Genomic DNA, 57,671 nt, shown 5'->3' on the forward strand with positions numbered 1-57,671 from the left:
GATTCACAACAACAGCATTCTCCGCCGTCAGTCTCGGTAGTGTTAGAAGCATCTTCGCCAGGAGGTGCATCCTTTGAGCCATCCACGCCAGAGAGTTCTTCTCTGGGAGATTCCACCGAAGCCGGAACTTCCCCAAGCAGCCGAACAGCGTTGCCTCGAGTTGCTAAGCCACATGCTTCTGGCAGCGGCGACCAACATAGCAGCCAACAACAAGGAGAAAAGCGATGAGCGAGAAGATTCAGTCGAGTCACACTGAACGGGAGGGCCTGCGTTTACACCCGCCAGTCGTCGATGAGCCAGGTTCGCAACCACCTGGAGGGTCAGCGTCGTCAGTACGATCTCAGGGAGCGGGCGCAGGCTCTTGGCTTTCAGCGGGTCATTGTCATCGATGACGACCTTGGCCGCTCTGGAACCGGCTCCGTCGAGCGTCCCGGATTCGGCCGACTGCTCGCGGCGGTGTGCTCAGGCAAGGTAGGTGCCGTACTGGCGCTTGAAGCATCCCGTCTCGCCCGGAACAACCGCGACTGGCATCATCTGATCGATCTCTGTGCCATGGCCGGCACGCTGGTCATCGATCACGACGGCATCTACGATCCCAGTTTACTCAACGACCGCCTTCTGCTTGGTCTCAAGGGCACTATGAGCGAGTTTGAGATTAGCCTGTTGCGCCAGCGCGCCATGGAGGCCCACAAACAGAAGGTCCGCATCCCGCCGGACGATCTATTCCAAACTGAATGCAGTAGACGATCTACGGCCAATTGGAGTAGATTGCCTACAGCTATGGTTGCAAAAGACAAGTACAAGAACCGGATCGAGCTGCTGCAAGGGACGCTAGATATGCTCATCCTGCAGACATTGCAGTGGGGTTCTCAGCACGGTTATGGCATTGTGCAGGTGCTTAGGACTCGTTCTGGGGACGTTCTTCAGGTCGAAACAGGCTCTTTGTACCCGGCCCTCCATCGGCTAGAGCGCCAGGGCTGGGTAACCTCGGAGTGGAAGCAGACCGAGAGCAACCAACGTGCCAAGTACTACCGCGTCACCGCCTCTGGTAAGAAGCAACTAGCCTCTGATCTCAGCCGCTGGCAGCAGATCGTAGAAGCAATCGGGTTGATTGTTGGTCCTGAGCCGAAAGGAGGGGGTGCGTGAGTTTCTTGCCTAAGTCATTGGCCAAGCGCAAAGACGAGCTTGAGGAGGAGATTCAGGCTCATCTTCAGATGGCGATTCAAGATCGCAGGGACCGAGGCGAGCCAGCAGAACTGGCGCGGAGCGGAGCGATGCGGGAGCTTGGGAATGTCGCGCTGGTCAAAGATGTGACGCGCGAGATGTGGGGATCGGTTTGGCTGGAGCGTCTGGGACAGGATCTGAAGTATGCACTGCGGCAGTTGCGGAGGTCTCCGGCGTTCACGATCACGGTTATCGGAACGCTTGCGCTTGGTTTGGGTGCAACGGCTGCGATGTTTACCGTCGTCGATCGTGTCCTGTTACGGCCACTGCCGTATGCAAATGCGCGTGAGCTGGTTGGGATCAAAGAGACAGGCAAGAAGGGGCCCCTTGGTTTGGGAGCGCCTTTTCTCGATCTGCAACAGTGGCGGGAGCGCAGTCATAACCTGAGAGACCTTGCATTTTATGAGGCCAATGCAAACATTGGGCATCTGTCTTTCCTGGAAGGAAATACCGGTTCGATACAGGTCAATGCTACGAAGATAAGTGGAAACCTGTTCGCGACATTAGGGGTGTACCCAACGATGGGCCGCTCTTTTGAGGTGCAGCCGGACAGCGGGGCTGTGCAGGCGGATGATGCACACACGATCCTGCTAAGCGACGCAGTGTGGCGGACTGTTTTCGGGAACGATCCGAAGATTCTGGGCAAGCCAGTGAAGGTCAGCGGGGTCTCGTATGAGGTAGTGGGAGTCATGCCGCGCGGCTTTACTTTTCCTTTCGGCGGAGCGAGCCCGGTGGTGTGGACTCCAGCTGTGCTTGCCGATGCGGACAAGGTGCGGACAAAACATGGGACGAACTATCAAGTGATTGCGCGATTGGGGCCTGGAGTCAGAGTAGATGCCGCAGAAGAAGAGCTGAAAGTCATCCAGGCGGAAGTGGCTAAGGCGTACACAGACCCCTATGATCGCGAACAGGTCACTTCGGTCCAGGTGCAGCGATATGGCGATTCGCTGGTGAAGGGAGATGTGAGAAAGTCACTTCTGGCCCTGTTTGGTGCAGCGGGCGTGTTGTGGCTGATTGCCTGCGTGAATGTGACGAGCCTCTTGCTGGCACGAGCGACGGCCAGGCAGCGGGAGATTGCCGTGCGTGGAGCATTGGGGGCAAGCCGGTGGCGTATCGTGCAGCAGCTTCTGATCGAAGGGCTTGTGCTGAGCGGAGCCGCTTCGCTGTTGGGAGTTGGTTTGGCCACGCTGACTCTGAGACTGTTCGAGCACGGTTTGACGACGCAGTTTCATATCTATACAAAAATGACGCCGAATCTTTCTGTTGTCGGTGTCTTGTTTGCACTAACGGTGGTCAGCGCGCTGGTGTCATCGGCGTGGCCCGCTATTGCAGCAGCTAAAACAGCCATCGAACCTGCGCTGCGTCAGAGTGGTTCGCAGAGTGGAGCGGGGAGAACACAATTTCGAATGCGCGCTCTGCTGGTGGTGGCGGAGATTGCAATGTCGCTTACGTTGCTGGTTGGATGCGGGCTGCTGCTACGCACGATCTATGCGCTGAAGCATGTGCCTCTGGGGTTCCGAACCGATCATGTGATCGTTGCTAACATGAGCATCCCCGCATACAAGTTCGCAGGAAGAGATATGACCGCGGAGCTCTACCAGCCTTTGCTAGAGCGGGTGCAACACTTGCCCGGAGTGCAGAGCGCCACATTGATGACGGAGGTGCCGCTGGGCAAGACCTTTCAGATGATCTTTACGTTTTCAACTGAAGGAAAGAGTGCAGTCGATGTGCGACGACGGGAGATGCAATCGCGGTTTCGCGCAGTGGGGCCGGACATGCAAAAGGTATTCGGTTTCCGCATGCTGAAGGGGCGATTCTTCAATGAGGGAGATACGCCCAGCTCGCAGCCGGTCGTGGTGGTGAATCGTGCGTTCGTGAAGGAGTATTTCGGAGACGATCAGGACCCGGGGAGGATCCTGGGCGAGACGCTTCTCAATTACAACAAAGAGAGGCGCGCTGTTGTCGTTGGCGTGCTCGACGACGCGCGTCAGGTGTCCATCGCCGAACAGTCCCAGCCGGAGATTGAGGTTTGTCTTCCGCAGATCACGCCTGACAGTTCCTTTTACGAAGGCGCGACAGGAATGGCGATGGATTTAGCCGTGCGGACAGAGCGCAGTTCTGCTTCGATTGTTCCTGAGCTACGCGAGTTGTTGCGAAACGCGAGTCCGGAGTTGGCGGCCAGCAACTTTACGACTATGGACCAGGTGGTTGAGGACTCGTACGGCAGCCAACACCTTGCTGCGAGATTGCTGGAGATCTTTGGCGGTGCGGCACTATTGCTATGCGTGGCCGGGATCTACGGATTGCTCGCTTATCTCGTCACACAGCGGACCAAGGAGTTGGGGCTCCGAATCGCCTTAGGGGCGCAGCGCGGCGAAGTGATGTGGCTGGTCCTGCGGCAGGCGAGCTGGATGCTGCTCACAGGGTCGGTCGTGGGATTGATCCTTGCCTATCTCTCAAGCCTTCTGTTAAGGACATTCCTCTATGGCATCGAGCCACATGACCCCTGGACGATGGGAGCAGTGACTCTCTTGCTCCTTAGTGGTGGGCTGGCCGCTGCATATTTACCGGCTCGCCGGGCGGCAAGCGTCGACCCAATTCACGCGCTCCGAGCCGAATAAGAAGTCGACACCTACGAGATCAGCGGGATTGTCATATCTGTCTTAGCCAGTCGTCACCAAAGGATCCTCAGCCGATGCGGGAGTGGAATTATGCCAAGGAATAGGGTTGTGGCGAAGTATTGCTGTGTGGTCGCGCTAATCCTTGGTGTATATGGAATAGATGGACCATTGCTGGGACAGACCACTGTACCTCCGCAGCCTTCACCAAACGAGAGCAGCCTTCGACGCCCGGGACAAAGCTATCAAGAAGCGATGCGTCCACTGGATATCGTGAGAAATTCTCTAGACAACTGGTCTGACGCCGAACTCTCGGCACTCGCGGCGGGGATGCACAAGGCCAAGGAAGCATGTTCGCAAGCAGTGCCGGAGGACTATTCCGGGGATGATCTATACGACCTTGTACGCCTCTGCGCCCTAGGCCAGGATTGGTCCGCTACAAACGTAGCCGCGGCAAGATACGTGGCAAGTGGGAGTGAGATGCATCGGGCACATTCATACGCAATGAGCATCGATGCGCTCATCCACACAGATGACACCGCTCACGCTGTCACAACCGCAAGGGATATGCTTCACGAACTGCCTTACGACCCTGTTGTTGCTCAATCCTTCTGGTACTTGACCACCTACCTCGAACGCAGTTTCGATGAACAAGCTCTCGAGCTCGCCAGTGAGCAGCAGGCTTCTCTGATTACGGCTCTAAGCAATGGTGGTCCATTAAAGGACACTCATGGCGAGGCCGCGATGAGAATCGGAACACTCTACGAGATAGGGCTCCAACTAGCATTCCTACAACGCTACGCCGGGAAGGAGCACGATGCAGAATTCACTATCCATCAACTGAAGACGGCGCTCTCCGGACTGACCTCTATCGACTCTGAGAGCCAAAAGATTATCGACTTGGGGAATACTCGGTATTCGCTGCTTGGCAAACACCTGCCAAGCGTGAATGTCTCCCGATCTTTCCTTTCTGTCGCGGCAAAGGCCAGATTCAACCGAGACCTCCGGGCCTCGACGGTACTGCTGTTGTTTCCTGACTGGTGCGGACAATGCAGAAGGATGTTGAAAACGCTCAGCGCCTTCAACTCAAATGAGGCTGAGGCGAGGATTCATGCGTATGGACTGATGATGGAGACACAACCCGATGATCCATCAGAACCATCTCGCGAAGCGCGCTTGAAGGATCTCGAGGGAACACCGACGCTGATTGTTCCATCGGCGACTTTAGACGCCCTTGGAGCGAAGGATTTTCCATTTGCGGTTGTGACGGATCAGGGTGGCCGAGTGCAATACATCGGTTCGATCCCAACGAATGCCTTCGATCGCGACGGCTATATTCACCATATTGTCCAACGATTCTCCAAAGCATCGTCGTCTGCAAAGGGCGAGCAGCCAATATCGAAATAATCCTCCCTCCCGGAGGTTCACCTCTAGCTCAATTCCACGGAGGTAACGAATTGGATTCGTGCACTCGCTTTAGGTTGTGGAGAGGCGCCGTAGTTTCTATCCTGAGGCGGTTGGCCTATCGTCGTAATCGGCAGCGCCAGTACGAAGAAGCATGCGCAGCATGTTGTTACCGCAAGGAGACCTGTATTCCCGACGCACGAGGCCGGCACTCCATTGATCGCAACGAGCAATGCGCAAACCCCTAATTCTATTGACTCCAGCGAGGTATAGCACTATGTCACCAGTCTCTGCGACGCGATGAGTAAAACATTATGGAAGGAGTAGGTCCGAAATCGGCCCATCACTTCAAGGTAGCGCGTCAAAGCTTCGCTCTTGCCTGCCTTCAAAGCTTCGATCAGTTGCGCAGATGCGGCGGAAATCGCCTCTGAAATTTCACTCTTCTTCTCACTGGTCATAAACCGTCCTCAAACCGCCTGTGCGGCTTCTCATTGGCTATGCCAGCCGCCGACACCGCAAAGGCATCTCAACGGCTAACTCTGGATGAACTGTCCCAACGTCTGACCTGCACTCGCCAGGTGTTGCACCGGAAAGGTTTTCTTACCTACAAGCGACTTCCACAGACCCATGAAGCCTCCCGGATGTTCAGTCAGCTTCTTGGCGGAGTTGGAGTGTGTGAATTCGCTCTGGAAAAAGGCTTTCTCCCACTTTGCGATCGACTCCACGGAAGCCTCTCGAGGCACCTTCGTTGACCCGAGACAGACACTACCCTGATCGTTCACGTTCCAATAAGGAGCCCTGAATAGGTTGGCTTTCGGGGTAGGCCGCTCGTTGATCTCAAGCGCCCGCACATCGAGACTGCCGACTTGGGCGCGAAAGACAAGGGGAGGTTGAGGGAATTGTTTGCCGGACAACTGCTTCAATTCGACGCCTTTTTCCACGGCATAAAACATGGGCCGAATTGCCGATGGGGTCCACCAGACAATCGACTCCTGGGTGCGAACGAGGACGTTATCCGGCAGGAACTCTACCGGCACTACACCACGCAGTTCCTTGATCAGTTCGAGAATGTCCTCTATTCCGATGGGCGCACCAGGGCCGAGGGACGGCGCGCCACTCTCAGAACTGCGAACGCTGTGTTTGGTTACGAACGTGTTCGGCCCACTTACATGATGAGCTGAACCGCCGCTGTACACGAGCAGGGCTTCACGCAGCTCGAAGCTCTTCGATGAACTCAGTTGCACTTGAGCTTGCACTGAAATTGCCTTTCTCGATGGCATTGCAGAGCCTTGCCACCTGTTGGTTGACGAACAGAAAGCTCCGAACATAGTTCAGAACGCGGTGCACATCTGTCACAGAAGTTGGATCGAACGAGTCAACCCAGGTCGGGGCATGTGTCACTTCGTTATAGCTCTGACTCTCTTCGTCAAACGCCTGAGTTATAGGATCGTGTTTGTCGAAGGCGACCGCTCAATTTGGCAGAGGGCAATTGTCGTCCCAGGCGTAGTCGATGTCTAGATTAGCGGGAACACGTTTGAGATATCGGATCTCCTTCATCGCAAGAACCGGTTCAATGAAGTTTGCGAACTTTCCGCTCCGATGCTTCTTGAGAAGATCGACAGAAAGGTGAATTCTGGTCGCCTCTTTTCGGAAGTTCACATCCCTAACGAAATGTGGCTGAGCTTCCTCGACGTTGGGAAAATTGATTTCATTGTCGGCACAATACTGCACGAAAGTCTGCCCTGACTCCACATCAAGGTCCATCTCGATCGACTCTTGCCATCGATCGAAGAAATATACGGCGTTGTTCTGGTCGTAGACATCCAGCCACCCATTCATGGTGCTTAGAAGGACTATGTAGAAGGCCCTGCCTAAACCAGCATGTGCGTTCTCAAGCTGTTCCAAAAGAGCACCGATGCAGAGGAATCCGCAGCCGTCCGACGTTTCGAGCAGGATGAAGAGATCGCCTTTCTTCTTCAGCTCAAGCCCTTGAAGTTCATCGACTATGGCAAAGTCGATAGTGACGATGTTGTTCAGTTCGGACGACCCGAGTTCCGCGAGCCACTGATTGATGGAACTCTTGATGAAGAGGGACAGATTCCCGTTATGGCGTTTCCACAACTCAATCGATCCAAGGCCGAGTTTCGAAATACTGTTGGCGGCAGCGAGTGCGGAGTCCGCTCCTGTGGTGTGAGTGTAGGAGGTTGGTATACCCGACAGGGAAGGAAGGACAAGGCTCGGCCTCTGCCGAGCCATTGTCATTGCAGCCAGGGTAGCAAGGCGCTGGGTGTCGGGATCGGACGATCGACGTACCTTTGACGCCCGATGAGAGAGGCCGTGATTTTGGAGCACTTTTGTGCCTCTGGGCATTGGAGAAACCTTTCGATCATCAATTCGTTTGGGGTGCGCTCCTGCCGGCTGAGTCGCTCAAACTCGGCCTGCAGGAGCTTCTGGGTCTTTGAATCGGACTTACGGAGTGGGGCTGGCATCCGCTCAGCCCTTGTGGCCGACAGATGCCGAGAATGTCACCATGTGCTCGGTTTCGGTGATCTCTTCCGTATAGGAGGAGTTGTTGAGTTCCGGATAAATGCCGGAATAGTGGTTTCGCACCTCTTCGATCGAGAAGCTCTCATCAGGAGAGGGGAGCTTTCTTCCGTCGAGGTAAAAGTTACGCGGCAATGAGACTGTTTTCAGGGCCATGACCGAATGCCTCCTCTAAAATCTCCGCTTCTTCATCGCGGGGGCTGTCAAACATGCTTGGTTGCGAGATGGGAATTGCTGCCGGCGGTGTCGACACAGGAATGTTATTGCCCTGCACCGACACGTCACCGACTTCATCGCTGGTGTCGTCGGTGTCGTCCGAGTCATCGTCCGATCCGTCAGGGTCGTTGTCAGGTTCCGGGTCGGAATCATCCGTAGTGGCGGTGGTTTCGGCTGCGACCGCAGGTGTCGCCGGCTGTGCCTCACCGTTTCCCTCTGCGGGAGTGTCGAAAAGGCTCGGCGGCGCGGGAGCGCTGGGCGGCTCTGGCTTCGCTTCAACCTTTGTCGTGGTCTTCGAGGCAGGCTTGTTCTTGTTCTTGGCCTCGGCAACCTTCTTGTCCGCCTCTTTCTTGGCCTCGGCCAAAGCAGCGTCGGTGTTTTCCTTCAACTGCTGCAGGGAACGCTCGAGCGTCAGGATCGCGCACGCATACGTTTCGATCGCCTTTGGAAGCTCGGCGTCTAGCTCCTCAGCAGTACCTTCGACGACGAACGGTTGCGAAAGCTCCTTCGGATCGTCTTTGCCCTTCGGACGCGGGGTCACGGTGACGCGGATGCGGTCGTCTTTGACCGTTCCGAGCGTAAGAATCATGCCTCTGGTCGCCAGAATAGGCGACAGTTCTTTGAACATGGCGGTTTCCTTTGTTGTGGTATGAGAAGCGACCCGAGAGAGGCCGCCAGGTTTTGAAAGCGAGTTCACTTCGCAGTTTTGTGAGCTGCTGCGGCAAACTCTCGGTTCAGTGAAGAAATTTCACGGCGAAACACCGAGATGCCCTTCTCGCCGATATTGAGTTTGGCACCGTCCGGTGTTGGAAGATAACCCACGTACCCGGTCACGTTGAAGTACAACTGATCGAACTTCACCCCATGAAGGAGCACGTCATACCGGGATTTCGTCTCGCAGATAGAGCGATCGCGGCGGTTCTCGACGAGTTGAATTGCTGGATTTGGCAACTGAAGCGTCCTCCAAAAACAAAAAAGCCCGAAGTCCTCAAGGACCTCGGGCTGTTGCGGTTCATACTCTAAACTAAGTTCAGAATCAATCCCACCCGCAGCCAGGTGCGCCGCAAAGACCGGAATCTGGGTTTAAACACAGTTTGCAGCACTCGATACCGCAGGACTCACAACTGTAACTGTGCTCCCTGCAAACTTCCTTCTTGCAGCGACAGGTACGGGTCGCCTCTTTTTGGCAATTCTTAGTCGCGTAGGTGGCAAATAAGATGGCGATCCAGCTACGATCCTCGTTGTAGGCCTGACAGCGAGCCATATGACTTCATCCTAATCTGTATGAATTGGAGACATGGACAAGGTAGCATATGGTTCTTTGTCAGGCTAACGCGCTAGGGGTATTTGGGAATCGAGGTTGCACCCTTGGGGCGGCGGCATGTTCACTCCATGATCTGCGACCTCAAACCACGGTTCCGTGAGGTAGGTCCGTTGCTCCTCGTCCCAATAAATGGGGCGTGGAATCGGGGCCATTTTCGACGGCTCGTATGCATGCCCCATGCGGGCGCAGGTGGCCTTCCAATCTGCATCTGCGGCTGCGTGGTCGGAGATGAGCCATTCTGTGAAGGCTCGGTAAAACTCGGGTGTCCACCGTGGGTAGCCCGGCAGGTCCGAGAACCTGATAATCACCCCGCCTTGACGCGCAACAACCGTTCGCTCGAACTCATCGGCGTCACCATTGAAATCCTTGCGGATGTGATCGAGCATGTCGGGCTGGCAACGGTACGCCTCAAGACTTCGCACCGCTGCGTGACAGTGAACTTTGTATTCGACCTCATCTCGATAGCTGCAATACCACTTGAATGTTGGATCAGGCATAGTTTTTCTCCCAAGGCTGCGAAGCAGTTCAGGTCAGAAGCAGGACAGAACGTCCGAAAGGAAGTCGGTTGGGTCCGGAAGCACCATGTTCCAGGCGAAGCTTCCGGGATGACGTTGGTCAAGTCCGCCGATTGGATCCTGCACGTAGATTGCGTCGGGCTCCCGCCACTCGCGTACATACATCGTGACCGGCCGCGAAGGCGGCTGTGCGACGGAGAAAAGGGAACTCAGAAAATTAGAGAGAAACATTTTGTCCTCCTCTTTCTGCCGTCGCACGATGCGAGGGCGGCTATTCGTTAATCGAGTTGAAAACGGTCGAGTTGGTCGTAGCTTGTGCTGTTGATCTCATCGGTGACGGAATAATCCATCACGAGACGAAAGTCGTATTCGTTCTTGGCATCGGAAAGGCCCCTGTAATAGGTTCTGCTATTCCGCAGTTGCTCAATCAAGGGCCTTTCTTCGATGTTTATTCCGACGGCGGAATGATTGGTAGGTAGGACGACAGTCTGGACCCGTAGCTGGGGCTGCCGGGTCCGGCTGGGTCGTATCTGTTGCCTTCCCAGAGAAGTACCCAGTGCCAACTTTTTCCTCTCTTGTGAGGCTGCTTGGCGATGGCATAGTTTGCGGGTGGGTTGATCCGCCGTAGTCGATTTGGCACGCTGTAGCCGCGATTGCGCAGAACCCTCGCGAGCGTTTTTGTCTTGGTTCCCTTGGAATGGCCAACTTCCTTGATGATTTCTTCGACGGAGAGGCCGGTGATCATGGCAAGGCAGACTTGGCCGCAGAGGCGGGAACCTTTGGGCTGAAGGAGGGGCTGGATTGGCTGTTGAGGCATTATGAGCAAAAAAACGGCCAAGCAAGGCCGGTACCTTTCATGGGGGCTGGGGATGGGGTTAGAGCTCGCGGCGATCTACCGAAGGCATGAGGAAACCCCAGTTTTGCGGGGCTGGGGCTGTAGCGGCGAGAGCGCGCAGAAAGGCTTCCTGTTTGTTCTCGCGGTCGCGGATAAGTTCGCATACTTCCTTCAAATCCTCCACGCACTCGGAGTCGTAGCCTTCACCGCTAAGAGCTTTGGCTATTGCATCCTCGTGGCGAAGAATAAAGGCTCCGGCCTCGTTCGCAACGTTGGCGTGTGTCTCTTCCCATGCCTTGAGAGCTGCGTCGACCTTCGCGGCTCCTTCCGGCGTCTTCACGCTCTCCGGGGTAAGGTCGAACACACCCAAGGCTGGCACCTTGGCAGCCTCAACGCTCCGCACTGCGTCTTTCTGATCGGCTTCGTGTGCCAACTTGAGGCCTTCCGCAACGACTTCGATGCGCTTCGCCTTGATTGCTTCCTTAGCTTCTGAGGTGAGTAGCGACCAGTTCTTCATGACTCCGTCGCGGACGTTGTTAGGACCAACCAGTTCGCGGAACGACGCGGTAGACATCCCGAAGTGTGTCCACTGTACAATCGCGCTCTCATCGTTGCGCGTCTCCTCTTTGCCATTGGTCGCGCTGTAGGTGTAGAGCGGCCAACCGTACTCTGTGGCGATTTCCATACCGTATGCGGCTGCGGCGTGGTAAGTCTCAAAATCCCCGATGCACTCGACTCCGCCGTCGTACATGTGCGCGTAGATACTGAAGAACTGCGGATTCTCGTCGTCGACCTCGCACTGGGTGCCCTCGGTCGTCGCGTTGTATCCCTTTCCTGCGGCGGCATACTCGTCTTCCAGGATGTTGCGGACGCCGTGAAGCTCCAAAGCGTCATAAAATTCGGGATCTTTGATGATGCTCTCGGCGTAGCCTCCCCACAGCTGCGAATCGCCCGTTCCCTCCGCATTCGTACTCACTTGAACTTCCATCATTGTCAAATCCTTTGCCGTGATTTCCCGCTCACGGCTGGCGGTTGGGTCTAAGCTGCTACTTCGTCGCCGGCGTAGTGCGCGACAGCAAGCGTTTTCAGTTCTTCGATCTTGGCTGGTGTGAAGACTTCGGCATGCTGTTTGTCGATCGCCTTCTGTGTGGCAATACCTGGACGCTTTAGCAAGGTCGTCGAGAAGTCGCCTTTTGTTCCGACGCCAAAGGCGTGACTAAAGCCTCCTGGATATCCCCAGACCACCCGAGCGTCTGATGCTATCCCGCGGCCGTAGGGCTTCCCCGTCTTCAGTTCTAGCAGCGCCGTTTCTTGCTGACCGCCAGTGCCGGGCCGCGTCATCCCCAGTTCGATATGCTGCTCTCTGTCTTCTGCCATCGCTTCTACTTTCCGCCGTGATTCCCGCTCACTGCTGGCGGCTTCGACACACACACGAAAGCCCGGCGCTTGTGCCGGGCTTGTAGTTGATGCCGCAATTTAGATTAGCTGAGTGTGCTGGGGGTAGGCCGTCCACCTCTGATTGGGTTAGTGGCGGGTTCAGCACAGCAAAAACAATCAGGACTTTATACGGGAATTCAGCCTGATTATCAGCGGATCGTCTCCCTGACCGGCACGGTGCCGATTGTGGACTATTACGAAGCCTCTTTTTGCCTTTCTTCAGGAAAATAGGTCTTGTCGATGCAGCTGTCGATCAGCTGAACCAGTGTGTCGTCGACCTGATGCGCGTGATGGTGGTGGTCGTCGATCAAGCGCCAGGGGGTGTTGCTCTTGGCCTCTCCGACGGTGATATAGGTCTTGATACCGAGGCCCTTGAGCAACATCGTGACGAACTCGCCGAACGTCTTGGGCCACATAGTCCATTGTCCTGTACACTGCGAATCTTCTTCATCATGTCCAGGTGAGCCTGAGCGACAGCCACCTCTTCGACTTTGGCACCGTCGTAGTAGAGGGTGTGGGCGTAGGTCCCCTTGACCTTCGCATCCCGCTCCCACTGCACGCGGAAGGCAAGGTCCTGAAAGGCGCGTCCAGTGCGCGTGTAGCGATCCGGGTAGTCGATTTGCTCTACACCCTTGCTGACGTTCACAAACCGCAGCTGCCAGACTCCGAAGTGGCTGCCACCATGGCTGCGTTGGTCGATCTTCATGGGGTCAACCCGTATGGCCATCGCGCTGAACTTGATCGGTTCTCTCTTCATATACTCCCCTTCTCCTTAAGATTGCGGATCGATGATGTTAGGCGGCCTTCTTCGACTTGGCCGGGGCAGCCGCAACGCTTTGCGCGAGGGCGTCCATGAGGCTGAAGGTCTTGGCAGCAGGCTTCGTGCTGATGGAGACCGGACCGTGCACTGTACTGAGATGTTCTATTTACAGCAATCCTGTAGATCATCTACGGTGCAGCTGCTGAGATCTCGCCTGCGGTCAACCTTGAAACCTAGCGAGGCGTCGAGCGCATCGGCCGCAGACCTGAATTCGCGCTGGACGGCCGCGGCGCGTTCAAGGAAGTAAACAGCCTTAGACGGTGATGCCTGGGAGAACGCCTCTTCGAAGGATCCAGCACGTGCCATATCTACATTGACACCTAGCTTACTGCCAGTTCTGTCAACGAATCCTATGACATGTAGCTTCCTATTAGCACCACGAAGGACAGCATAACCAGATTCGCCATAGATTTCCTTGGCCTTGATTCTTGCCTCGCTTATCTTCATTCTGTGATCGTCCTCAGACTTCAATGAGCGGCATCGGGAAATCGGCCGCGAAAAACGGAAAGGCCGCACATATGCCAGTGCGGCCTTGAGTGGTTCAATCGTGATATTTGGAGTTAGAGGTTAGTGTTTTGACCGTTGAGCCTTGATGCGTACTGCTGCGGGATTCTGGGCTAATCCTCGTAGTAGTCGTCGTCCTTAGCAGAGCAGCATGGGTCGTTGCGATCTACTGTGTAGCCGCACTCGAAGCATTTGCGCTGCTTCACCCAACTACCGGTTTCGGCATCGTAGCGGCTGTTTGTGTTAGGACAACCCGTCTCATGACAGAAAAGCCCTTGAATCATCAGTGCGGCACAGGAGTCGCAGTGAATACGTTCTGGCTTCGACAGTGCATCATTTTCCTTCACCGACACTTCGATCACCCGCCCTGTCCGCTTTCCGGTCCATGTTCGACGGTAGACATTATCAACGCGACTAGTTTTTCCGCCCTCATAGCTCTGCTTCTCAGACCGCGCAATCTCCCTTACCATTGCTTCAGTCGCGCGGATACCGCTATTGAATGCAAAGGTAATCTTCATCTGATCGGCTGCTTCGGCAACGTATTCGGTTCGTTTCACTCTTGCACCCCTTTTTCTTCACTCCCTTTACTCGGCAGCGCTCGTGGGCATGATGAGCGCAAAAAGCCCGGCCATTGAAGGCCGGGCCCCTTTCATGTGATTGATCGGTTCAGCTATTGGAACTCGACGCAGTCTTTGTGGTCGTACACAGGCCGGTCAGCATAGTTGCAACCCGCCCTTTTAGGCAGCCTCAGTATGAAACGTGTGACGAATCGCTGCAGTCCGAACGTGGGCATGTACCTCGCATTTGACATAGCTGGCCCATGCACGATCCACGGCGTGAGCTACCACGGGATTTTCCCAGTAACAGGTGTCCGTACCCGGTAAAGAGCGGCACAGGAATCCGTCGGGGTCTCCGAAAAAGGCGTGCATCTCGCTCAGGTCGAATCCTGAGGAGAATGCGATTTCGCGCAACAATGCATTCGACGCCCACTGGCTGGGACTGGAAATCGACTCAGTGTAATCCAGGCGGTAGTTTGAAGCCGCCAGCACCGGCGACTCGACTTCGTTGAAGAGGTTTTCGGGATTGGTGTCACGGAAAGCCTGCTCCGTGGCAGTCATTCTGCGACTCTTGCCAGTCACAGCACGGATCCGATTGGAATCCATCGTGATTGCGGTTGCCGGTGAGGTACGGCGAATCATGGCGAGTACCTCGTCTGCCCGTTTGTTTACGAGTCCCATACCCAATAGGTGAACACGCGCGGGCCGAACTGAGGCGAGGAAACGTTCCGCATCAGACAGGCTGGTAGCAGCCTTCTTCATGGTGAACGCAGGAACAAGTGGGACGCCGGCAGCTTCCTTTGCCGCGGCGTAGAACTCTTCGTGGGTTCGTCTCCCAAGCTGGAGCGGGATGAGGATATGGACGCCTAATTCCGCCAATTGCTTCAATTCTTGCCGATATTGCGCAAGCCGCCGTAGCGTCTCCTCCTGATCTCCTACGCGATCGGGCGCGACGACACTGAGGTTGCTCCCGAGTGCGTGCGCGAGGCGAAGATAGATAGCCAGGCGGCGGCGCCACTCTTTCGGGGTAATGGGTTTTGTGAGTTCGAGTTGCTTTGTATCCGGCGAGTAGCTGACTTCGCTGAAAGCGCCAGAGTCGAGAAAGACAGGCCCTTGCATCTCCTCAAGATCTTTGATGGCAGTCTCACGGAGGTTTGAGGCCGAAGCTCCAATGGGGATTCCTGCGAGAGCAAAGCCTCTGATCTCGCGCGCCTCGTTTACACCAGAAGCGAAAGCCGTAATTTTTGACATGGGGGTCCGTCGACTGGAATGGTGTTTACGTTTGTTTGCTCGTCCTCGATCAGTTCCAGCTTTCGTCGGTGAGAAATCGCTGGGCCGCGTTGGCAAGAGCATAGGCCGACGCAGCGGACCAGGTCTTGGTAAAGCCGAAATCAACGTATGTTACGGTTGCCGCGGGGTCCGTCTGGCGGAGGATGGCTCCGATATGAACGTAATAACCCTCCGAACCGCCCTTTATGGCGTAAGCGATCAGGAAACGGTAGCTGGCCGGAATTCGTATTTAGAGTGCGCTGTATAAGGCAGGAGACATCGAGAAGTCATATTCCTCAGCAATGTTTCCACAATGCTTGTTGATGGCGGTGAGAAGATCAGACACCAAAACACCTTCCTCGGCGATCCCATCGAGCTTGAAGTCGGTTACCATTTCCGTGCTATGCATTTGCCCTGGCTCCTGTCTGCTCTGCGACAATGTCGCTCAGAGAGTCTGCTACCTCGACCGCGAGATCCTGGCCGGTTTGAAGTGATGTACTCGGACACAGCCTTCCGCTCGTAGACGTTGCAACTGTCGAGCACACGAAATACGTCCACTTTTCGTAGCTTCGTTATATCGTCGGCCGCAATCTTGATCTTGATGATGCATTCGGGAATTCTCATTGGGTTTTTCCTGCGAAGCTCGTAGTCGTATCGACTACCTTGGTGGAGAGTTGGGTTCCTAAACTTTGCTGTTCCAAGTTGGATCCTCTCTGGATGATGGTCAGGAATGTTAGGAAGGCCTGCAGTGCTATCAGGCCGCTGTCGGAAAGAGCAAACCTTGTGCCGGCCTGCTTTCCTCGAACTCGTCTTCGAAAGACTCGAGCTCTGCCTGAGCATTCAACCGCTGTTGCTTGAAGTCAGCGAGGACAACCTCGGTCATCACCGATGCACCGCGCCATTCAGTACTTCGTGACTGGTGTACCGGCGCTTGTAACGAACCCCGCAGTGACCGAAGTCTTGAGATTTTGATAAGCTCTCCTAGAAATGGGAGGTCACAAATGCCGCAACCGTCCAACGCGACCGTTAGCATCGACGGACAAAAGTTCAATGCTGTTTCTGCCCATGTTGGGATGGATGCCCTTCATGACGGCTATGGATTACCACATATGGGGTCACTCCGCTGTTCGATCAGCTTTGTCGTTGACATTCACGACACACAGAACATGCCTTTTGCCACGCTGCAGAATCTCTTCTCACTTGCGGGCGTCGTCACCCGAGACAAGATCAAAAACATCAAGGTTGAGTTCTGGCAGGATGAAAATCAAGAGGACGCCATTTGCACCTATAGTTTTCAAGGGTGGATCAGTGGCTTTCACACGTCTGGAGGCGGAGGAAGCAATCATATCCTGAGCATAAAATTGCAGCCTGCTCTGGACCAGAAGCAATACATCGATATCAAGATGGGGAATTGATCCATGCTGAGGATTGATAACGACGGAGTCATTCGTGATGCTCGTATCAAAGTGGAGTTGATTCCTCAGATTTCGCATGGCCCGCTGACGCTGATCGATGCGATTGTAGTCCATCAAACGGATTCATCGACCGCCAAAGGCACTTTAGCAGGCTATCGCACAGGCGCTAAAGGAACCGGCGCTCACCTTTTGATCGACAAGGATGGAACTCTGTATCAGACGGTGTCGTTTCATCAGAAATGTTGGCATGTAGGTCCAATCCTATCAAGGTGTTATCAGAAACACTCCTGTGTTCCGAAAGACGAAGAGTATTATCACTCGCTTACCAAAAGTACGGGTGGGATTAACGGTAGCTATGCGCGAGCAATGGATAAGCGAGAGGAAACCAAGAAGTATCCTGACCGTTACCCAAGCAACAGCGATTCTATTGGAATAGAGATAGTAGGAAGGAGCTTGGACAATTTTGGCAATCACTTCGAATCCCCCACCACACAGCAGCAGCAGTCGTTGCATTGGCTGATCGAAGGTCTTTTAGATTCGCTTCATTTACAACGCACCGATATTTATCGTCACCCACAAATATCGAGGAAAGGCGCAGGGGAGGCTGCCGATGCGACGTGGTAGTTTACTTTTCTTAAGTGTGATCCTGCTTGGAGCAAAACAGCAGCCGGCGCACTATCCACTTCCAAAATCAGCCGACATTACGATTGGTCAGCCACAATGGAAACAAGGGGATATAGATGCAGATTCTTGTAGGCGATATCATCTAACCCCTGAACAGATACGGAAACAATTTCGCACCTACCGCCTTCTCAGTCCGGGAGACGTGCATGACAGTTACACTGTTTTTCAATGTTGGATAAATGGAACTGTGAAAGTGGCTGGTAAGACGTTTACATGGGAGAGTCGTCCCGGAAATCTAATGGAGACGAATTGGCCGGACGGCGCAAAAAAGATGCTCGGTGGAAAGCCATCAGGAGAATTAAAAGATTAAAGGCAACCAAGAGCGGTGGTTTTAGGCTCATTCGTACCTGATTGTGAGGATATCCGCATACGGCTTACACGATAAGGAAGTTTTATCGTTATGTGAGGTTCAATTCGACGGGATCCACTTGAAAAGAGCCGCCACGACCGCAGACCGCGAGCGGCCTCTCGCGCAACGCCCAGCACATGGTCCGGAAAGATATGCGCCGACGGAGCCACAACGCAAAAGCAGTCATACAATAGCTCATCTCGTACTCCTTGCAACATTCTGGGGCCCATATTTCGAGAGCATGGCGACACTGGCTAGGCGGCTGAGACCGTCCTGACTCGGACCGATCGGTTTACCGGCCTCCAGCACGCCGCGTTCGAGGAGCTCGCGCATGGCAATTACTCGTTGACAGTTTTACCCGCGGTTTTGCCTTTGTAGCGAACAGCTCTCACAACCAATTCGTCTCCCATATTCCGGCCGGAAAATTTTGGCCGCTTTCTGATCTCTGCAAATGCACGATTGATCGCCGTACCAAAGCCAGAGGCCTCAACGGTGGCGTTGTCACTCGCGCGGCCACCAGGGAGACCACGGAATTCCAAGGCGGGCGATTCCTTTCTGTAAATTACCCTTCCGCTCAACGCGCTATTTCAAAGCCGCGAATGAGCGAAAGTATGGGATCTTCATTTGGTTTACTTAGTGGCGTGGTTGATTGCTTCCAGAAGCGTCGCAACGACCTTTGCCGGGTCGGTCTCTGTGCTCGGCAAGCTGGTCTCTACGCTCTGGCCATCCAGAAACTGATTCAGGTCAGCGTCTGCGTAGACGTCCGCGCCCCACGTCTCAAGGCTGTCGCCGGCAACGTAGTATTTACCACTCATAGGAAAGAGAACCGTCCAGAGGTTGCCGCCTGAGTGCCAGAGTTTGGCATAAATGCCCTGCATCTGGAACTTCTCAGCGATGGCTTCCATGAGCGCTCTGCCCTCTAGCGGCTCCGTCTCCACTGCCGCTGACTGCCCATGAGCCGCCCGAACGCTGCGGATGATCTCCGGAACCTTGTCGAAGCTGTCACCAGCATATAGGTCGAACATATGCCCGTTGGAGTCTTCAACTGCCACATAAAACCGTTCCGCCTTGGGCATCTCCCGCTTCTCAGGCTCCGGGTGCTCCACGTGCACAGCAAGCAACATGTTGCTGTTCGTCTCCGTCCTCAGATGGAAGCTCGGGCATACGTTGTTGTGCCAGCTCGAATCCTCTAAGATGCCCCGCCTTACCATGTTGTCTAGGTCTCGCGGCACTCGGCACTCCTCCCCGAATTCACGAACCCACAACCTAGCGTCTTTATTCGTCGTCATCGAACTTCCCCTTCCTGCTCTTGAAACTCCGCGTCTAACCCGTGTCACCTAGGGAGCGTCTGCGCAGGGTTTGATTTCTTGATGATGGCGATCCTGCATTGAAGACGGGTGATTTTGGTGGGGTTCGGGTCGAAGCTGAGTTTGATTTGCACCCTCAAGAGTCCGGTCTCAGCAGCCACCGGACGCACTACGCCCCCAGTACGGCCAGGCGTTTGCGATGCAGGTAGAGATTGATCAGAGCGAAGTTCGCGCAGAGCCGGTGATGGTTCTTCGCGATGCCACGATAGCGCACCTTGTCGAAGCCGAAGACGCGCTTCAGGATGCGGAACACATGTTCTACTTTCGCTCTTACTTTCGACTTGGTTGTGTTCTTTCGTTTCGCTTCTTCGTCCACATAGTTTTTGAACTTCGTCCTGCGGCAGGTCATGTCCTGCGCGTGTGGCGCGGCCTCGTGGATCGCCTCTGTCTGGCCCTGATAGCCGCCGTCGCCCCACACCTTTCGCTCTTCGCCGTGCAGCAGGTCGGGCAGCATGTGCTTGTCGGCCACCGAGGCCGCCGACGTGCAGACCGAATGCACCACGCCCTCTTTGCTGTCCACCCCGATATGCGCCTTCAGACCGAAGTACCACTGGTTCCCCTTCCTGGTCTGGTGCATCTCCGGGTCACGCTCGCCGGACTGGTTCTTGGTGGAGGAAGGCGCATGGATAATGGTCGCATCCACGATCGTGCCTGTCGCAATGCGGATGCCCCTGGCCTCCAGATGCACGTTCACAGCCTCCAGCATCAGACCGCCCAGATCGTGCTTCTCCAGCAGATGGCGGAAGCGGCAGGCGGTCGTCTCGTCCGGCGCCGGAGCGACGCCCAGGTCTACACCCACGAACCGCCGCAGCGCGGCAGATTCGTACAACGCCTCTTCCACCCCGGGATCCGACAGGTTGAACCATTGCTGAACAAAGTACGTCCGTAGCATGATCGAGAGGCCCACAGGTTGCCGTCCGTTGCCCGCCTTCGCGTAGTGCGGACGCACCAGAGACTCCAGCGCCGACCACGGAACCACACGCTCCATCTCCTCCAGAAACAGCTCCCGCCGACTCTTCCGACCGTACTTCTCAAACACACCCTGACTCGCCAGACTCTGCTGCTTCATCCCCGCTCACCTCGCCAACCATACGATTAATCAATCAGGACGCGGATGCAGAACTTGTGCAGAGATTCCCTAGTTGGATTTGGGTTGTTTTGGGTACCAGTTCCAGAGACGAGCCTTGCGCATGTAGCGGTGCCCATTTCCAGCACCGGCCCGTCCATCCCGCCATATCCAGGCGCTGTACGTGTGTATTTCGTCGGTGAGTTGAAGTTCGGAAATTGGTGTGGCTACGGTCTGCAACTGGCATCGCAACGCTCATAAAGATCCTCCCGAGCCTCCTTTAGCTTTTTTATCTAATCCCCTATTTATCGGAGTCGGGGAGGTAAAGCAGATGGGAAATCAAAAAGAGCGGCACACGCCGAAACGTATGCCGCTCCCTGGACTGTCGGCCGGTTAGCCGAACAATTGCATTTGGTCCTCATACTCCACAACAGGCTGCTTGCGGCGCGAGGATTGTTTTGGTTTCATGGCAGCGAACATGAGAACGTTCGTCTGCGGCGTTGGGATGGGGTCGGCGACAATAACGGAAGTCTCGACCAAGAACGGCGCGCTCTCGGCCTCGGGTTCGGCTACCTCCTCGACGACAGCATCAAACGAAAGCTCGTCTGTACCATCGAAGGTGAGATCACTTTCCGCCGCTACCTGTTCCAGTACCGCATTCACCTCAACGGTGGTCGGTTCCGGCACATGCAGAGCACGTTCGCGCTCGAGGTTCTGCCAGATGGCGTCTGCAGATTCGCCGACTCCGCCCTCTTCGAGCAGTTCGCGAACCATGGACGTCATCATGTCATCGTCCTCCTCGAAGCCGTCCAGGCCTTCACCGGAGAACTTGCCCTCCATCATCATCGCCACCAGCAGCTTCTTCCCCATCAGGCGAATCTGGGACTCTTGCGCAGTTCCCGTATACATCAGGAACTTGACCCGGACAGCATGCTTCTGACCGATACGCCAGGAGCGACGGCTTGCCTGCCTCAACGTGTACAGAGAAAACCCTGTCTCGTAGAAGTAGATAGTGGGGAATTCGAGGAGGTCTAAGCCCGTCTCGACCAGCTTGGGATGAGCAATAACAACCTGCACACCCTCAGCAAGACGAGCTTCGTACCATGCCTCTCGTGCGTCGGTTCCCACCGACGACTTGAGGACAGCGGTACGGAGGCCAGCCTGTTCGAAGACCCACTTCAGACGAGCCGTGACGTCATGAGCGCCCGTATAGGTGGCGAAGACCTGAACGCGGCGACCTTGGGTAATTTCTGCATTCACGTCGTCGAGTAGTGCCTTCTCCTTCGGGTACAACACACCCTGATCGAGGTCCGCAGGGTCGCATACGTGAACCGTTTCCAACTCCCCAGTCTGCTTATCCCGAACCTTCGCATACAGCGTGTTGAAGCCGAACGGATGGTCTGGATAGCAGAGCAACGTGTTGAGCATCAGACTGGTAAGGCTTGCGTTTCTCGGGTACTTCTTCAGCGCATCCTTGATTGCGTCGCGGATGTCGTTGTAAGCCTTCTCCAGCTCGCCCTCCAACTGCACAGGAATGACGCTCTCGTTATACGCCGGCATATTGGCCGCTATATCCTCGAGCGAAACGAACGCAGTATTCTCCATCAGGTATTTGCCGAAGAGCAAGGGACTGCATCCTGGCTTTCGCTTGACGGTGACTGACGCCTTTGAGGCCTTCGAACATGAGTTGTCTTCGACCTCGCGCTTGACGATCTCCTCAGAGACACCGTAGGTGCTTTGGAATACGCTGCGACCTTCTCCACCCCACGCATAGCCTTCCCGAGCCATTTGCGGGGCATCCATGCGGTAGAGCACGTTGTAGAGGTCGTCGGCGTAGCCGCCCATCATCGTCCCGGTGAGACCGATGAGCTTCTTCGCAATACGACCAAGCACAGCCAGACCGTTGCCCTGGGCGGTGTCGCCTCCGAGCTGGTGCAGCTCGTCGGCAATGGCGTAGTCGAAGAAATCATGCATGTAGCGGCCCATGTATTCGAGCGGCGCCATGCGCTGGATCTTGCTCTTGTCGGCCTGCCAGAGCGCAGTATGGACCTTTGTGCCGTCGCTTGGGCGGGCAAACGTCTCACTAAGCTTCCGGTTGTCGAAAGACAGACGGGTCAGATTACCGCCCGTCGAATCGTCGACGGGACGGCCGCTATCAATGCTGACCACGTTTCCGAGGTTGGGACCGGATTTTGCGACATTGAATGCATGCCGCCAGAAGTAGCTCAGCTTCCCTTTTTCTTTGCTCATGACAAAGAAGGCGTTTTGGGGGCAAAGTTTCTTGAACCCTTTGGGTCCCATCAGGCGGAGCTGCGAGACCGAAAGGCTCAATCCTTTTCGTTCGATCTTGCCGTTGCGATAAACCACTTCGACGACGCCGTGTGGCTTGCGAGGATCGCCGTTGTTACGCATGTCTTCGACGAGAAACACGCGCACGTTGGGGATGGTCATAAAGACTTCGCGAGCCCACTTCTTCGGCAGATGCGGGGGGCACATAACGATCGACGTGAAGCGCTTTCCATTCGCATGGACGAAGCACGTAGCCATCGACATCAGAGTTTTGCCCGTGCCGCATTCTGCCACGATGCGCGCGGAGTTCGCTGTGATGAGGCTCTTCGCGGTCCCCATAATCGCAAGGGCCTGCGCCGGCAGTGGACGTCGCTTCAGTTTGGCGATCTCTGGTGAAAGCTCGTCTTCAGGCTTGTGGAGAGGTTGATAGGATTCGACAATGCGGTCTCCGAGGGAAGACGCGTATTCCCTCAAATAGTCAAAGATAGTGTTCAATGCAGCCATGAAGCGCCTCCAAGTATCCGAAAAAAGGAAAGGCCAACTCTGGTGAGTTGACCTGGTGCCACGTTCAGCAATGGTTTGGTGAAATCAGGTTGTGAGCGGTTCTGCTTCAGCATCCGAAAAGAACTTCCCGCTTTTCAGATCGTCTAGATACCGCCCAAGCGCAGCCAGCATTTCTTTGTCGGAGTAACAGAGCATGATCAACTTCGTGCGACCGCCAGGGAGACGAAGGTAAAGGCCGGAAGCGAGAAAAAGCCTATGAGCCTTCTTCTCCCTGTGCCAATATGCCAGTGCATCTGCCTTGCGTCGGAAGAAGGTGCGGTACGGAACTGTGTCGTCGCAATTCGCGTCGGTGTATCGAAATTGCTCGATTTCCCATCTCTTCTTACGCAAAGGATTCCTCGGATTGAAAACCGGACAGCAGGTCGTGGATGCCGTATTGCCTCCACTGGACCGGACCGTCGCACTTCGGGAGGTCGAGCATACCGAGCTTCACTTGTGAGCCAATCCAGGCCATCACCTCGTCCCGTGTTGTGGTTACAACAACAGGGGAACAATTGAAGCCGTCTATCGCCTTGATCTTGTCCGTGCTGCGCAACATGTGGACTCCCGCGTCAGCCCACTCGGGTGAGGCTGGAAGGCCAAGGAAGGACACAACGCTCGCCCAAATGAGTTCCTCGTCATCATGCAGCACCGTCACCGAACCTTCTGTGCCGTTGAGCATCAATTTTTTGGAAAAGGCGAGCATGTGCCGTACTGGCCGGTTTCTTCCGGGGATAGGCAAGTAGCCGCGGTAGGTCGTCGACTTGTCGCCCATGCACAGGTTGAGCGTCGCTCCATCTGGCAGGGTGGCAGTCAGCTGGGCTCCGGTGCCGATGGCGGCAGAGATAGTAGCCATCTCAGAATCATTTCCGAAGACAGAAAGCATTTGGGTATTTCCGTCGTTCGTGGCGAATCGATCGCACCAAACCTGCACGCGTGTCGACCAGTTTTTGGTCGACACGGAGTATTGCACCTGCGCGAGTCGAAGGTGAGCGTTCTTCATGGAGTCCTTTTTAGTGCAAAAGCATCTCTTCGTTGAGTGAGAGGCGAACAACGTCTCCGGGGATGAAGCGTGCATCCTGATAGCTGCTGGATTGCACGAAGCCACCGTAGGTATTGGGGTAATATCCGCCGTAGCGCCCTACCAGGACCGCCGCGGTGGTTCCGAAGGATTGGAGTCTTTGCTGGTTGATCTGAATCCCCGTACGGGTGACTGAGTTGGTCAGAATCGGAATGCTGTAACTGCCGTTGTCACCCTGAATGGTGATGGTAACTGCCTCAATCGCGATCCTGGGCATGGTGTTGCTGTAGCCGCCTCGTTGTACTTCCGCAACGCGCAGGGTGACAGGTGTGCCGGCAGGCAGGAGCATGCGTCCGCTCTCCACGAGATCCACTGCCAGATAGCCAGTGAATTGGATCCCGGGCACCGCATTCCGGCTCGAGATAGACTGTTCGACTCGAACCGGCAAAACCATGCCGTTTCGGAGCGAGCGGACTGGTGGCGCTGGCTGGTTACCTACCGGTCTTACACTGGCCGCCTGAAGGTAAAGGGGTGCAATTGCCAAGGCTACAGCAAAGAGAAATCTGCGAAACATAGGGTAGCCCTCCCATGGGCTGGGTGACGTGAAGTGGTCGATGTGAAAGCAGAAAACCCCAAACGGTTGGAAGGCCGTTTGGGGCATTGGTACGAAAATTGAATTTATGAAGAGTGGTTTTAGACCCTGTAGCTCGACCAGACTTCGTTGAGATCAAGCACAAAGCCTTCTACCGGACCAGAGCCAGCTATTTGCTCACCAGTCTCCTTCCGGGGATCCTTGCCGGCTTCATATATATAGACAGCGCGAGTATAGGGATCAACCAACCAGCCCAGCTGAACACCGTTGGCCAGCCAAAGCTCCATCTTCGAGAGAGCTTTGCTGAGCGCATCGCTTTTTGAGCGAAGCTCGACAACGAACGCCGGAGCGAGGTGAAGGAAATGGTCAAGTTCCTCGTTAGTAAGGCCACCTGACTGTTCATCCGTGATGTAAGCCGCGTCGGGACTCTTAGATGACCGATCAGGCAAGAAGAATCCCGCACTGGAGCCGCATACACGTCCTCGTCGATGTGTCTTCCACCACACGCGCAACTGCGCGATAATCTCGCTGTTGGCATCGTCTGTACGAAATCCCGCGGGTGCGTTCACTACGATCTCTCCTTCTTTGGTTCGTTCGAGTGCAACATCCGCGTTGGTCGCGCACAGCTGCTCGAAGTCGTCATCGCTCAACACCGGCTTGATGACCAGCGTGCTAGGCATCTTCGGGATTTCGAGACCTGTGCTCATGCCCATTATTCTAAGCCTCGATTGGTTCAAAATGCAGTATCTTCATGGTTTGCCCCGGTAAACCATTGAATTTCCATGAGTTCTTCCGAACAGGGGCGGGAGGAGGAGGAGCCGAAACTCCTCCCAGGGTTTAGTTCTCGCTCGGCAACAGGATCGTTGTTACCGATCGATCTACTTCGGTGATGATGTTCACTTTGCCCTCGGGGCTTCCGGGAACGTTGTAGCTGGAGAAGATCCGGTCATCCCCTCTTTTCACGGCCTCGTTGCTGGAGTTTGCATCGAACTCATCCACATCCCCCCAATCGCCGCGCTTGTGGCGTTCAATCAGGGCATACGGATTGAATCCCCGGCTAACGAGAGCTTGTATGCCCTGCGTCATGACAAGGTGACCTAGCTCAAAGAGCTTGCACGAGTCAGGATCATTGAGCCGCGAAACGATGGCCGCGTCCTCCACAACCGATTCCGAGTCTGCAGGAGTTTCGACCTTTGGTCCGTCTTGGTCCTTCTGCTTCGTCTCGGTCAGTACGAGCGTTTCGCCCGAGGTGAAAACGAGTGCGAGCTCATTCGAGAACCGTTCCTTCGTTCTAATGATCTCTACCCCGTCTTCAACTTCGGTCGTCGTTGTTGTGTGCTTCACAGGACGCCAGCGCGCCAGATGCCGCTTCTCGCCTTGGCCAAACACTCCATTGAGCATTCCTGCAGTTGCCAACAAACCAACGTGGCCGCCATGCAGCGGTGTGATGGGCCGACCCCCTGCAACTTCCGTCTTCGGAAGCAACAGCGGGATAGCCGCCTTCCATGCATTACTTGCCATCATCCGGTCCTCGATCTCATCCAGCGGCAAGCCGTTGTAGGCGATCTCGACATTCCCGGTAGGTGGAACGCTGTACATGCGGTCCGGGTTGGGCGACAGAAGCGGACAACTCCACCGATCTGCCATGATCCGCCCTACGCGCTGGCGCCAGAGGTTCTGATCGTTGCCGTTGTTGTTGTGGCGAACCCCGAAAACGGCACACTGGTCGTACTTCTCGGACTCTTCGCCACCCATGCGGTAGATCTGGATGTCCTTGAAGCGCGTCGTAAGCGTTTCCATTGTGTCGTACACAGCTTTGAAGGGGATGACCATGAGGAGAATGCCCTTGGGCTTCAGCCAGCTATAGGTGTGGCCGAGAAACAGCTTCTCCATGCGCTGATTGGCGAGGGGGCCTACCTCGAAGTCGTATGGCGGATTCAGGTAGAGGAAGGAAAGACGTTCAACGCGGGCACGCACGTCAAAGACATTGCCCTGAATCGTCTGGATGCCGGATTCCTTGGCGCTGATTGCCCGGTTTGCATCAAGTTCGACTCCATAGAGCGTGGTCTGCGAGCCAGTGGTCAGAGCATGGAGCGCTGCACCTGTGCCGCAGCATGGGTCGAGAGCCGAAGTAGGCTCATTGGGGAAAGAGAGACGCGCCCGGAGCATCGGGCCTTGTTCAACGGGAAGTGGGTAATAACCCAGTTTTAGACGGGCCGCAATCCTCACGTTTTTGTCCTTTAGATCAATTTTTTGGGGGGGGTGGTGGCGAATAAACCATAACTTTGCGCACGCGCAAGGTTATGGTTTCTACCAAAAGTTGCAGGTGGTAGTGGTGATGGGGTGACGGTGGGTGGCGGTTTAGAGCTCAGGGGGTAAGGTGCGATTAGCCGACCACCCGGAAACGCAAAAGGCTCCATATTTACGGCTCAATGGGCCCACGTCCCGTAAGCAACAACTGAGAATCGCAATTGTCGAAAATTGGACGGTTCAGTCGCGACAGGGATCAATCCAAGAGAGACGATCAGCTACAGAATCGTAATCGTTTCATACTTTTACTTCATATAGATTTCTCCTGCGCTGCCGATAAACAGCGGTACAGGAGACTGCGACCTGGCCTCCCCCCAACGATGACGTGGAAGCGCTGCCCAACTGTCCGTGAGACTGGGACGATTGGTTCTGCGGGCAGAAGAAGGTTACGTGCTAATCGGCATTTATAGCAGCTGGCTGGTCCTGGTCTCGTTATTCGTGGCGATGTTTGCCTCCTACACGGCACTGGATATGGCCGGGCGCATCACGGCGTCCCAAACGCGATTTGCCGCGCGCTCGTGGCTAGGCGGTGGCTCATTCGCGATGGGGCTAGAGACGTTGGTTATGTCTCTCCCTGAGTTCCACGCATTGGTCGAACATGAGATCGGTGACCGTCGCCCCGAGCCCGATACGATCAACGTCCTTAGAAACAAAATTCCACAGCATCTCAGGGAGGCTTACGACGCCGAACCTGCGGCAATGTTGCGGCTGTTGGAGTCGTGGATTTACGTCAATGACGAGAGCGTGACCGAAATCCCGAACACGAAAGAGTTCCTGCGCGGTTCGAAAACCGACCTGGTCGCTGATTGCGCAGGAGCATAAGTTCAAACGAGATGTTGAGGATGAACTGTGGGATTGGACGCTAGAGTTCAGCACAAACCCGAAATCAAAAAGCACGGCTGTGGTGCTAACGGCGCCCGCGGGCTACGGCATTACCACAATCATGGTGTCCCAGGCGCTCCGGATTGTTGATGGAGGTATCGGGCCTGCCTTCATGCTCCGTGAGGGGGCCGAAGTCAATGAAGGGGAGGTGGGGTTCGCCGCAAGCTTATTTCCCGACGTTGACTGCTATCTCATCGTCGATCAAGCTCGGGACCAATTAGCGAATATTCAAAACGCAATGGCCCAGCGACGACTGGCAAAGAACAACACGCTGTTCATTATCAACGTGAGGCGAAATGAATGGCTGTCGCCGAAAATACGATTTAATGCGAAAGAATTCGAGATTGAGCCACTATCTGACACCGAGATTAACCGGCTACTGGACTTCTTGGGGGCGGAAGATTCTCTCGACAAGCTGGCTGAGTTGGACCGGGAATTCCAATTCAAGATCGTCAAGGACAAACACGAAAAGCAGCTTGTTGCGATGCGTGAGGCTATGGCCGGTGAGGGTGTTGGGTTTGATTCGATCATCGAAGGCGAGTATCCAAGCATCGATGAGGAAAACTCTCCTTCGGTTTCGCGTGATCTATACCTGCTTGTTTGCTGCTTCTATCAGCATGGCATGCTGATACGCCGCGTCAGCGGCCCATGCTCAAGCCCCGCACGAACTCATGCTGTTGCGCCGGACTTCCTGCGCCCGAGGGCGTTTCCGCCCGGACACGCGATGTTTCCCGGCGGAAACGAACACAGCCCAGGTCATTGCATGGGCTGACGTTTCCGCCCGGAACCATTTTCGGCTTCCACACGACCCCGCAAGGGATGGAGTGTCAACACCCTTCCGGTGCGAAGCACCGCGCTCGCACCCGCGATGATTCCGGCGTCAGAACTGCATCCTATTCGCCACCGATTGCGCATCGATCACAACGCTGATTCCACGATGGTTCCCGCACAGCAACTTCAAGTTGCTGCGCAGCAACCTGACAGCACCGCTTTTCTCTTAGCCGCCTGATTCGATGATGGTTCCCGCAGAGGAACTTTAGGTTCCTCTACAGCACCCATTCTGGGGTGACGTGTCATACCTCCAGCCGATGCGAAGCAGCGTGCTCTTCCAGAGGTAGGGAGGATGAGGGGCCAGCTACACCCCACGAACACGCCTACGGGCTTACCAGCGAGCGGGACAGGCTACTTCGTAGGCGTCTCCGTCGCTCATATGTCGGTCGCTTCGCGCGAGACCTCATTCCATGTTTCGGGGAGCTTCCTCGTCCGAAGCTTGGGATCAACGAAGAGCAAGTACAGCTCCTGAAGTCGCCCCTCGAACTGCGATAGCTGGACGTTGATGGAGCAACCGTCGTCCGTCTGTATCCACAGCTCCCCCACAGATTCCCTTCTCGACTTCGCTTTAGGGTTCTCCGATTCGGGGGCTTGCAGGCGGATACAGACGCCCTCATCGCATGGCCCTTCGGCGACCACTTGCGTTCGGCTGATGTCGGCATTTCGCCATTCATCATTGACCTGCAAGATGTCGCTTATCCAACCTGCCTCACGCTCTGACAGCGGCCTCGGCTCGATCTCTTTTGGCTCGTTGCTAACTTTGCTCCTTCGCGGCCAGATCATTTGTTGAAGCCTCCCATCACGTTCTTGATGATGACTTGGCCGCTAGAGTTCATGAAGCCTGTAAAAGCGATGATCGTTCCATTCACCATCGTCTGGCCTTTGATGACGCCCTGCTGGAACTGCCCTGAAGCGATCCCCGCAGCAACAGCAGCTCCGACAGCAGCTTTTACTTCACTGGCAGTTGCCATCACCATCGAGTGCCCGGCTTCCCATCTCATGCCGTGCTGAAGAGCGAACCTGATCCCGCTGCGACCTATTGCGCTGGCGATTTCTGGAGCTGCCATTCCTGCCGCAACTGCTCCATACGCTACTCCCGTTGCGACTGTCGCGTAAGTAACAGCCTTGTCGGCTGCTCCGAGAGTCTGATATCCCTGCGCGTTGTTGCCCCAGCCATAAGCGATGCCCGGATTATTAGGGATCGACGCACCATTGAGGCTTGCGACTCCACCACCGCCAGAGTAGGGCGTATACCCCACGTCGATGCCGCCAGCACCGTTGCCCTTGATAGAACTCATATCCACGGTGCCAGCGATATAGTTCTTCGTCTGCCCGTCCCCGACCTTTACGTTGTCGCAGTTACCAGAGGTAACCGATACCTGCTCCGTTGTGTTGCTCGTCCTCGTCTGGACTACGCAATCGTGGCCGTCAGGATCGACGTTCGTGAGCGGATTATTGTGAACGTAGCTGTACAGATTCAGTGATTGGGGATTCTCAAAATCGGCACTTGGAACATCGACAGGGCCGAAGTCCATATCCGCATAGTCGGGGGACATGAACCGCCCCATCGTACTTCCGAAGTAGCGCGCGCCGAAGTTATCCAGCCCCGACTCTGTATCGCGTTCTTTGCCGGTGAATTTGTAGTGATTCGAACTCGGGCCGGAGCTGTTCTCCTGTCCGAAAGGTAGGAACTGGCTCGATGTCAGGAGGGCTCCATTGCCGTCAGTTAGGACCTCGGCTGAGCCAATCCGGCCATTGTGATAGAAAGTGGAGCTGCTTTGAGCATTCAGAGGGTTGATAGAGGTATCGGACCGGGCGATCCGCTGTCCGTTGGCAAAAATGTAATCGCGCCAGCTTCCATCGCTGAGTCTCTCGGCGAGTGTTTGACCACCGAAACTGACATATTCGGTATAACCTCCATCTGCCCCAATCTTGTGAATTCTTGTGCCATCCGCGGCATAAAGGTAACTCTCGAACGGCAAAACGTTCCCAAGCATTGCAATTTGCGTAATGTTGCCATCGGCATCGTAGTTGAATTGTCTGACGGCGCCATTTTGATCTTGATCGCAGAGCTGGTTTCCCGCACTGTCATAGGGGGTTATCGAGCCTGCGCAGGGGAGATCGGTGATTCTGTTGGTCGCCGGATCAAAGTGATAGATGGCGTTGCTTCCATTCATTAGCGACATATTCCCGACTGAATCGATCTGGTATTGCTGGGCTAAGCCATTTAGGGAGGCCGTGCGAATTCGATCTAGGCTGTCGTAGGTGAAGCTCTGATTATTCGCCGCATTTAAAACATCTTTTATCTGCCATACGCTGCCCGTGTTTCCACTTGAGAGCGCATCGCAGGCGGGGAAAGAAGTTGCAAGCGGGTTCGTGGTCAAGCCGAAACAGTAGAGCTTCTCTGAATAGAGAGCACCATTGGATAGATTGACAAAGTTTATCGCGTCGATCTGCTGGCGATTGTTGTGGTGATACCCGCTCGCCGTTCCGTTGCCATAATACAGCCCTTGGACACTTCCGTCTGGCCAATAAGAAGCTGAGGACAAATAGGGAAAACCAATAGGTTGACCATTCCAGCTGTCATAGGTGACGGAGTTCAACCATCCTTTACTATTCCAGTCCTCAATGATCCGTCTTCCATCAGGGTAGGTCAGTGACTTTATATTTCCAGCCAGATCGTAGGAAGCGGTCACGGTGACGGGCGTTCGTGGCGTTGCAGGAAGATAAGTGGCCTTCGACGTCATACGTCCCATTGAATCGTAGAAATATATCTCGGATTCGCCCGTCGGGATGCCAGGCGAGTTCGTCGTATACAGGAGCCGACCTATGCCATTTGCTATACTCGGCGATACGACGTCGTAACCATAAAGATAATTAAACCCCGGAATCCCACTACCGCCCGCTGAGGTCTTATTAGTTAATCGACTCAGAACGTCATAGGTATAGTTCACCGTAATCCCACGGGCATCGGTCTTCATCGAGAGGTTGCCGTTCGCGTCATAACCATTTACGCAATTGCTCCCGCTCCATTGTCCGTAGCAAGTCGTTCCGGTCTCAAGGTTCTTGGCAGTGAGAAGATGAGACAACGAATCATAATTGAAAATTCGAGTGTCAGATACACCAGCTTGTTGGACACTCTTCAGATTATCTAACGAATCGTACGTGTAAATTGTGCTGGCGCCCGCTGGATCGGAGACCGTAATGAGTCTACCCAGGGCATCGGAAGTCCTGTCCCAGTGGTGACCAGCTTCATCAGTGAAACTTACGGTTGGACCGTTATAGCTCGATACAAGATTCGTTCCGTCGGGCTGTAAAGAGTTTGTCACTCTACCCAAGGAGTCTCTGGTATAGGTTGTGGATCCGTCCGTAGAAAGGGATGAGCCTGAATGTGGATTGAAGACAGTCCATGGCCGACCCATACCATCATATTGAGTCTCTGTTGAGGTCATGTAACTTGGATCCGATTGATCTTGTATTTGGGTAACGTGTGCCATCCCATCTCGGCTGCTTTTACTAACATTTTTCAGCAATGGCGATGTCGACATCAACTTAGAAACCGTCACGCTGGGTGTTGAATCATCATAGTCGTAGTTTGCTTTGCCGCCGTCAGGATAATCGACTTCTTTAAGACGATTGAGCGAGTCGTTATACATGTAGCTCGTAACCTGATTGTTAGGATCAGAGGAGGACACGACTTCGCCAGTGGTGTAGTTATAGGAATACTGAAGCCGTTGGGAGACGCCATTTGCCGGCGGATATGTGATTGTCGATACATAGGCATTCGATTGTCCAGCCGCATTACCTCCCACCGGACTGTCCGCATAGGAATACGTGGTTGTATGGCCTGTTCCTACCATGTCAGAGCAAGCAGTATTTCCGCACGGGTCAGTTTGCGAAACGACCTGACCGGTCTCATCATAGGCGTATGTTGTCGTAGGCGATGTTCCGGAGTTGGACCAAACGACGACTTTCGTGAGGTTGCCGCGGGAGTTTGGTGAGCCATCCGGATTTTGGCTCGCCGGCGCAAAATTAGTCTCATTGTGCGTTCCGCTCGGTAACCCGGAAACGCCCGCAGTTGCCATATTTGTGATGTCAGAGCAATTAGTTTGTTGGCCATCGTAATAGTAGTCGGTTTCAGCGGCTCTCTGGCCGGTTGAATCGTAAACCACCTGCCGACACGGTCGATCCGTAATCGCCACCGAGAAATTTGCGATACCGGACGAATTTGTAGGAGCCACATGCTGTCCGGATAAGAACTGATAGGTCTTGACAGTTGCGCGAGTCGGACTTCCTTGAGGATTTGATCCAATGTGCGCACAGGAATATGGAGGGAACACGCCAGTCACGGGCTGTGTGAACGTTGGCGCTGACTGACCGTAGTCGTATTCGTCCAATTCTGCGACGTCGGTTCCAGCATAGCAGTAAACGGTTTGATTTGTGGATCCCCCCATCGAGACTTTTCGGCTTACAACTCTATAAGGATCTGCCCAAACCTCATCAATCGTCTTCAGTAAATTCTGCTCTCCCCAATCGTAGTATTGGACGGAGGTCTCGACAGGAAGTTGTCCTCCTCCTACAACAGGATCCGCTGGAACAGATCCATACGTGTAAATTGTTTTTGATATCTTTCCCGTTATATTGTCCGCTGTTTCAACCGTCGTTTGTTTGCTCTCCCACAAATTTGGATTCGTCGAACTCCACGTGGTTGAGTAAGAAAAGGTTTGGGTTTGAGCGGGGCCGCTACCACTCGAAAAGCCGACTTTCCTTGTAGCTACAACAGGAGTTTTATATCTGTAAAGGCAGGCCTGGCTCGCTGGCGATCCACCATCAAAGACGCCATCAAAAGTGGCCAAATCGGAAAAGCTATCGTTCTGCTTCCAGGTATATTCGACCCAACCTCCATCGGGATAGTCAATTCTCGAAATCAGACCGTACGGGTTGTTGTCATACCTGAACGCAAACTCTCTGCCGTTAGGCAAACTGATTGATGTTACGACTTTGGAGGTTCCATCATTCACTGGGAGCCCGCCGCCTCCTTGATTGGGCAAGGTGAAGTTCGCTGTGCACCCAACTGGAACTGGGAGCTGAGGTATATTCAGTTTCACCGAATCTGCCGTATAGTGTGTCGTCACTGTGGCAGATTGAACTGTATAGTTGAGGCCGCCCGCAGAATATGTAGCCGGGTTCGCATAGGTCTGAGCGAGGACGCTTCTACCCAGAGTGTCCGTAAACGAGACGCCAATCTTTAAATTTGAATCCGACTGAGTCAAATAATGAGGCGTGACAATATTGCCATTACGATCTTCGATCGAAGTTACCTGAAGATACTGAGTAATAGCTGGCCTTCCTGGTGATGGAGGTATGCCGGGATTCTGCATAAAGCTGTAGACCGTCCCATCATTTGTAGAGACCGTGAAAGGAACTGAAAGATCACTGCATGCCTGATGGTCGGGCTCCCCGGCATGATGGTATCCGTCGCACGAGAGAAGAGAATGAGCTGATACCTGAGCATCGCCTCCAGATGTTGACACGCTATAGAAAGTGCTAACCGTACCGCAATAGTCTTTATCGATAGATCCTCCACTTCCAGGCGCAAGATAAGATTTCGTGAAAAGATTGAGCGCATGCGATCCACCGAATGGATCGTAGAAGTTATACGAGCCTGCGTAACTACAAGTTGCTGTATTCGTTGGTGTTGTGAGCAGGTATGACCAAGTCGACATCGTCGCACGAGGCACAGAATCGGTCCAACTTCCAATCTCCGATTCGAACTGTCCATAACCCGGAAGGTCCGACATCATGTGCTGCGTTGAACCCGAGTTGTAGAACAACGATAGTGGAATTGATATTCCTCGACCTGGCGGGGTGGGGAGGTTGATTGCTAGTCCGACAGTCCCATTTGCTGGATTGACAGTTTCGTTCAGCAGGTGGATATAGTCGTGTCCGGCTCCGGGAATTGGACGTGCGACGTCGTTGCCCAGGTTGTTTGTCTGAGCAATTGATAATGTCACCAAGAAGAATCCACTAACCAATAGTCCTAGGCAGACTGATCTGAATCGATTGGAACAGAGCATCAACGTCTATTCTCTTTCGCAAGTGTCCGTGTAATCCGACTGAATCACTTGAATGATGTTGAATTTGAGGAAACGCCTTGCCAACGATATGAATGACTGGCTCGTCCGTCTACGTAACAAAAGTTGTAGATAGAACTAAGATCGGGGCAAATCGGAAGTATAGGAAGGGGTTTCTTACGGGTAGGTCAAAGGTCACGATTGAATGGCGACGCCCATCTTTTGCTTGGGTATCGACCAGTCACATTGGAGCGCCCGCCACCCACGCGACGTGAGGGCCCCGTCAACCTAATCTGAGTGATTAGAGAACGTGCTGGCTCCGTAATGTCGAGCCTACTGAACCATGCCAACAGATCGTCATCGCCAAGCACAATGACCTCCCGCCTCGCACCTTTACGTGTTCCTAGCGGACTTCACTTCTCTGTCCCGGCAGCCTCTCTCTTTTTGCGGCATGCAGGTAACGCACACCTGCTTCTTTGACGAGATCTTGTATTCGTCGTCCGCTTTCAACCGCCTCTGTAATCTCAGGAGCCAAGTCGCTCGGCACATAAACGGAGAACCGATGATCACCTTGGTAGCCCGAGAGTGCATAGCTGGAGTGCCCCTCGCCTGACGCACAGGCCGAGCAGTTCTCTCGCACACAGGGGCTTCTCCGTAACGAGACCGACTGGAACTTGTGCTACCTCTCGGGAGAGGAGCCACAAGTGACGCTAGGTTGGGACCGTTGCGGAGATGGGTAGGCTTTCATCCAAGCGCAGAATTGGCCAGCATGTAAGCTAGGTGGACGCACTGGCAAGAGCTTGTGGGCGTTCAGCTTTCTGGCTGTTCAGCGTCGAAGGGCTTCAAGGAGGAAGACATGACGTTAAAGCAGTTGACTAAGCTTTGCAGCGCGGTACTGGCGGCGGGACTTTTTTCGTTTTGTCTCGCTCGAGCGCAACCAATGCAAGCCGCGTCCCCGAATGCGCCGCCTCTGGTGAAGGTGGAGCGCGATGGAGCGCATGACTTCGACTTCCTGATCGGAAACTGGAAGGCGCACGTACGGCGGCTCCCTGATCGACTCAACGGCTCGAACGCCTGGGTCGAGTACGACGGCATATCGAACCACAAGAAAATTCTGGATAGCAATGCCAACTTCGAGGAGTTCGAAGTTGACAACTCCGTGAAGCACCTTCACATCAAGGCGCAGACATTAAGGCTCTACAACCCGGAATCGCACCAGTGGAGCATCTATTTACTCGACGTCGACAAAGGTGTGCTCAGCCTTCCGCCAGTCGTCGGTCAGTTCACCGGGAATCGGGGAGAGTTTTTTGACCAGGAGGACTATAAAGGACGGGCGATTCTCGTTCGCTACGTCTGGCTGAATATTTCGCCGCGATCGGCGCGGATGGAGCAGTCGTTCTCGCCCGACGGGGGCAAGACCTGGGAAGTGAACTGGATTTGCGAGCTTTCGAGAGATTAAATGGGGTTACTGACCTCCGCGTTTTGGCAACTCGGAGATTACCCGTGAAAGTCGCTCTATGAGCCCATCATCGCCAATGCAGTGCGCCGGGCTAAACCGGCATGAAGCAGGGAATGAAAGAGTCCTACGAGAAAGGAGTAGCGAACCGCTCGGCCCCGAGTTTTGCGTTGCACACCGCGAGGTGTTCGGCGAAAGACGGCGCAAAGTGTGGGTTGATCTGTGGGTTGAGAACGCCCCTGCAGGAACCCTTAAATGCCTTAACCCCCGCCATCTCAAGCCGCTAATATGGTAGTTCCATGAAAAGCACGCTTGCGCTGTTCTCAGCACTTCTCTGCCTCCCGCTCGCAGGATGCAATTCTCACCAGCCGGGCGTCGCGGATTCGACTCCGTTTTCTAAGCCTTCTGAAGCCCCCAAGCTGCTGCCCGTCAAAGTCGCTGGGAAATACGGCTATATGAACACCAGCGGCCAGCTGGTCATCAACCCGCAGTTCGATGCAGCCGAGGCCTTCTCTGAAGGCCGTGCGGTGATTTGCATCGGCAAGCCCTGCGACTGGTTCGGCAAGCCCGGCGATTCCCGCTGGGGCTATATCGATGAGACCGGAAAGATGGTCGTCACGCCGCAGTACCAAAGCGCTTCGGGATTCAAAGAAGGGCTTGCCTCTATCTGTACCGGTGATGGCTGCAGCGGCAACGACACCGCGGCCGGCCAAAGCCGGGGTTACATCGATCGCGACGGCAAAGTCATCATTCAGCCTCAGTTCGGTATCGCAACCGACTTCCATGAAGGGCTGGCCCAGGTCTGCATCGGCAAATGCGACTGGACCGAGGGCTCCGGATATAACGGGAAGTTCGGTTTTATCGACCATACCGGCCATTTCATCATCAACCCCATCTACGACAATGCCGGCGACTTCGAGAACGGACTCGCCAGCATCACCGTCGGCAAAGGCGACGATGCCAAGCGCGGGTACATCGACAAAACCGGCAAGGTCGTTTGGCAGCCTTCGAACTAGGCACTTCAGTAGGATTTTCAGCGATCCACTGGTTCCGTCTTTCATTCGCCATAGAATCTCTACCTGGGCGGCGAGCACGCATTGACGACGAGGCAAAGGCTTGCAGGCAAGATCGGCTGCAATTGCAAATCAATGCTTTCAGGACCGCCAACGGGTCGCGAGACGTTCTGCGACCGATGCAAGCCCAAGCGCCGCGTCTTAGGCACTTCATGCTCAAAAGCGGCTGGCTGGCACGCACTGTCAGTTCCTCGAGCCGGACCTGAAGACATCGGCTGGGCGCCATCTCACCTTCCTCGACCCGGCAAAAGTGCGGGGAGATGTATGACCGCTGCGGTATCGATAAGAAGCTCGAAGACGGCCAGGCGCTCCAATAGTCGCGCCCACAGCGCAAGCGGAGCCGGGCATTCATCGACCGCCTGAAAGAATCCCGGCAAAATCAACTTATGAAACGGGATACCGCTAAATCTGCACCATCTCCGGTATACTGTATGCCACAATGGTCACGAAAAAGACTCAAGTTGAGCCGCAAAAGAAGTCAAACAAGTTCCGCCTTGTGGTTTTTGAGGGCGATCTTAGCGACGGCAGCATCTCTGAGCTGGCCCAAGCCTTAACATCAGCCCTGAAGCCAATCGCGCCGACCATTATCCGCCAGCTGCCGAACGGAAAAGCACCAGCCCAACTCCTTGCCCCGGAACACGAGGAAGAAGTTGAGGATGACGAAGAGACCGTCATCGAAGGCGACCTGGAAGAGCAGGAAGAGCCGACGCCGGCCGCTTCCGCTGCGCCTAAAACCCCGCGCACAAAGAAGCCACCGAAGCCTCCCACCTACCTGCCCGACCTCATCACGGATATGGCCGCGTTCAAGGAGTTCGCGAAGCAGAAGGCTCCGAAGAGCAAGAACCAGCAGTATCTCGTTGCCGCCTACTGGCTGAAGAAGTTCGGTGGCGTCGAGAATGTCAACGCTGACATGATTTATACCTGCTACAAATCAGCGCCGTGGCCTGCGGGATTCAACGACTGGAGCCAGACGTTTCACAATCTCGTGCATGCCGAGCTGATGCGTAAGGTAGGCAAGGGTGAATTCGCCATCAATCCGACTGGCGAGCATCAAGTCGACAACCCCGCCGCATAAGGACGACCGCACGATGGAGCTGAAGGAGTTCGTTGCAGCTGTGCCCGGCTTTGCCGCGCTCTCGCATCCCGATAAGATCCTGCACTTCGGCTGGTATTTGCACAAGCATAAGCAGCAGGCCACGTTCACCCAAGCGAACATCAAGGCGTGCTACGAGGATCAGCACATCCATCCGCCGAACCTGAGCGACACCTTCACGCGGCTGCTCGCCAAGAAGCCTAAGGTCCTGCTTCAGGAGAAGGCTGGCTATAAGCTCGAGCACAGCACACGGCAGAAGCTGGATGAAAAGTATGGCGAGCACGAGACGACCATCGCGGTTTCGGCGATGCTGAGGGACCTGCCGGGCAAGATTACCGACGAGGCGCAGCGCATCTTCCTGAAGGAAGCCATCACCTGCTACCATCACAAGGCGTTCCGCGCCGCCATCATCATGGCGTGGAACCTGACCTATGACCATATGGCCCGCTGGATTGTTGACGATGCAACAAGGCTCGCGGCTTTCAACTCCCATATTGATGCCCGCGTCGGCGCAACTTCGAAGCGCGCCGGTACCCGCATCAAGAAGCGCGAGGACTTCGAAAAGCTCGAGGAGAAAGAGATGATCGACATCATGGGAAATGCCGGTCTCCTGCCATCTGCGAATACGAAGAAGATTCTTGAGATGCAGCTCACACGCCGCAATATGGTGGCCCATCCATCCCTTGTCTTTGCAGATGCACCGCAGGCCGACGATGCCATCACGAGCCTCGTTCAGAACGTCGTTTTTGTCCTGAAGTAGGACTTCTTTACCGCACACAGCTCTTGTGCGCCGGTATCGCCGCGGACTCGTGCAGATCCATCATCGATATGGGCTTGTCGCAGATGTGGCACTTAATCGTCTGTCCCTCTTCGGTCAGACCGCGCCGCCACGGCTCAACATGAACCGTCGAGAAGGTCACCGGCTTTGTCACATGCTCATTGCCGAACTGGTCGACAAGCACAACTTTCCTCGTCAGCTTAGCCAGCCCTTCGACGATGATCGGCCTGACTGAGAAGTGAATGATTGAAGGCTCATCGTATGGGCCTGCGACGATGAACGGCATGAACACGCCGACAGGCTTTGTCCCTCTGAGATATGCCTGAACGATTCTCAGCGGGATATCAGACTTATGCGCGAGGTTCGCAAGGATTGTCAGGCAAAGCATGGGCTCCTTGCCCATCGCTCCGACATGCCACTTAGGCTCCGGCGCCGTCAGCACGATCACGGACAGCTTTGCATCTTTCCCCGGCTTCGATCGCATGCCGAAAAACCTGCGCAGACCATTGAGCGGCGTGCCTTCCAGCCACGAACGTACTATGGTGGCCCCGAACCATCCCGCGATGGCAACGGCAGGGCCAGCTACAGCGAGCCACTCTTTCCCGGTCATATACCGATTATAAAATTCTGCACGGCTTGATAAGACGTCTCGGCATTGCGTGTTGCCACGCCGTCATGACGCCTCGTCCTGACGGGCCGCGACGCTCGCCGAACATTACCTGCTGACGGACATGGGTGAAAACGCCGTGCGCCCGAAGTCGGACAATACAATCCCCATCATCGAGCATTATGTGCGCGACTACATGATCAAGCGGAGGGGGAAGGAACTGGCGGATCACATCAAGCCACTGCCTATCCAGCAATGGCTGCTGTCGCTTCGAAACGAGAAGGGCCCCGCATGAACGACCGTATCGAAGATCCGCCAGATTATGAACCGTGTCTATAAGGTCGGCCTGCTGCATGAGCGCGTCTCGAAAAACCCGGTATGATGTCGGAATATTAGCGCACAGACCACCCCCATCGCACGGGTAGCAACGTGCCACAACACCGAAGACAGAGGAACCCCAAGGATGGCACAACCTCAAACAGATGACCTATTTGAAAAGTGTTTCGCGAGAATTGATAGGGCCGTCTACCACTCCAACGAGGCTGCGGACACCTGGAATAAGCTTGATGTGCTTGGCTTGCACGGAATTTCCCTCCGTATCGAGAGCGATGGAACTGGTGAGTTCAATGTGCGTCAGCTAGGACCTCTTCCGCAGACTCTCGAACTCCTCATAGGCGAGTACCTTTATCAGTTGAGAGCAGCTCTAGACGGTGCCACCTACGCATGTGCAATCGAGGATTCAGGTCAAAATCCTCCCGCAAAAGCTTCAACCATCGAATTTCCGATTTGCGGTAGCATCGCTGATTGGCCTAAACAAGCGCGGAAAATTGCCCAGCTCAATCCGGGCAGGAGGCGGTTCATCGAAGCCCTCCAGCCGTTCGCAGAACCATCCGTGGATGCCTCGCTTCGTATCGCAAACGCAAATCGTTCGCTCGGCCTCCTAAACGATTTAGCTCGTCTCGATCGACATCGCCGGCTTCACACATTTTTCACGACTATTGGAACGGACGCGCCGATTTTGGATCTTCCGGAGGGAGTTTCGCTGAAGTCGCTCGTTATTCGGCCTTCATCCGACCACACGGGGCCTATAGCCAGATTCTCCCTCGACGGTTGGCGAGAGGGCATGGAGTTGCACGCAAATCCAAACGCCGATATTGAGCTGTCTCTCGAAGGTATGCCACCGGCTGCGCACAACAATGACACATTCGCCAACAGGCTCAAATCCATTGTGATGAATGTTCGCATCGTTATTTCTTTGCTTCAGAAGAATTCGTGGATCGAGCCTGCCAGCTCTAGGTTGAGTATTAGTGGGATTGTTTCTTGACCCCAGCGCACTCCCTGAGGAACGTCAGATATTCCTCCGAATTGGAGAAAACGCGAAGCCTGCTGTGATCGAGCATCAACTGGTTGTAGCGGTGCGCATCGTCAATCGAAACCTGATTGTTGAACTTTCCGGTCGGCGTTGATTTCTCTAAATAGAGCATTGCCTGCGTTGGGCTGAGCGGGTAGTAAAGCTCCATCTTTTCCGGAACATCGAAGCTTTTCCCGTTGGTTAGCATGTTGATGATCGGCTGGTCCGACGTTATGAATGGGACTTCTGTGTCATTGTCGAGAACGACAATTTGAAAATTCCTCCGATCGACAAAGAATGATCCACCGGCCTCGATGGCCATGATGTGACTCAGAACGTCCCAAACTCGTTCCATATCATCGAACAGCACATTTTCCTTCTGGAGAACCCGTTCTTTTACAGCTTTAGTCCTGAAATACTGCACAAACAAGCCATGAATGAAGTCGATTGCCCTCTTAGGGTCTTCATAGAAGCTGAAATCACGTTGCTTGATTAATTCGAGGAAGGGCCAGAATCGACGCTCAATGGAGGCGTGGTAGTTCTCGTTCAAGTTTGCTATAGCTACCGCAAGCAGGTGCCCTGCTTGCGCTATTGCAGCGTCGCTCATATCGTCTTCGGAGGCGCCTCGCTCGACTACGCGTTGCTGTTGTTCCGCAATGCGCTGCTCGAGCAATGCCTTTAGACGCGTTGGCAGAAGGTACATCTGGAGGAAACGCTTGTGGCTGTCCCGGCCATGTTCCCGCAATCCGTCGATAAATAGCTTCAGGCAGTCGACGTCTGGAACCGTAAGTTCTTTCAGTCTGTAGAAGTCATTTTCCCCGCCGACGACAGTCAGGCCCGAACGGCTGACCTTTCCGTAGCCGAGCCACGCGATACGCTCGTCCGCGTCGGCCCAGGCCAACAGATATTGTCGCGGCGTATGGTGGTGATAGATTTTCGGCTGCTCAGTTTCCATGGAATAAGATTATCGCTCAGCCACACCGACCTGGAGAGTCGTTCCTTGATGAGGCTCCGTCGGTATCGTAAAGGCCGTTGTGTTGATTAACTGGTGACAGCTCAGCACCCTTTTCGGCACCCAGATTTGATGAAAAGTCCCGGGCTTGGGTGAAAACCTCTGCCGTGTAGAGGCAAAGATCTTCATTCGCTCGTATGAAGTTGGGTTTGTGTTTACCGAGAGAGCTCGTTGGGACTAATTTATCGATAACAGGCCAAAGCGCTCATTGAACGCTCTTAAGGATGATCGCAACGATAGTCTTCGAAAACACCGTTCTCGTTACTAATGACTGCATGGGTGGAAATGCAAAGATATGGTTCATTTCCGTGAGAAGTGCCAAATTATGCTTTAGCTCGGCCAAATTATGCTTTATCTGAGAGCGGTGATTGTTGTTTGTGTCGAATAAAGGTCAGGTCGGTTTGTCCTGATAAACTTCGCTGTTCTTCGTCGGAGCAGTTGTCAAGCACGCGAAAACACATCGGTTGCTAACAAGCGTGCTGCTGTAGGCCGGCGGCCGTGATTTGTGGGGTAGAATCGCGGAACAATGGAAGGGGGTTCCCCGTGACGACGGCGAAACCGAAGGCCGCAGCAAAGAAAGCGAGCAGAAGAAAAGCGAAGACGGCACGCCCAGACATTATGCCGACGATGGATCGGGCAGAGTTCAATCGATTATTACGCAGGGCAGACTTTGAAGAGGAACTACCTGATGATCGTCTGCTCCTGACATTTCTCTTCTTCAAAGCAAAGGGCGATGCGTTGATCTCCGCGATGGAGGCACTACGGTACGAGATCGTGAAGCGCGAACTCGATAACATGGACGCCGATGGCGAACTTGATGATGAAGAATCCACGTACGTCACGATCTGGAATGAAGAAGATATGCCTGAACAAGTATCGGGTTTGATCCTCATCGAGGCGGATTCACTGATTATTCGTCTCGTACTGGAGGCAATCTACCTACTACCAATTGTTTCTCCTGGCATATTGCGGATTCCACATGAGGATGAAGAATTGCGAGACATGTTCGCTGACTTCGAGCCTCAGATTGAAATCGTCGTTGCTGGCGCGAAGAAATAGGATTGTTCTGGGCGGCCGGCCGCGAGACCGAACCGCCCTTATTGGGGACATTGACGTCCAGGCTTACGCCCACGCGAACTGCCCTTGCTCTGCATTGGCCGCGGACACCGACTCTCTGAAGACGGTCTCGCGATACGCAATGATGCGCTTGCGGAAGCTACCCGGTTCACGCAGTTCCGCCTCTCCGAGGCCAGCAACATAGTCTCCTACGACGGAATAGTCCCATCCTGCGCAATACCATGTTCCGTCCGGTTTTTGCAGCAGCCGTTCATACTCCTCTACCTTCAGGACTGCAGGAACCTGCACATCGAATCCCTTGGCAGGCTTCGGAGCATAGCCAAGATCTGGTCTGCGTGGATGGTACGCGGCTTCCTCACCGCGGATGATTCGCCACGGCATTTGATGCCCAAGCGCCGCCATGATCACGTCGCTATCACGGTGAAGGCTCAATTCTACCGATTCCCCTGCCGCGAGACGGTCTGCTACATCGGACCTCCCCATATCGGAGAGTCTTTGCAGGGCAGCTTCAGATGCCTTTTTCGGGATGGCATCGTACATCGAATCGGTGCCGATCTTGAGGACGATATTCAGATCCGGCATCTCATGGGGCGCTTCGAGCTCCTTCAGCCAGCCAGCGATCATGCTTTCGGGCTTGATGTCGCCTTGTCGAGATTGAAGACTGCCTCCCTCGCAATTTGATGCACAACGGAAGATCCGCTGCATGACACCGTCCAAGCGTCCGATAAAGCCGCAGCTCCAATGAGGAGTGTGTGGATAGCAGTTCTTTTCGTAGGTCTCCTCGAAAAGAACGTAGATGATGTCTCCGGCTGGCGCCTTGAATGCAGCCGCACGCTTGCCTGTGATTACTGTTGCTCCCATTTGGGGATCCTTTCAAGGTGGCGGCAGCGCCACGAGGTATCAACGATGAAGAGGGGTTGAGCTACTCGGCAAGTCTAGATCGAGTCGAAACGCCGGAAGGTGAGGCGGTGCGCCAACTCGCGGCGTACTCGTACACGACGAGGGCCTCGGGCTGGCTAGTGCAGGAGTTTCGTCTGCTGCTTTTCGCAACGAGGGCACATCTTTGTCCATTTTGGTATGACATCTTCAACCTCTGTCCACCCGGCACTGCGTCTGCCGTGTACTTTCCCACACAGAGCTTTGTATTCTCCGGGAGCAAGGAGATGAACGAGGACACCAGAGTCCCTTTCAGCACCATTCGTGCACCTCCCCAGCATTCTCACCTTTAGAAATTTCATCCTGTCCTCTTTCCTCGGGATGATGATGAATGAATCAGGCTGCGACCGTTTCCTGAGTCGGAGCCTTCTGGTAGAGGGCCAGCGCGAAGTTCTCGGAGTCCCAGGCGTGTTTCTCGCCAGTCGCCTTCGAGAACTGGCAATTCTGAGCCAACTCCCATGCGCGATCCTGCAAGACTGTGTCTGTGTCTGGTTCCCGGTCGAGGCGACATGCAGACAGAGCAATGTAAGCGGTGGAACCATCAGCGAGCGTAAGCCCAACGCGAGTGTTATCGCGTCCAGGCCGGTTATAGCCTTTGTCGTAAAACTTCCCGTAAGCCGCCGACCAGAACACTACGCCGGCAGTACCGACAGGAATAGTGAGCCCTTTGTGCTTGCAATTGCGGAGCAGCCGAAGTTTCGTGCCACGCTCCACCTTTGAAGGCTCCAATACATCGCTGTATTCAGCAGCCCGGATGGCTGTAAAGATGAAGTTCTTGAGCGCCTGTAGTGCGCGCTGGAGGATTGCTAAGTCGGAGATTGGATGTCCGAGATCAGGGCCGTGACCAGGGGCATACCCCGCGAAGCGAGTAGAACCAGACATGATCCCGCGAATCTGGTTGCTTTCGTCGTCGAATACTGACACCCAAAAGTCCGAGTCACTGTAGCCGTTATCTTCCCACTCTGTGAGCCTGTGTAGCATTTTTTAACCCCTGTTGTCGAAATGAAGCATAACTTTGCGTTTGCGCAAGGTTATGCTTCCTACCAAAAGTTGTACCTCTCTGAAAATACTTAGAAATAAAGCATGATTTGGACTGGAGGCCGTCCGCGCGCTGACAGCTGTTTGATGATATCCAGGGCATCTTTTGCCACCATCAAAAGCTGTGGTCCAGTCAGTGGAGTTTCTTCTCTTGTGATGCCAAGTGCCACTGCGATCTTTACAAGAGCTTCCGCCATCAATCTGACTTGGTGATCAGTATCCGGGTCAATCTTTGTCCCAAGATTACCGCCAACAGTTATCAGTGCAGCCTGATCCGTGTGGTGAGTCTCCACTACCGTTGCGGCGTTTACATGCCCGCGGGCGGAGACATGGACCGGAGTGCCTGTTCTGCTGACTTCCATGATGGCCGCAACCAATTTGGTTGCAAAGTCGGGGTCGTTCTTGATGTTGGCCAGGCCATCATTCCTGACGATCACGGTGGTGTTATATCCCATACAAACTCCAGTGCGCACAGTTTGCGGACTACTTCGGTTTAACCTTGAGCAAAAGTGGAAGGGCCGCACCAGTGTGTCGGTGCGGCCCAAGTGATTCAGTCGTCTTAGTGGGGTTATGGTTGTTGTTGGATAACTACCCGATGAACGCTAATGCAAAGAACCAGGTTCGGGACTTGATTGCGGATCGTGATAGCCGCATAGAGTGAACCAGCGAATTTTCACCTATGACTACGAACTGGAGCAGCAGCCGGGGTATTCTGCTGCGGGCGGGCCTGCTCCAAGTAAAGACTCAACTACACCCTGTATTGGCGCCACAGGTACATTTGAAGCATTTCGATCCGCTCGCTTGCATGATCGATCCGCAGACGCCACAGGTCGGTGCATCACCGAAGCCAGGAGTTGCAGCGGCCGCCTCTGTGGGAGCAGAAGCGACCGCTTGCGAAACGGCTGTTGGAGACGCCACAAAGAGGCTCATCTGCTCACCATCGAGAAAGCGATGTTTTAGCCAGCGTCCTATGTAGTCCATAGGGGATTTCGCGTAGCCCATAATCTCGTTCCCGGTCCAGCCTGACGGCTCAAATCGGGTATGGGAGAGTTTGTCGCAGATGCTGGCAAGCGGTACGCCATGTTGCAGTGCAACCGAAACCATCATTGCGAATGAGTCCATCAATCCGGAGATGGTCGAACCCTCCTTGGACATGCGGATGAAGACTTCACCCGGTTGCCCATTCCCATAGAGACCAACGGTGAGGAATCCCTCGTGGCCGCCGAAAGCAAACTTGTGCGTCACCGCCATGCGATCATCCTGCAGGCGATGCCGTCGAGCTTGTGGAGGTGCATTGAGGTCCGGAGCTGCCGTCAGCGAGGTGGGCGCAGATTCAACGGCATGAGAGGGATTGGTTGATTCCTTCGTGACGCTGACAGGTTGAGCGGACTTCGAACCGTCGCGATAGATCGCGATGGCCTTCAGCCCCTTCTTCCACGCCATGATGTAGGCATCAGCGATGTCTTCGACAGTGGCGTTGTTGGGCAGATTGACGGTCTTGGAGATCGCACCCGACAAGAATGGCTGAACTGCTGCCATCATGTCGACGTGTCCCTGCCAGCGGATTGAACGAACTCCGTTGGTAGGGGTGAACGCTCCATCGAAGACTGGCAAGTGCGCGTCTAGAAGGTCTGGTGCGCCCTCGATCGTTCCCTGCGCTTCGATGTAAGCAACGATGCGCTCGATCTCTGCTTCGGTATAACCGAGTTGAGATAGACCAGCCTTCACAGCACCGTTGACGATCTTCAGATTACCGCCACCTACGAGCTTCTTGTAGCTGACGATTGAGATGGAGGGCTCGACACCTGTGGTGTCACAATCCATCATGAAACCAATGGTGCCAGTGGGTGCGAGAACAGTCACCTGTGAGTTGCGGAAACCAAAGGAACTTCCCAGATGGATTGCGCCGAGCCACAACTGGTTCGCACTCGCAGCGATCGCATACGCAGCGAACGAATACGCCACGTCCTTTGCAGACACAGCAAGCGCTTTGCTGGCTTCAAAGTGCAACTCCATTACGTCAAGAAAGTAATCGGAGTTGAGGGAATAGCCGGGGAAAGCACCGCTTGTTGAGGAGTTCTCGATCGCGCCGGCAGCCTCAATGCGTGGGAGCTTCGAGGCGATCTCAGCCGAAGCGAGATTGGCCGCTGCTCCCATCAACGAGGTGATTGCAGCTGCCACCGCACGCCCTTCCTCCGAGTCATACGGCAGACTCAGATTCATCAACAGAGCGCCGAGATTGGCATAGCCAAGACCAAGGGGGCGAAAATCATGCGAGTTTCGCGCAATCGCTCCGTTGGGTAGCCGGACAAGTCAACGAGAATGTCCTGAGCGATGATGAGTAAACGTACAGCCGCTGTGAAGCGGTCGACGTCAAACTCTCCATTCGGCTTCAAAAACTTGAGGAGATTGAAACTCGCCAAGTTGCAGGCCGAATCGTCCAGGAACATGTACTCCGAACAGGGGTTCGAAGCGTTGATGCGTCCCGATGCCTTCGATGTGTGCCATTTGTTGATGGTCGTGTCGAACTGCATACCGGGGTCGCCACAGCTCCACGTCTCCTCGGCGATCTGCCTCAGAATGTCGGCTGCCTTCACCGTCTCGGTTACTGCTCCTCCTGCACGGGCTTTGAGTTCCCAGTCGCGGCCATCTTCAGCCGCCTGCACGAACTCGTCTGTGACTCGCACTGAGTTGTTCGCGTTCTGGAAGAAGATCGACGCGTAGGCTTCCGAATCGGGACCGTTGCCGTCATAGCCTTCGCGCATGAGCGCCTGGGCCTTCTTCTCTTCCTTCCCCTTGGCCGCGATGAACTCCTCGATATCCGGGTGGTCAGCATCGAGGATCACCATCTTGGCGGCGCGGCGAGTTTTGCCGCCCGACTTGATGACGCCGGCGAAGGCGTCGAAGCCACGCATGAAGCTGAGCGGACCAGACGCGGTTCCACCGCCTGAAAGCTGTTCATTGGATCCACGAATGACGGAAAGATTTGTTCCCGTACCGGAGCCCCACTTGAAAAGCATTCCTTCGGTCTTGACGAGGGTGAGGATCGACTCCATCGTGTCCTGCACGGAGTTGATGAAGCAGGCGCTGCACTGAGGAGTCTGGTAACCATGCTCTCCGTAGGCGACCCTCTTCGAGTTGGGGTACCAGGACCAGCTACCGGCCTTGTTCTCAGGCTCCAGTTTGTGGCAACCCACGTTGAACCATACGGGTGAGTTGAACGCGGCGTACTGATCGACCAGGAGAAAGGTGAGATCCGCTTTGAAGTTGTTTGCGCTCTCACTGCTCTCGAAATATCCAGCCTCCTGGCCTGCCTCGCTGATGGTATCGACAACGCGACCAATGAGCGGCTTGACGCTCGACTCTCGCTCGGGGGTGCCCATGGCGCCGTGGAAGTATTTGCTGGCAACAATGTTCGTGGCGGTCTGGGACCAAGACTTTGGGACTTCGACGTTCTTCTGCTCGAAGACGACCTTGCCGGAATTGGACTGAATGAGCGCATCGCGCAGTTCAAATTCGACACCATCGAAGCCGTCCTGGCCGTTCTGCGTGAATTTGCGCTCGATTACGAGGCCTTCAGTTTTAGTGGTTGTGCTCATATGAATGTGGCACCGCAACGCGGCGCATCTCCTTTTGGAATCTTCCTAGTTGTTATCGGCCCAGAGGGGAGGCTGCGTAACGCATTTACGCTCAAACGTGAGGTCGGCTACCTTCCGACGCCACAGCTCTACGCTTCGCTCTGCGCGCTTGAGCTTCAACTCGGCCTCTTTGAGCTTCCGCTGGGCGCGGGCGAGCTTCTTGGATTGCGATGGATGCGGTTTAGACAATGACGGGCCCTCACGAACAGCAACTTGCACAGAATCGAGTGTACCCATGACAATTACTCGTCCGATCGCAGGTCTCGCTGCTTCATCTCCCGCTTCGAATCACGTTCGCGAATACGCGATCGTTTATCCATCAACACGCTGGATGGGCGAGGCTGTCCGATGCGCTCTCGCGCGAGTTCGCGGACATTTTGGAAACGATCAAATTTTTTTGTTTTCTTCGCCATAGTTTGCTCCTGGCTATGTTGGGTTGAACCGTCGCAAGCGATGATCAAAGTTCAATGGACTGAACCCTTCTTGACCTAGATGGCCCAATCCGCATAGATCTCGCTGCGTTTGGCGAACTCCGGGTTCGCATCACCGAGAGACGCGACGGCGCGAACGCCGGCGACGTCGAAGTCGGGACCGGAGCCAAGAATGAGAGGGAAGGCGGGCCGGTTGGGTACGGGGATGATGATCTGGGCCGTGTCTCCGACAACCCGCGCATCAGCGGTGGGGAACAAGGTTTGGATCTCCAGCAGGCATTGGGCAGCGAGGGTCATTGGGTTCTCCAGAGTGGTCTGTGTGAGGAAGCTTTGCAGGGAAGAGGATCGACAGAGCCTGATGTGCTGCAGGGGTGAGTGGAGACTTCAGGATGGAGGCGAGGGATAGGTACTGAGATGAAGGGCAGTTCATCGTCTTTTCCTTTCTAGGAAGGGACGGGGCTGGTTCTAAAGTCCAGAGCGCGGCACCCACACCCCCACTCGCATCGTCAGTGCATGAGAGGGAGCTTGAATGTGGAGTGCCATAGGCGTGAAGGTCCACGCTGTGCGCTCGGATCCTGCGGTGCAGAGCTCATCGCAACGAGGCATCGATGCTAGGCAGGAAGCTTGACAAAGTTGAGGGGAGGTATACGAGACCAGTGAGATCTACTGACGCCGGGAAACCAGGCTAGATCGAGTGATGGAAGGGTTCAAGGCTGTGAGGCCGAGCGATCCGCGCTTGCCGCCTCGAATCCACCACACTCTCCAACTGCTCGAGAGCCTGATCGAAATCAAGGTTGAGAATCACATGGTCGAAGTAACGTGCTGCGGCCACCTCAGTCTCATAATTTGCCATGCGAGCCTGTTCGTTTGGACTATGACGATCGGCAACGCGGGTTGCAGCAGTTTCCGCGCATGTAGGAATGATGAAAAGAGTCATCGCATGCGGGATTAGACGCTTCAACGATAGAGCACCAGAAAAGGTAAGAATCAGCGCAACATCCCCGGCTGCATCAAGCGTGGATCGAGGTACGCCGTACCATTCGTTGTATGCGAAGTCGGTTTCGAGGAACTCACCAGCCTGCTCCATCTCGACAAACTGCGAGGGCGTGACAAAGTGGTAGTCTTTTCCAGAGATTTCACCGCTCCGGGGAACGCGGGTTGTGACCGTGATCCCTTTGGTGAGTCCCTTCGTCCGCTGAACGAGGGCTTGGGTAAGACTGGTTTTACCGGAACCAGAAGGCCCGGCGATCAAAAATATCGTACGAGACATAGGGCCTCCTTTCGACTTATCGGCAGTATTGGACCGCACATGTAGAAATGGCCACCCCTGAGAGTGGCCGTGTGATTCAGTTTATAGAGATGCTTTCGGGGTATAGGGGTGTTTCAATCGGGGTATAGGGGCGGTACACGGGAAACCTCCGAGGAGGAATCCCATTTGACCTGCCCCGTTACCGGAGCAAATCAAACTTGATGAAAGTCTACCATAGCCGTCTGCTCCTTGGAGAAGCTGAAACAGTAACAATAGCTTTTGATGGCTCGCAGCAGGGCAAGCCTGCGGAGTGATTCAATGGGAAGAGGATTGGTGTTTAGGGTAGAAAAGTATTCCGAAAAGCTGCAAGTACAGCAGCCGGGTCGCGGTTGGTCGAGGCCAGGCCGGTGTCAAGTGAATCTGCCGCTTCGCTCTGCTCATAGGCGTCCCAGGTGTTGTAGATTTCACCACCCCATGTCGCATTGCTGTCGCCGAACATGATGATCTTCTCATTCGGCAGTGTGACTGTGAGAGAGGTAAGGCCTGCGGCGGATTCGACGGTCGTATTCAGACCGGAGGCATTGAAGGCATCCGCGATGTCTTTGAATTGGTCGTAGACACTGGACTCGTTTGGTTCCGTAGTCTCTGAATCAAGTCCGATCAGAGATTTTTGTGTGTCCCTCCAGCTGATGATTCGGTGGAGCAACTCGTCAAACGACTCCTTGAAAGGGTAGTCGTTGCTACCCCCAACTTTGGTCTCCTCCCACACGCGGTTGAGCGCCACAGAGGCGTCGACGAACGTATTGATGGCAGCAACAAACTGGGATTGCCCAGACAGTTTGTTCACAGTAAGGTCTCCTTATTCAGATCAGAAAGGGATGTCGAGGATAGAGCTGTACAAGGCTGTACTGCACTCAGGCCATACCGAATGGTCAGGCTCTTTGCTCTCTGAAGCTAAACGTGCGAGTTCTTTGGACACGCATTCCTGAGCAATGCGCAACAGGTTTTCCGGACGGTTATACTCCTGCCAATCCCGAACTCCCTTTACGTGAAATGCAACGGTTTTGCGAATGTAAGCACGGCAGTACCTACGGTGTTTATTGAGGCAGGTAAACCGTCCTTTACGGAGAACCCACTCTCCAGCAGTGCGCCAGATCCGATCCCTAACACGGGTATAAGTCTGAACTTGCTTGATGATGTGTGAGCCTTCACCTAATGACTTGGCAATTCGACGAGCACGGGCTAGATTACGTGTCCTGATGTGCCAGCAGTCGGTCTCAATCTCGTCATCATCGTATTCATCTCCGTCGTCATTGCCGACGAGGACAGCGTCCGCAGGATATACGCTGTATTCCACGACACGGTGAACCTTCATATGTCTCCTGAATCTTGTTGTAGGTGAGGTCTAAACCAGCCAACTCGCCGTTGTGGATACCTAAGATGGCAAGCAAAAGGGCAGTGTTGTAAGAAATGAAAGAGCGCGACACCCACGCCCGTTCGCGCATATCGTCAGTATGCGAGAGGGGTTTGATGTGGAATGTCATAGGAGTGAGGGTCCACTCTTGCGCTCGGTTCCTGCGTGCAGAGCACATGCGGGCTTCAATGCTGAGCAGGAATTTCAAAATGGGAATCGACGTAGAAGTTTGTTCATGTCTCGCGCTGAATTGTAAGAGGGTCCTTGTCGTAACGCAGAGCCACGAAGGTCGTATGTCGAAGTCTTTCGGCAGAAGTCCATTCCAGAAACTCGACCTGCGCTACAGCGAGAGGTCGAAGCCAGACTACCTTGGCCATCTTCTCCTTTGTTAGACCTTCACCCCATTGACCAGCGGTCCGATCCGGCAGATTGCAGAACGGACAGATATTAGCGATCAGCTTTTGAAGCTCTCGCGCGATCCGTCGTCGAGTCACTGGAATCAGACCAGCTCGAACCCGGCCTGCGTATCGGAGCTTGCCGCCACGATAGTAGCCGATGAGAAGGGAATCGACCCCCAGTTCGCTTGGCAGGTACCCACCAACCACAAACTCCTGGCCGAGGCTCACGCGCAACTTTTGCCACTGACCTGATCTTCGACCAGGCTCATAGAAGCTGTCGATCCGTTTTGCGACAACACCCTCCAAGCCGTTTGCTTGAGCAAAGGCCAGAGTGAGAGCCGCGGTCTCCATCACCTCAGAGACGATCACACTGTCTGAGGTGGGACAGACTTTGCGAAGAAATTTGCGGCGTTCACTCAAAGGTTTCCTCGTCAGATCAGTGCCTTTGTAAAACATGATGTCGAAAGGGAAGTAGATGATTGGAGGCTTTTGGCTCAGATAGTTCTGGAGAATGCTCAACCGCGGCCGGCCAAGTTCATCGATGGCCGTCAGCTCACCATCGATGACAGTTCCATTTGGGAGTTCGCGCAGGGTATTGGCGACCAGAGGAAACTTGCTCGTGTACGTGGACTGCCGTCGCGACAGAAGACTCACTCGTCCATCTCTGATTAGAGCCTCAACGCGGTGGCCGTCCAATTTCAGCTCGTAACTCCAGCTCTTGCCCTGGGGAAGCTTCTTTACTGCCAGAGCTTCCATAGGCTTTACAAAGCCGAACTGGACTGCACTTTTCATGCGACCTAGCATCTCACGAGCGATCGAATGGCTGCCCTCTAGCACCCGATATCGATATCCCGTAGTGGGAGCATCTCAATGACCATGCCCGAACAAATCACCCCAACGGGCGACATGACAGTGCAAACCGAGAACCTGTGTGCGATCTTCGGAGGATGCGCGAAATGCCCAGGTCACGCGAAAGCCATAGATTGTGGGCTAGTTCACCTCAATCCAGATGCCCTTGTGTTTTGCATTCATGGCTGTCATCAGCTTAGGGTTAGGGAAAAAGCGTGATAGAGCAGCTTTGACAGTTGCGGCTCATAACAAATTTTGGTTGGGGAAGAGCTCCGGAGGAGCCTCCCCGCTCCTTCCGGAGCCACTAAAACTGAGCGTCATGGCAGAGCGCTCAAGGAGGTTGCTAATCAGGCAACCTCCTACCTATTAAGATGCCCCGCTGTTCGTTCTGGTAGTCGCCATTAAGCTAACTTGCGGCGCCAGCTGGGATGGTCTTTTCTGAGTGGCGCCGGATTTTCATTGGACAACTTAGCAACTCATGTGGAATACTCGGCACCTTTCCGATTCAAGCTCCAGAGATTCTCAGGCCCTCATTTTCAACCATCACTTCAGGCCCTGATTTCAATCTACGGAGGTGTCCAGTGGCCGAAACGGCGGTCTGGACGCTTGGTTCAGGGGCTACCGGCCACGGATCCGTAAACAGCCTATGTCCAACAAGAACCCGGCAAAGCGGGTTCTATCCCGAACTCGGGCCCTGGAAGATCAGGAGAGATCTTCTGATGGACGCCTGGTTGCATGCGGCTGAGGTATGCAATGCAGGATTTCCTGGTGAGAACAGCTCGCAGGTGATAGAAGAGATGCGAGCTTTCCCACCAATTTTGCTTTTTCTGCAGGTCGTTAGTCCGGTTGCGTCGATTGCGACGGTGACCACGACTTTGAAGAGCTTAGCTAGGACGCCTCGAGTCATGGTCGACATGGAGAGCGGTGACGCTCTGATGTTCGATAGCCTTCGAGAAGATGTATCGAGACACCCTGATGATTTTGTCAGCTTTCAAACGCGGACCGCCGCTCTGCGATTCATCAACGAGCATGGCTTCGAGGTGAATCGTGAGACCGCACGCAGGATGATTGAGCGGCTGGGCTACTGGCGGGGCAAGATGGTTGTGGTGGTCCCGATCGCCCAGGGTTTGAAGTAACAATAATTCGGTAGGCCTCGTGAGGATGACTACGAGGACGATTTCTTCGATGAGCTAGGGAGCGTCTGCGCAGGGTTTGATTTCTTGATGATGGCGATCCTGCATTGAAGACGGGTGATTTTGGTGGGGTTCGGGTCGAAGCTGAGTTTGATTTGCACCCTCAAGCGTCCGGTCTCAGCAGCCACCGGACGCACTACGCCCCCAGTACGGCCAGGCGTTTGCGATGCAGGTAGAGATTGATCAGAGCGAAGTTCGCGCAGAGCCGGTGATGGTTCTTCGCGATGCCACGATAGCGCACCTTGTCGAAGCCGAAGACGCGCTTCAGGATGCGGAACACATGTTCTACTTTCGCTCTTACTTTCGACTTGGTTGTGTTCTTTCGTTTCGCTTCTTCGTCCACATAGTTTTTGAACTTCGTCCTGCGGCAGGTCATGTCCTGCGCGTGTGGCGCGGCCTCGTGGATCGCCTCTGTCTGGCCCTGATAGCCGCCGTCGCCCCACACCTTTCGCTCTTCGCCGTGCAGCAGGTCGGGCAGCATGTGCTTGTCGGCCACCGAGGCCGCCGACGTGCAGACCGAATGCACCACGCCCTCTTTGCTGTCCACCCCGATATGCGCCTTCAGACCGAAGTACCACTGGTTCCCCTTCCTGGTCTGGTGCATCTCCGGGTCACGCTCGCCGGACTGGTTCTTGGTGGAGGAAGGCGCATGGATAATGGTCGCATCCACGATCGTGCCCGTCGCAATGCGGATGCCCCTGGCCTCCAGATGCACGTTCACAGCCTCCAGCATCAGACCGCCCAGATCGTGCTTCTCCAGCAGATGGCGGAAGCGGCAGGCAGTCGTCTCGTCCGGCGCCGGAGCGACGCCCAGATCTACACCCACGAACCGCCGCAGCGCGGCAGATTCGTACAACGCCTCTTCCACCCCGGGATCCGACAGGTTGAACCATTGCTGAACAAAGTACGTCCGCAGCATGATCGAGAGGCCCACAGGTTGCCGTCCGTTGCCCCCCTTCGCGTAGTGCGGACGCACCAGAGACTCCAGCGCCGACCACGGAACCACACGCTCCATCTCCTCCAGAAACAGCTCCCGCCGACTCTTCCGACCGTACTTCTCAAACACACCCTGACTCGCCAGACTCTGCTGCTTCATCCCCGCTCACCTCGCCAACCATACGATTAATCAATCAGGACGCGGATGCAGAACTTGTGCAGAGATTCCCTAGCTAAAATCGGAGGGGATCAGCTAATTAACGTTGATGGTCAGCGTGACTTGCGGTTCACGTTATTCGGCAAGTCACGCAGTATTACCGCTTTATTAGGAGATCCTTTGGTTGTGGATATCGCTTGAGTGGCGAGAAGTCTACTTTCCAGAAGTCCACCTCGAATAGTTGATCCTCTTGGTCCACATTGACAGTAATACTGACTAGAACACCATCGATATCTGTGTACTGCGCTTCTACTAATGTCCGACCAAATACACGCCGTTCGGGTTGAATAAAGCGAATGCTTCCCATTCCGCCATCTTGCATATCTACGACGCGACAGTTTGCAAGTGTTCTCTCTAAGATCGGTTTCGCAAGAATATCAGAGACAAGTGAGCGGATTAGCTCTTGCTCTTCGTAGTGCAAGGGGCGAGTTGGATTCGAACTAGTGAACTGTGATGCGTCCGACATTGATTGTCCCATCCTGTAATTTAAAGGCATTGTATCGAAGTATCTTCCCACCAACGCTAACTTCGCCAGTTGTCAGGCCTTGAGGTAGGGAATTTTCTTTGCCAGCGAGATCATTTCTAATGGCGGACTCTGCTGATTGTCGATTAATTCCTGCATCTTCGACATGACGAAATGTGTGGTAATCCTGATTTGCATTGTTACCAAATCTCACTTTGTTAGATCTGCCGCTACCACCACTACCTCCACTGCCACCGGCTCCACTACCACCGCCAGCTCCGGGACACATACTCATAGCCGCGGTGCCTCCTGCGACGCCGCCGACAATCCCACCACCGAGTACCGCGCTCCCTTCAGAAAGCAATACCGTTGGGCCACCTACGATGCCTGATAAACCGGGCAAGGCCATGGCACCGCTGCCGGCCATCGCTCCGCTGGTCACTAGCGATCCAACGCAATTAGGTCCTCCCGGGGTATTCATAATATGCGAGAGATTCGACAGATTTTGAATCGTGTTCGACGCTGCCTGAACAGTCCAACTAGCAACCCTCTGCAGATTTATTCCGAAGATTAGGCCAGGGGGATCTGGTAAGTTTGTCGTAACACAAACAGTTGCTTCGTTACCATCCGAGCATCTTACTGAATGCCCGTCCACATCCACATTGGATAATGGATTGTTCTGCACGTAGCCATACAAGTTCAGGCTTTGCGGATTGCTCAAATCGCTGAATGGAACAGCTTCCGGTTCATTCGAATAATCTGGAGTAAGGAAGCGTCCCATCGTGGAGCTGTAGTGGCGCGCCCCGAAATAGTCCAGGCCCGATTCGGAATCCCGTTCTTTGGCGGTGAAGAAGTGCTCTGGAGAAGTGATTGTTTGTGCCGGATTAAGCAGCTCTCCGAAAGGCATGCTCTGATAGGTTGTACCCGGATTGCCGAAAGGGTCCGTGTCCATCCGACGCGTCCCCAACCAGTCGTTGAGGTGGAAGGAGAGGCCGCTGGGAGTATAGGTAGCGATCAGTTCTCCATTGGCATATACATTGGTATGAACCCAGTTTGCCTGGCTATCGGTCTCGGACATCTGTTCGCCATTAGGGCCAAGGACATAACCGGCTGTCTCCGTGAAGCCATTGTTGTCCATATCGCAATTCCACTGACTGATTGAGCCTTTCGCCACGCGCCGACCTTCTGCGTCGTAGATGTAGCCCATCATTGTCGAAGGCCACCCGGGTTGAACCTGATATTGCACCGCGCATACTCTACCTTCGGCATCGTAGAGATACTGGTTTCTTCCATCATTGGTTAGATTGCCGGCCGCATCATACAATAACCCTTGGATTTGATTGTTAGAGTTATACGAAACCGTAGGTACAGGATTGCTGCATGAACTACCGGAGACCGTCTGTGCCAGACGGTTGCCGAATGAGTCATAACTCCAGCAGAGATACTGCTTGAATCCGCTCACCGTTTGGGTTGCAACAGTAAGCCGATTTGCAGAGTCATAACCGATATCGCTCCAGGTTCCGTTCACCCAATCGGAGTAGGCTACGACATTGCCATTTGGCGCATATCCAGAATTGCTACTTCCATCCTTGATTTCGTAACTATAAATTGTGGCATTCTGGCCGGTCCCTGAACTGACAGTAAACAAGACACTGTTGCTTGAGATGCCATTTACAGTTACGATGACATTACCTGAGGTTGCATTCAAGGGGACTTGGAACGCGATCGATGTATCGCTCCACGAAATGACAGTGGCATTTATTCCGCTGAAT

Annotated in this window: 56 protein-coding genes and 1 pseudogene (1 of these 57 cut by a window edge); 16 read left to right on the plus strand and 41 right to left on the minus strand. The window is 54.6% G+C overall.

Annotated elements, in window-relative coordinates:
- Positions 1-73 precede the first annotated feature (73 nt).
- The 4 genes from BDD14_RS30755 (at position 74) to BDD14_RS30775 (ending at position 5,249) form a co-directional block, all read left to right on the plus strand.
- Positions 74-256 carry a hypothetical protein gene (locus BDD14_RS30755; protein WP_130425344.1) on the plus strand — a complete coding sequence of 61 codons (183 nt, stop codon included), beginning with the start codon at positions 74-76 and terminating at the stop codon, positions 254-256.
- Complete coding sequence (locus tag BDD14_RS34080) at positions 253-1,146, plus strand: PadR family transcriptional regulator (protein WP_341273351.1); 894 nt, start codon at positions 253-255, stop codon at positions 1,144-1,146. Before BDD14_RS30755 ends, BDD14_RS34080 begins: the two co-directional genes overlap by 4 nt.
- Positions 1,143-3,845, plus strand: a complete 2,703-nt coding sequence (locus BDD14_RS30770) for an ABC transporter permease (RefSeq protein WP_130425346.1) — start codon at positions 1,143-1,145, stop codon at positions 3,843-3,845. Before BDD14_RS34080 ends, BDD14_RS30770 begins: the two co-directional genes overlap by 4 nt.
- 270 nt (positions 3,846-4,115) lie before the next feature.
- A complete protein-coding gene (locus BDD14_RS30775) occupies positions 4,116-5,249 on the plus strand; it encodes a hypothetical protein (RefSeq protein ID WP_130425348.1) in 1,134 nt (377 codons plus the stop codon).
- A 272-nt stretch (positions 5,250-5,521) separates the two neighbouring features.
- On the opposite strand, the gene BDD14_RS30780 is transcribed toward BDD14_RS30775, so the two are convergent.
- The 16 genes from BDD14_RS30780 to BDD14_RS32230 all read right to left on the minus strand — a co-directional run bounded on the left by BDD14_RS30780 (position 5,522) and on the right by BDD14_RS32230 (position 15,676).
- Positions 5,522-5,704: a hypothetical protein gene (locus BDD14_RS30780; protein WP_130425350.1), complete on the minus strand. Its 183-nt coding sequence runs from the start codon at positions 5,702-5,704 to the stop codon at positions 5,522-5,524.
- A 75-nt stretch (positions 5,705-5,779) separates the two neighbouring features.
- Positions 5,780-6,502 (minus strand): PRTRC system protein B, encoded by a 723-nt coding sequence (locus BDD14_RS30785; protein ID WP_207231950.1) that lies wholly within the window; start codon positions 6,500-6,502, stop codon positions 5,780-5,782.
- 214 nt (positions 6,503-6,716) lie between these two features.
- A complete protein-coding gene (locus BDD14_RS30790) occupies positions 6,717-7,616 on the minus strand; it encodes a hypothetical protein (RefSeq protein ID WP_130425355.1) in 900 nt (299 codons plus the stop codon).
- A gap of 123 nt (positions 7,617-7,739) precedes the next feature.
- A complete protein-coding gene (locus tag BDD14_RS30795; protein WP_130425357.1) occupies positions 7,740-7,946 on the minus strand; it encodes a PRTRC system protein C in 207 nt (68 codons plus the stop codon).
- Complete coding sequence (locus BDD14_RS30800) at positions 7,915-8,634, minus strand: PRTRC system protein E (RefSeq protein ID WP_130425359.1); 720 nt, start codon at positions 8,632-8,634, stop codon at positions 7,915-7,917. Before BDD14_RS30800 ends, BDD14_RS30795 begins: the two co-directional genes overlap by 32 nt.
- A 65-nt stretch (positions 8,635-8,699) precedes the next feature.
- Positions 8,700-8,957 carry a hypothetical protein gene (locus tag BDD14_RS30805; protein ID WP_130425361.1) on the minus strand — a complete coding sequence of 86 codons (258 nt, stop codon included), beginning with the start codon at positions 8,955-8,957 and terminating at the stop codon, positions 8,700-8,702.
- A gap of 378 nt (positions 8,958-9,335) precedes the next feature.
- Positions 9,336-9,827, minus strand: coding sequence for a hypothetical protein (locus BDD14_RS30810; RefSeq protein ID WP_130425363.1), 492 nt, complete (start codon positions 9,825-9,827; stop codon positions 9,336-9,338).
- Between the two features lie 33 nt (positions 9,828-9,860).
- Positions 9,861-10,076: a hypothetical protein gene (locus BDD14_RS30815; protein ID WP_130425365.1), complete on the minus strand. Its 216-nt coding sequence runs from the start codon at positions 10,074-10,076 to the stop codon at positions 9,861-9,863.
- Positions 10,077-10,123: 47 nt separating this feature from the next.
- Complete coding sequence (locus BDD14_RS32225) at positions 10,124-10,276, minus strand: hypothetical protein (RefSeq protein ID WP_165420453.1); 153 nt, start codon at positions 10,274-10,276, stop codon at positions 10,124-10,126.
- A gap of 444 nt (positions 10,277-10,720) precedes the next feature.
- Positions 10,721-11,671 carry a hypothetical protein gene (locus BDD14_RS30820; protein WP_130425367.1) on the minus strand — a complete coding sequence of 317 codons (951 nt, stop codon included), beginning with the start codon at positions 11,669-11,671 and terminating at the stop codon, positions 10,721-10,723.
- A gap of 47 nt (positions 11,672-11,718) precedes the next feature.
- Positions 11,719-12,057 (minus strand): hypothetical protein, encoded by a 339-nt coding sequence (locus tag BDD14_RS30825; RefSeq protein WP_130425369.1) that lies wholly within the window; start codon positions 12,055-12,057, stop codon positions 11,719-11,721.
- A gap of 367 nt (positions 12,058-12,424) precedes the next feature.
- Positions 12,425-12,874 (minus strand): hypothetical protein, encoded by a 450-nt coding sequence (locus BDD14_RS30835; RefSeq protein WP_130425373.1) that lies wholly within the window; start codon positions 12,872-12,874, stop codon positions 12,425-12,427.
- 165 nt (positions 12,875-13,039) lie between these two features.
- A complete protein-coding gene (locus BDD14_RS30840; RefSeq protein WP_130425375.1) occupies positions 13,040-13,384 on the minus strand; it encodes a hypothetical protein in 345 nt (114 codons plus the stop codon).
- A gap of 170 nt (positions 13,385-13,554) precedes the next feature.
- A complete protein-coding gene (locus BDD14_RS30845) occupies positions 13,555-13,998 on the minus strand; it encodes a hypothetical protein (protein WP_130425377.1) in 444 nt (147 codons plus the stop codon).
- A gap of 180 nt (positions 13,999-14,178) precedes the next feature.
- Entirely contained in the window at positions 14,179-15,249 is a 1,071-nt protein-coding gene (locus tag BDD14_RS30850) for a hypothetical protein (protein WP_130425379.1), read from the minus strand.
- Positions 15,250-15,517: 268 nt separating this feature from the next.
- Positions 15,518-15,676: a hypothetical protein gene (locus BDD14_RS32230; RefSeq protein ID WP_165420455.1), complete on the minus strand. Its 159-nt coding sequence runs from the start codon at positions 15,674-15,676 to the stop codon at positions 15,518-15,520.
- A gap of 592 nt (positions 15,677-16,268) precedes the next feature.
- Here BDD14_RS32230 and BDD14_RS30855 point away from each other — a divergent pair.
- The 3 genes from BDD14_RS30855 to BDD14_RS30865 are packed head-to-tail and all read left to right on the plus strand — an operon-like array spanning position 16,269 to position 17,676.
- A complete protein-coding gene (locus BDD14_RS30855; RefSeq protein WP_130425380.1) occupies positions 16,269-16,682 on the plus strand; it encodes a hypothetical protein in 414 nt (137 codons plus the stop codon).
- 3 nt (positions 16,683-16,685) lie between these two features.
- Complete coding sequence (locus tag BDD14_RS30860; protein WP_130425382.1) at positions 16,686-17,306, plus strand: peptidoglycan recognition protein family protein; 621 nt, start codon at positions 16,686-16,688, stop codon at positions 17,304-17,306.
- On the plus strand, positions 17,293-17,676 hold the full coding sequence (locus tag BDD14_RS30865) for a hypothetical protein (RefSeq protein ID WP_130425384.1): 384 nt from the start codon (positions 17,293-17,295) through the stop codon (positions 17,674-17,676). The genes BDD14_RS30860 and BDD14_RS30865 overlap by 14 nt, the downstream gene beginning before the upstream one ends.
- A gap of 668 nt (positions 17,677-18,344) precedes the next feature.
- On the opposite strand, the gene BDD14_RS30870 is transcribed toward BDD14_RS30865, so the two are convergent.
- From BDD14_RS30870 to BDD14_RS30900, 7 genes are all read right to left on the minus strand, one after another.
- On the minus strand, positions 18,345-18,839 hold the full coding sequence (locus tag BDD14_RS30870) for a ubiquitin family protein (RefSeq protein ID WP_165420456.1): 495 nt from the start codon (positions 18,837-18,839) through the stop codon (positions 18,345-18,347).
- Positions 18,840-19,191: 352 nt separating this feature from the next.
- A complete protein-coding gene (locus BDD14_RS30875; protein ID WP_130425388.1) occupies positions 19,192-20,151 on the minus strand; it encodes an IS5 family transposase in 960 nt (319 codons plus the stop codon).
- Between the two features lie 390 nt (positions 20,152-20,541).
- Positions 20,542-22,941 (minus strand): DEAD/DEAH box helicase, encoded by a 2,400-nt coding sequence (locus BDD14_RS30880; protein WP_130425390.1) that lies wholly within the window; start codon positions 22,939-22,941, stop codon positions 20,542-20,544.
- A 382-nt stretch (positions 22,942-23,323) separates the two neighbouring features.
- Positions 23,324-23,983, minus strand: coding sequence for a hypothetical protein (locus BDD14_RS30885; RefSeq protein ID WP_130425392.1), 660 nt, complete (start codon positions 23,981-23,983; stop codon positions 23,324-23,326).
- Between the two features lie 10 nt (positions 23,984-23,993).
- The gene (locus BDD14_RS30890; RefSeq protein ID WP_130425394.1) at positions 23,994-24,575 is read right to left on the minus strand and encodes a hypothetical protein; all 582 of its coding nucleotides are present in this window, start codon (positions 24,573-24,575) and stop codon (positions 23,994-23,996) included.
- Positions 24,576-24,694: 119 nt separating this feature from the next.
- Positions 24,695-25,300, minus strand: a complete 606-nt coding sequence (locus tag BDD14_RS30895) for a Uma2 family endonuclease (RefSeq protein WP_130425396.1) — start codon at positions 25,298-25,300, stop codon at positions 24,695-24,697.
- Between the two features lie 130 nt (positions 25,301-25,430).
- Complete coding sequence (locus BDD14_RS30900; RefSeq protein WP_130425398.1) at positions 25,431-26,822, minus strand: DUF6094 domain-containing protein; 1,392 nt, start codon at positions 26,820-26,822, stop codon at positions 25,431-25,433.
- Positions 26,823-27,266: 444 nt separating this feature from the next.
- On the opposite strand from BDD14_RS30900, the gene BDD14_RS30905 reads away from it, so the two are divergent.
- Both BDD14_RS30905 and BDD14_RS30910 read left to right on the plus strand, forming a co-directional pair.
- Positions 27,267-27,725 (plus strand): hypothetical protein, encoded by a 459-nt coding sequence (locus BDD14_RS30905; RefSeq protein WP_130425400.1) that lies wholly within the window; start codon positions 27,267-27,269, stop codon positions 27,723-27,725.
- The gene (locus BDD14_RS30910; RefSeq protein WP_479724029.1) at positions 27,709-28,557 is read left to right on the plus strand and encodes a P-loop NTPase; all 849 of its coding nucleotides are present in this window, start codon (positions 27,709-27,711) and stop codon (positions 28,555-28,557) included. The genes BDD14_RS30905 and BDD14_RS30910 overlap by 17 nt, the downstream gene beginning before the upstream one ends.
- Positions 28,558-29,395: 838 nt before the next feature.
- On the opposite strand, the gene BDD14_RS30915 is transcribed toward BDD14_RS30910, so the two are convergent.
- On the minus strand, positions 29,396-31,945 hold the full coding sequence (locus tag BDD14_RS30915; protein ID WP_242618410.1) for an RHS repeat-associated core domain-containing protein: 2,550 nt from the start codon (positions 31,943-31,945) through the stop codon (positions 29,396-29,398).
- Positions 31,946-35,546: 3,601 nt separating this feature from the next.
- On the opposite strand from BDD14_RS30915, the gene BDD14_RS30920 reads away from it, so the two are divergent.
- The 4 genes from BDD14_RS30920 (at position 35,547) to BDD14_RS30935 (ending at position 39,072) form a co-directional block, all read left to right on the plus strand.
- Entirely contained in the window at positions 35,547-36,149 is a 603-nt protein-coding gene (locus BDD14_RS30920; RefSeq protein ID WP_130425406.1) for a hypothetical protein, read from the plus strand.
- Positions 36,150-36,445: 296 nt separating this feature from the next.
- A complete protein-coding gene (locus BDD14_RS30925; protein WP_130425408.1) occupies positions 36,446-37,162 on the plus strand; it encodes a WG repeat-containing protein in 717 nt (238 codons plus the stop codon).
- A gap of 496 nt (positions 37,163-37,658) precedes the next feature.
- On the plus strand, positions 37,659-38,294 hold the full coding sequence (locus BDD14_RS30930) for a hypothetical protein (protein WP_130425410.1): 636 nt from the start codon (positions 37,659-37,661) through the stop codon (positions 38,292-38,294).
- Positions 38,239-39,072 (plus strand): hypothetical protein, encoded by an 834-nt coding sequence (locus BDD14_RS30935; RefSeq protein ID WP_130425412.1) that lies wholly within the window; start codon positions 38,239-38,241, stop codon positions 39,070-39,072. Before BDD14_RS30930 ends, BDD14_RS30935 begins: the two co-directional genes overlap by 56 nt.
- A gap of 7 nt (positions 39,073-39,079) precedes the next feature.
- Here BDD14_RS30935 and BDD14_RS30940 read toward each other — a convergent pair whose 3' ends face one another.
- On the minus strand, positions 39,080-39,700 hold the full coding sequence (locus BDD14_RS30940; protein ID WP_130425414.1) for an LIM domain-containing protein: 621 nt from the start codon (positions 39,698-39,700) through the stop codon (positions 39,080-39,082).
- 121 nt (positions 39,701-39,821) lie between these two features.
- Between BDD14_RS30940 and BDD14_RS32235 the strand changes: the two genes are divergently transcribed.
- On the plus strand, positions 39,822-39,992 hold the full coding sequence (locus BDD14_RS32235; RefSeq protein ID WP_165420459.1) for a hypothetical protein: 171 nt from the start codon (positions 39,822-39,824) through the stop codon (positions 39,990-39,992).
- Positions 39,993-41,001: 1,009 nt separating this feature from the next.
- Here the strand turns inward: BDD14_RS32235 and BDD14_RS30945 are convergent.
- The gene (locus BDD14_RS30945; protein WP_130425416.1) at positions 41,002-42,003 is read right to left on the minus strand and encodes a DUF4238 domain-containing protein; all 1,002 of its coding nucleotides are present in this window, start codon (positions 42,001-42,003) and stop codon (positions 41,002-41,004) included.
- 600 nt (positions 42,004-42,603) lie between these two features.
- On the opposite strand from BDD14_RS30945, the gene BDD14_RS30950 reads away from it, so the two are divergent.
- Positions 42,604-43,119, plus strand: coding sequence for a hypothetical protein (locus tag BDD14_RS30950; RefSeq protein WP_130425418.1), 516 nt, complete (start codon positions 42,604-42,606; stop codon positions 43,117-43,119).
- Between the two features lie 63 nt (positions 43,120-43,182).
- On the opposite strand, the gene BDD14_RS30955 is transcribed toward BDD14_RS30950, so the two are convergent.
- The 12 genes and pseudogenes from BDD14_RS30955 to BDD14_RS33580 all read right to left on the minus strand — a co-directional run bounded on the left by BDD14_RS30955 (position 43,183) and on the right by BDD14_RS33580 (position 53,033).
- Entirely contained in the window at positions 43,183-43,998 is an 816-nt protein-coding gene (locus BDD14_RS30955) for a hypothetical protein (RefSeq protein ID WP_130425420.1), read from the minus strand.
- 411 nt (positions 43,999-44,409) lie between these two features.
- On the minus strand, positions 44,410-44,997 hold the full coding sequence (locus BDD14_RS30960) for a hypothetical protein (RefSeq protein WP_130425422.1): 588 nt from the start codon (positions 44,995-44,997) through the stop codon (positions 44,410-44,412).
- Positions 44,998-45,143: 146 nt separating this feature from the next.
- Positions 45,144-45,566, minus strand: coding sequence for a hypothetical protein (locus BDD14_RS30965; RefSeq protein ID WP_130425424.1), 423 nt, complete (start codon positions 45,564-45,566; stop codon positions 45,144-45,146).
- A gap of 289 nt (positions 45,567-45,855) precedes the next feature.
- Positions 45,856-46,554: a TSCPD domain-containing protein gene (locus BDD14_RS35100; protein WP_479724030.1), complete on the minus strand. Its 699-nt coding sequence runs from the start codon at positions 46,552-46,554 to the stop codon at positions 45,856-45,858.
- Between the two features lie 21 nt (positions 46,555-46,575).
- A pseudogene (locus BDD14_RS34970) lies at positions 46,576-48,710 on the minus strand (vitamin B12-dependent ribonucleotide reductase); the annotation flags it as partial.
- Between the two features lie 45 nt (positions 48,711-48,755).
- On the minus strand, positions 48,756-48,986 hold the full coding sequence (locus BDD14_RS30975) for a hypothetical protein (RefSeq protein WP_130425426.1): 231 nt from the start codon (positions 48,984-48,986) through the stop codon (positions 48,756-48,758).
- Positions 48,987-48,991: 5 nt separating this feature from the next.
- Positions 48,992-49,162 (minus strand): hypothetical protein, encoded by a 171-nt coding sequence (locus tag BDD14_RS32240; protein ID WP_165420460.1) that lies wholly within the window; start codon positions 49,160-49,162, stop codon positions 48,992-48,994.
- A 75-nt stretch (positions 49,163-49,237) separates the two neighbouring features.
- On the minus strand, positions 49,238-49,477 hold the full coding sequence (locus tag BDD14_RS30980; RefSeq protein WP_130425428.1) for a hypothetical protein: 240 nt from the start codon (positions 49,475-49,477) through the stop codon (positions 49,238-49,240).
- A gap of 388 nt (positions 49,478-49,865) precedes the next feature.
- Positions 49,866-50,450, minus strand: a complete 585-nt coding sequence (locus BDD14_RS30985) for a guanylate kinase (RefSeq protein WP_130425430.1) — start codon at positions 50,448-50,450, stop codon at positions 49,866-49,868.
- A gap of 316 nt (positions 50,451-50,766) precedes the next feature.
- Entirely contained in the window at positions 50,767-51,276 is a 510-nt protein-coding gene (locus BDD14_RS30990) for a hypothetical protein (protein ID WP_130425432.1), read from the minus strand.
- A gap of 21 nt (positions 51,277-51,297) precedes the next feature.
- A complete protein-coding gene (locus BDD14_RS30995; RefSeq protein WP_130425434.1) occupies positions 51,298-51,804 on the minus strand; it encodes a hypothetical protein in 507 nt (168 codons plus the stop codon).
- A 272-nt stretch (positions 51,805-52,076) separates the two neighbouring features.
- Entirely contained in the window at positions 52,077-53,033 is a 957-nt protein-coding gene (locus tag BDD14_RS33580; protein ID WP_165420461.1) for an ATP-dependent DNA ligase, read from the minus strand.
- A 776-nt stretch (positions 53,034-53,809) separates the two neighbouring features.
- Here BDD14_RS33580 and BDD14_RS31005 point away from each other — a divergent pair.
- Entirely contained in the window at positions 53,810-54,226 is a 417-nt protein-coding gene (locus BDD14_RS31005) for a hypothetical protein (protein WP_130425438.1), read from the plus strand.
- A gap of 193 nt (positions 54,227-54,419) precedes the next feature.
- Here the strand turns inward: BDD14_RS31005 and BDD14_RS31010 are convergent, their stop codons facing one another.
- The 3 genes from BDD14_RS31010 to BDD14_RS34085 form a co-directional block, all read right to left on the minus strand.
- Positions 54,420-55,379, minus strand: coding sequence for an IS5 family transposase (locus BDD14_RS31010; RefSeq protein ID WP_130425440.1), 960 nt, complete (start codon positions 55,377-55,379; stop codon positions 54,420-54,422).
- A gap of 154 nt (positions 55,380-55,533) precedes the next feature.
- Entirely contained in the window at positions 55,534-55,932 is a 399-nt protein-coding gene (locus BDD14_RS34975) for a DUF6984 family protein (protein WP_423201829.1), read from the minus strand.
- Positions 55,877-57,671, minus strand: partial view of an RHS repeat domain-containing protein gene (locus tag BDD14_RS34085; RefSeq protein ID WP_130425442.1) — the 3' end only. The gene runs 2,186 nt beyond the window's last position; only the last 1,795 of its 3,981 coding nucleotides appear in the window; the start codon falls outside the window, past its right edge; the stop codon is at positions 55,877-55,879. The genes BDD14_RS34975 and BDD14_RS34085 overlap by 56 nt, the downstream gene beginning before the upstream one ends.

Source organism: Edaphobacter modestus, from assembly GCF_004217555.1.
In the GTDB taxonomy this organism is placed as follows: Bacteria; Acidobacteriota; Terriglobia; order Terriglobales; family Acidobacteriaceae; genus Edaphobacter; species Edaphobacter modestus.

Bases quoted from the DNA above. Each gene is read 5' to 3' on its own strand.
- BDD14_RS33580 (WP_165420461.1), bottom strand. From the start codon at position 53,033: ATGAAAAGTGCAGTCCAGTTCGGCTTTGTAAAGCCTATGGAAGCTCTG.
- BDD14_RS32235 (WP_165420459.1), top strand. From the start codon at position 39,822: ATGGGTGAAAACGCCGTGCGCCCGAAGTCGGACAATACAATCCCCATC.
- BDD14_RS30875 (WP_130425388.1), bottom strand. From the start codon at position 20,151: ATGAAGCAGCAGAGTCTGGCGAGTCAGGGTGTGTTTGAGAAGTACGGT.
- BDD14_RS30860 (WP_130425382.1), top strand. From the start codon at position 16,686: ATGCTGAGGATTGATAACGACGGAGTCATTCGTGATGCTCGTATCAAA.
- BDD14_RS30940 (WP_130425414.1), bottom strand. From the start codon at position 39,700: ATGACCGGGAAAGAGTGGCTCGCTGTAGCTGGCCCTGCCGTTGCCATC.
- BDD14_RS30815 (WP_130425365.1), bottom strand. From the start codon at position 10,076: ATGTTTCTCTCTAATTTTCTGAGTTCCCTTTTCTCCGTCGCACAGCCG.
- BDD14_RS30995 (WP_130425434.1), bottom strand. From the start codon at position 51,804: ATGAAGGTTCACCGTGTCGTGGAATACAGCGTATATCCTGCGGACGCT.
- BDD14_RS30835 (WP_130425373.1), bottom strand. From the start codon at position 12,874: ATGAAGAGAGAACCGATCAAGTTCAGCGCGATGGCCATACGGGTTGAC.
- BDD14_RS30800 (WP_130425359.1), bottom strand. From the start codon at position 8,634: ATGTTCAAAGAACTGTCGCCTATTCTGGCGACCAGAGGCATGATTCTT.
- BDD14_RS30895 (WP_130425396.1), bottom strand. From the start codon at position 25,300: ATGAGCACAGGTCTCGAAATCCCGAAGATGCCTAGCACGCTGGTCATC.
- BDD14_RS30985 (WP_130425430.1), bottom strand. From the start codon at position 50,450: ATGTCTCGTACGATATTTTTGATCGCCGGGCCTTCTGGTTCCGGTAAA.
- BDD14_RS30880 (WP_130425390.1), bottom strand. From the start codon at position 22,941: ATGGCTGCATTGAACACTATCTTTGACTATTTGAGGGAATACGCGTCT.
- BDD14_RS34975 (WP_423201829.1), bottom strand. From the start codon at position 55,932: ATGCCTTTAAATTACAGGATGGGACAATCAATGTCGGACGCATCACAG.
- BDD14_RS30795 (WP_130425357.1), bottom strand. From the start codon at position 7,946: ATGGCCCTGAAAACAGTCTCATTGCCGCGTAACTTTTACCTCGACGGA.
- BDD14_RS30855 (WP_130425380.1), top strand. From the start codon at position 16,269: ATGCCGCAACCGTCCAACGCGACCGTTAGCATCGACGGACAAAAGTTC.
- BDD14_RS30870 (WP_165420456.1), bottom strand. From the start codon at position 18,839: ATGTTGCTTGCTGTGCACGTGGAGCACCCGGAGCCTGAGAAGCGGGAG.
- BDD14_RS30920 (WP_130425406.1), top strand. From the start codon at position 35,547: ATGACGTTAAAGCAGTTGACTAAGCTTTGCAGCGCGGTACTGGCGGCG.
- BDD14_RS30780 (WP_130425350.1), bottom strand. From the start codon at position 5,704: ATGACCAGTGAGAAGAAGAGTGAAATTTCAGAGGCGATTTCCGCCGCA.
- BDD14_RS30850 (WP_130425379.1), bottom strand. From the start codon at position 15,249: ATGTCAAAAATTACGGCTTTCGCTTCTGGTGTAAACGAGGCGCGCGAG.
- BDD14_RS30980 (WP_130425428.1), bottom strand. From the start codon at position 49,477: ATGACCCTCGCTGCCCAATGCCTGCTGGAGATCCAAACCTTGTTCCCC.
- BDD14_RS30930 (WP_130425410.1), top strand. From the start codon at position 37,659: ATGGTCACGAAAAAGACTCAAGTTGAGCCGCAAAAGAAGTCAAACAAG.
- BDD14_RS35100 (WP_479724030.1), bottom strand. From the start codon at position 46,554: ATGGCGTGGAAGAAGGGGCTGAAGGCCATCGCGATCTATCGCGACGGT.
- BDD14_RS30825 (WP_130425369.1), bottom strand. From the start codon at position 12,057: ATGGCAGAAGACAGAGAGCAGCATATCGAACTGGGGATGACGCGGCCC.
- BDD14_RS30945 (WP_130425416.1), bottom strand. From the start codon at position 42,003: ATGGAAACTGAGCAGCCGAAAATCTATCACCACCATACGCCGCGACAA.
- BDD14_RS30890 (WP_130425394.1), bottom strand. From the start codon at position 24,575: ATGTTTCGCAGATTTCTCTTTGCTGTAGCCTTGGCAATTGCACCCCTT.
- BDD14_RS32230 (WP_165420455.1), bottom strand. From the start codon at position 15,676: ATGCATAGCACGGAAATGGTAACCGACTTCAAGCTCGATGGGATCGCC.
- BDD14_RS30840 (WP_130425375.1), bottom strand. From the start codon at position 13,384: ATGAAGATAAGCGAGGCAAGAATCAAGGCCAAGGAAATCTATGGCGAA.
- BDD14_RS30975 (WP_130425426.1), bottom strand. From the start codon at position 48,986: ATGGGTACACTCGATTCTGTGCAAGTTGCTGTTCGTGAGGGCCCGTCA.
- BDD14_RS30790 (WP_130425355.1), bottom strand. From the start codon at position 7,616: ATGCCCAGAGGCACAAAAGTGCTCCAAAATCACGGCCTCTCTCATCGG.
- BDD14_RS32240 (WP_165420460.1), bottom strand. From the start codon at position 49,162: ATGGCGAAGAAAACAAAAAAATTTGATCGTTTCCAAAATGTCCGCGAA.
- BDD14_RS30955 (WP_130425420.1), bottom strand. From the start codon at position 43,998: ATGGGAGCAACAGTAATCACAGGCAAGCGTGCGGCTGCATTCAAGGCG.
- BDD14_RS31005 (WP_130425438.1), top strand. From the start codon at position 53,810: ATGGACGCCTGGTTGCATGCGGCTGAGGTATGCAATGCAGGATTTCCT.
- BDD14_RS30925 (WP_130425408.1), top strand. From the start codon at position 36,446: ATGAAAAGCACGCTTGCGCTGTTCTCAGCACTTCTCTGCCTCCCGCTC.
- BDD14_RS30810 (WP_130425363.1), bottom strand. From the start codon at position 9,827: ATGCCTGATCCAACATTCAAGTGGTATTGCAGCTATCGAGATGAGGTC.
- BDD14_RS30865 (WP_130425384.1), top strand. From the start codon at position 17,293: ATGCGACGTGGTAGTTTACTTTTCTTAAGTGTGATCCTGCTTGGAGCA.
- BDD14_RS30965 (WP_130425424.1), bottom strand. From the start codon at position 45,566: ATGGGATATAACACCACCGTGATCGTCAGGAATGATGGCCTGGCCAAC.
- BDD14_RS30820 (WP_130425367.1), bottom strand. From the start codon at position 11,671: ATGATGGAAGTTCAAGTGAGTACGAATGCGGAGGGAACGGGCGATTCG.
- BDD14_RS31010 (WP_130425440.1), bottom strand. From the start codon at position 55,379: ATGAAGCAGCAGAGTCTGGCGAGTCAGGGTGTGTTTGAGAAGTACGGT.
- BDD14_RS30885 (WP_130425392.1), bottom strand. From the start codon at position 23,983: ATGAAGAACGCTCACCTTCGACTCGCGCAGGTGCAATACTCCGTGTCG.